This window comes from uncultured Maribacter sp. (assembly GCF_947496775.1).
Lineage (GTDB): Bacteria > Bacteroidota > Bacteroidia > Flavobacteriales > Flavobacteriaceae > Maribacter_B.
In genome coordinates, this window is record NZ_CANMDU010000001.1 from 980,413 (window position 1) to 1,038,083 (window position 57,671).

37 protein-coding genes and 1 tRNA gene (1 of these 38 running past the window's edge) are annotated in these 57,671 nt (G+C 32.1%); 18 read left to right on the forward strand and 20 right to left on the reverse strand.

All coding sequences use genetic code 11. The features are described from left to right. Window positions 1–4,154, reverse strand: the 5' portion of a protein-coding gene (locus Q0856_RS04275; protein WP_298502931.1) for a two-component regulator propeller domain-containing protein. Its footprint begins 64 nt before the window's first position; only the first 4,154 of its 4,218 coding nucleotides appear in the window; the start codon lies at window positions 4,152–4,154; its stop codon lies beyond the left edge, outside the window. A 771-nt stretch (window positions 4,155–4,925) separates the two neighbouring features. On the opposite strand from Q0856_RS04275, the gene Q0856_RS04280 reads away from it, so the two are divergent. From Q0856_RS04280 to Q0856_RS04290, 3 genes are read left to right on the forward strand one after another with little or no spacing between them, the layout of a single operon-like run. Next, complete coding sequence (locus Q0856_RS04280; protein ID WP_298502934.1) at window positions 4,926–8,015, forward strand: TonB-dependent receptor; 3,090 nt, start codon at window positions 4,926–4,928, stop codon at window positions 8,013–8,015. 12 nt (window positions 8,016–8,027) lie between these two features. Beyond that, complete coding sequence (locus tag Q0856_RS04285; RefSeq protein WP_298502936.1) at window positions 8,028–9,764, forward strand: RagB/SusD family nutrient uptake outer membrane protein; 1,737 nt, start codon at window positions 8,028–8,030, stop codon at window positions 9,762–9,764. An 11-nt stretch (window positions 9,765–9,775) separates the two neighbouring features. Further along, a complete protein-coding gene (locus Q0856_RS04290; RefSeq protein ID WP_298502939.1) occupies window positions 9,776–11,389 on the forward strand; it encodes a hypothetical protein in 1,614 nt (537 codons plus the stop codon). A 557-nt stretch (window positions 11,390–11,946) separates the two neighbouring features. On the opposite strand, the gene Q0856_RS04295 is transcribed toward Q0856_RS04290, so the two are convergent. The 3 genes from Q0856_RS04295 to Q0856_RS04305 all read right to left on the reverse strand — a co-directional run bounded on the left by Q0856_RS04295 (window position 11,947) and on the right by Q0856_RS04305 (window position 16,377). Next, window positions 11,947–13,533 (reverse strand): hypothetical protein, encoded by a 1,587-nt coding sequence (locus Q0856_RS04295; RefSeq protein WP_298502941.1) that lies wholly within the window; start codon window positions 13,531–13,533, stop codon window positions 11,947–11,949. A 660-nt stretch (window positions 13,534–14,193) separates the two neighbouring features. Beyond that, window positions 14,194–15,450, reverse strand: a complete 1,257-nt coding sequence (locus Q0856_RS04300; protein ID WP_298502944.1) for an Ig-like domain-containing protein — start codon at window positions 15,448–15,450, stop codon at window positions 14,194–14,196. 27 nt (window positions 15,451–15,477) lie between these two features. Continuing rightward, the gene (locus Q0856_RS04305; protein WP_298502947.1) at window positions 15,478–16,377 is read right to left on the reverse strand and encodes a DUF1080 domain-containing protein; all 900 of its coding nucleotides are present in this window, start codon (window positions 16,375–16,377) and stop codon (window positions 15,478–15,480) included. 315 nt (window positions 16,378–16,692) lie between these two features. On the opposite strand from Q0856_RS04305, the gene Q0856_RS04310 reads away from it, so the two are divergent. After that, entirely contained in the window at window positions 16,693–17,238 is a 546-nt protein-coding gene (locus Q0856_RS04310) for a VOC family protein (protein WP_298502950.1), read from the forward strand. A 425-nt stretch (window positions 17,239–17,663) separates the two neighbouring features. On the opposite strand, the gene Q0856_RS04315 is transcribed toward Q0856_RS04310, so the two are convergent. Beyond that, window positions 17,664–17,737 (reverse strand) — tRNA-Asn (locus Q0856_RS04315). A gap of 81 nt (window positions 17,738–17,818) precedes the next feature. Further along, window positions 17,819–19,171 (reverse strand): RIP metalloprotease RseP, encoded by a 1,353-nt coding sequence (gene rseP, locus Q0856_RS04320; RefSeq protein ID WP_298502952.1) that lies wholly within the window; start codon window positions 19,169–19,171, stop codon window positions 17,819–17,821. 161 nt (window positions 19,172–19,332) lie between these two features. Here rseP and Q0856_RS04325 point away from each other — a divergent pair, with 161 nt between their 5' ends. From Q0856_RS04325 to Q0856_RS04340, 4 genes are all read left to right on the forward strand, one after another. Further along, window positions 19,333–20,007, forward strand: coding sequence for an SCO family protein (locus Q0856_RS04325; RefSeq protein ID WP_298474597.1), 675 nt, complete (start codon window positions 19,333–19,335; stop codon window positions 20,005–20,007). 92 nt (window positions 20,008–20,099) lie between these two features. Then, entirely contained in the window at window positions 20,100–20,336 is a 237-nt protein-coding gene (locus tag Q0856_RS04330) for a FeoA family protein (RefSeq protein ID WP_298502954.1), read from the forward strand. Between the two features lie 3 nt (window positions 20,337–20,339). Next, a complete protein-coding gene (gene feoB / locus Q0856_RS04335; protein WP_298474600.1) occupies window positions 20,340–22,577 on the forward strand; it encodes a ferrous iron transport protein B in 2,238 nt (745 codons plus the stop codon). Window positions 22,578–22,906: 329 nt separating this feature from the next. Next, window positions 22,907–24,439, forward strand: a complete 1,533-nt coding sequence (locus Q0856_RS04340) for a carboxypeptidase-like regulatory domain-containing protein (protein WP_298502956.1) — start codon at window positions 22,907–22,909, stop codon at window positions 24,437–24,439. Here the strand turns inward: Q0856_RS04340 and Q0856_RS04345 are convergent. The 12 genes from Q0856_RS04345 to Q0856_RS04400 all read right to left on the reverse strand — a co-directional run bounded on the left by Q0856_RS04345 (window position 24,429) and on the right by Q0856_RS04400 (window position 40,824). Then, window positions 24,429–24,806, reverse strand: a complete 378-nt coding sequence (locus Q0856_RS04345) for a DUF423 domain-containing protein (protein ID WP_298502958.1) — start codon at window positions 24,804–24,806, stop codon at window positions 24,429–24,431. The two genes, Q0856_RS04340 and Q0856_RS04345, sit on opposite strands and share 11 nt — an antisense overlap. Window positions 24,807–24,866: 60 nt before the next feature. Beyond that, window positions 24,867–25,379, reverse strand: a complete 513-nt coding sequence (locus Q0856_RS04350; protein ID WP_298502961.1) for a hypothetical protein — start codon at window positions 25,377–25,379, stop codon at window positions 24,867–24,869. Between the two features lie 130 nt (window positions 25,380–25,509). Beyond that, the gene (locus Q0856_RS04355; protein ID WP_298502963.1) at window positions 25,510–25,950 is read right to left on the reverse strand and encodes a hypothetical protein; all 441 of its coding nucleotides are present in this window, start codon (window positions 25,948–25,950) and stop codon (window positions 25,510–25,512) included. A gap of 5 nt (window positions 25,951–25,955) precedes the next feature. Then, window positions 25,956–27,995: a S9 family peptidase gene (locus Q0856_RS04360; protein WP_298502966.1), complete on the reverse strand. Its 2,040-nt coding sequence runs from the start codon at window positions 27,993–27,995 to the stop codon at window positions 25,956–25,958. Window positions 27,996–28,073: 78 nt separating this feature from the next. Beyond that, window positions 28,074–32,078, reverse strand: a complete 4,005-nt coding sequence (locus Q0856_RS04365) for a DUF2194 domain-containing protein (RefSeq protein ID WP_298502968.1) — start codon at window positions 32,076–32,078, stop codon at window positions 28,074–28,076. Beyond that, window positions 32,075–33,652, reverse strand: a complete 1,578-nt coding sequence (locus Q0856_RS04370; RefSeq protein WP_298502972.1) for a hypothetical protein — start codon at window positions 33,650–33,652, stop codon at window positions 32,075–32,077. The genes Q0856_RS04365 and Q0856_RS04370 overlap by 4 nt, the downstream gene beginning before the upstream one ends. Window positions 33,653–34,059: 407 nt before the next feature. Continuing rightward, entirely contained in the window at window positions 34,060–34,869 is an 810-nt protein-coding gene (locus tag Q0856_RS04375; protein WP_298502975.1) for an endo alpha-1,4 polygalactosaminidase, read from the reverse strand. Beyond that, window positions 34,856–36,457: a hypothetical protein gene (locus Q0856_RS04380; RefSeq protein WP_298502978.1), complete on the reverse strand. Its 1,602-nt coding sequence runs from the start codon at window positions 36,455–36,457 to the stop codon at window positions 34,856–34,858. The genes Q0856_RS04375 and Q0856_RS04380 overlap by 14 nt, the downstream gene beginning before the upstream one ends. A gap of 45 nt (window positions 36,458–36,502) precedes the next feature. Then, entirely contained in the window at window positions 36,503–38,011 is a 1,509-nt protein-coding gene (gene pelF, locus Q0856_RS04385; protein ID WP_298502981.1) for a GT4 family glycosyltransferase PelF, read from the reverse strand. A gap of 139 nt (window positions 38,012–38,150) precedes the next feature. Then, on the reverse strand, window positions 38,151–39,170 hold the full coding sequence (locus tag Q0856_RS04390) for an endo alpha-1,4 polygalactosaminidase (protein ID WP_298474620.1): 1,020 nt from the start codon (window positions 39,168–39,170) through the stop codon (window positions 38,151–38,153). 172 nt (window positions 39,171–39,342) lie between these two features. Beyond that, window positions 39,343–40,164, reverse strand: a complete 822-nt coding sequence (locus Q0856_RS04395) for a ZIP family metal transporter (RefSeq protein WP_298474622.1) — start codon at window positions 40,162–40,164, stop codon at window positions 39,343–39,345. A gap of 3 nt (window positions 40,165–40,167) precedes the next feature. After that, window positions 40,168–40,824 (reverse strand): metal-dependent transcriptional regulator, encoded by a 657-nt coding sequence (locus Q0856_RS04400; protein ID WP_298502983.1) that lies wholly within the window; start codon window positions 40,822–40,824, stop codon window positions 40,168–40,170. Window positions 40,825–40,917: 93 nt separating this feature from the next. On the opposite strand from Q0856_RS04400, the gene Q0856_RS04405 reads away from it, so the two are divergent. Together Q0856_RS04405 and Q0856_RS04410 are read left to right on the forward strand one after the other, a co-directional pair. Continuing rightward, window positions 40,918–43,206, forward strand: coding sequence for a TonB-dependent receptor (locus Q0856_RS04405; protein ID WP_298502986.1), 2,289 nt, complete (start codon window positions 40,918–40,920; stop codon window positions 43,204–43,206). Between the two features lie 122 nt (window positions 43,207–43,328). Continuing rightward, entirely contained in the window at window positions 43,329–44,429 is a 1,101-nt protein-coding gene (locus Q0856_RS04410) for a DUF2652 domain-containing protein (RefSeq protein ID WP_298502989.1), read from the forward strand. On the opposite strand, the gene Q0856_RS04415 is transcribed toward Q0856_RS04410, so the two are convergent. Then, window positions 44,426–45,400: a polyprenyl synthetase family protein gene (locus Q0856_RS04415; RefSeq protein WP_298502990.1), complete on the reverse strand. Its 975-nt coding sequence runs from the start codon at window positions 45,398–45,400 to the stop codon at window positions 44,426–44,428. The genes Q0856_RS04410 and Q0856_RS04415 overlap by 4 nt on opposite strands. A 159-nt stretch (window positions 45,401–45,559) precedes the next feature. Here Q0856_RS04415 and Q0856_RS04420 point away from each other — a divergent pair, with 159 nt between their 5' ends. The 6 genes from Q0856_RS04420 (at window position 45,560) to Q0856_RS04445 (ending at window position 53,329) form a co-directional block, all read left to right on the forward strand. Further along, complete coding sequence (locus Q0856_RS04420) at window positions 45,560–46,105, forward strand: RNA polymerase sigma factor (RefSeq protein WP_298502993.1); 546 nt, start codon at window positions 45,560–45,562, stop codon at window positions 46,103–46,105. A 4-nt stretch (window positions 46,106–46,109) separates the two neighbouring features. Further along, window positions 46,110–46,505, forward strand: a complete 396-nt coding sequence (locus Q0856_RS04425; protein WP_298502995.1) for a hypothetical protein — start codon at window positions 46,110–46,112, stop codon at window positions 46,503–46,505. 138 nt (window positions 46,506–46,643) lie between these two features. Next, window positions 46,644–47,249 (forward strand): TetR/AcrR family transcriptional regulator, encoded by a 606-nt coding sequence (locus Q0856_RS04430; protein ID WP_298474637.1) that lies wholly within the window; start codon window positions 46,644–46,646, stop codon window positions 47,247–47,249. After that, window positions 47,250–48,590, forward strand: coding sequence for a TolC family protein (locus Q0856_RS04435; protein WP_298474639.1), 1,341 nt, complete (start codon window positions 47,250–47,252; stop codon window positions 48,588–48,590). It begins immediately after the preceding gene. Between the two features lie 31 nt (window positions 48,591–48,621). After that, window positions 48,622–49,797, forward strand: a complete 1,176-nt coding sequence (locus Q0856_RS04440; RefSeq protein ID WP_298502998.1) for an efflux RND transporter periplasmic adaptor subunit — start codon at window positions 48,622–48,624, stop codon at window positions 49,795–49,797. Window positions 49,798–49,816: 19 nt separating this feature from the next. Then, on the forward strand, window positions 49,817–53,329 hold the full coding sequence (locus Q0856_RS04445) for an efflux RND transporter permease subunit (protein WP_298474643.1): 3,513 nt from the start codon (window positions 49,817–49,819) through the stop codon (window positions 53,327–53,329). Window positions 53,330–53,458: 129 nt separating this feature from the next. Here Q0856_RS04445 and Q0856_RS04450 read toward each other — a convergent pair whose 3' ends face one another. Then, window positions 53,459–53,809: a nicotinic acid mononucleotide adenyltransferase gene (locus Q0856_RS04450; RefSeq protein WP_298474645.1), complete on the reverse strand. Its 351-nt coding sequence runs from the start codon at window positions 53,807–53,809 to the stop codon at window positions 53,459–53,461. Window positions 53,810–54,060: 251 nt separating this feature from the next. Here Q0856_RS04450 and aspS point away from each other — a divergent pair, with 251 nt between their 5' ends. Continuing rightward, window positions 54,061–55,815, forward strand: coding sequence for an aspartate--tRNA ligase (gene aspS, locus Q0856_RS04455; protein ID WP_298503001.1), 1,755 nt, complete (start codon window positions 54,061–54,063; stop codon window positions 55,813–55,815). Window positions 55,816–55,874: 59 nt separating this feature from the next. Next, window positions 55,875–57,659 (forward strand): chloride channel protein, encoded by a 1,785-nt coding sequence (locus Q0856_RS04460; protein WP_298474649.1) that lies wholly within the window; start codon window positions 55,875–55,877, stop codon window positions 57,657–57,659. Window positions 57,660–57,671 lie beyond the last annotated feature (12 nt).

Here is a 57,671-nt window from a genome sequence, read left to right on the forward strand (position 1 = left end):
TTTCTGAAACATTTAGAAAAATAAGATGATGTGTTAAAACCTGTTTTATACATAATATCTTTTACCGGTAAATCGCTATTTTCTAGTAATTGTACTGCTCTTTTAAGACGAATATTACGAATAAACTCTCCAGAAGATAAACCTGTAAGCTCTTTAAATTTCATATAAAGATTAGTACGGCTATGCCCCATTTCTTTTACTAACATCTCTACATTAAACTCGGTGTTCATCATATGTTTTTCTATAATGTCCATAGCTTGTTGTAAGAATTTTTCATCTAAAGAAGTTACTGCCACATCTTTTGGTTGCAAAATTATTTCCTTATTAAAACGCTCTCTAAGTTTTTCTCTTCGTTTTATAATATTATTAATTTTCAATTGCAATAATTCTATATCAAAAGGCTTTCTTATATAATCATCTGCACCTATCTGAAGGCTCTCCAATTCATTTTCTTGCGAAGTCTTTGCTGTTAATATTATTACAGGAATATGACTTATTTCTTTATTGCTTTTAATTTTTTTACAAAATTCAATTCCATCCATTACTGGCATAAGCACATCACTAATAACAATATTGGGCAATATTTGATTAACAATTTCTAATCCTTTTTCTCCATTTTCTGCTTCATAAATAGTATAGTAATCCTCAAGAACATCCTTAATAAAGCCTCTGATTTCTGAATTATCGTCTACAATAAGAAGTGAAGCTTGTTTAGGGGTGTTTTCTGTTAAAGTACTATCTGTTATTTCGTCGTTTAAATCAATTGCAAAAGATTCTGCTTCAGATGAACGAACCAAAAAATCATTATCAGAGACTTCTTTACAGGTGATTTCTTTACTGTGCTTATATATTTCTTTATCTTTAGGTAGCCTAACTTCAAATTCCGACCCTTTATTTATTTCAGAACTTACCTTAATAAATCCTCTATGTAATTGCACTAGCTTTTTAGTGAATGTTAAACCAATACCAATACCTTCTGGGTTTATTTTGCCATAATCTTTTTCTGTATGAAACCGTTCAAAGATTTCCTCGAGCCTAACTTTTTCTATACCAATACCAGAGTCTTTTACTTTTATAACTACGTAAGAAGTTGAGTTATATTTTTTTTCAGATATATTTATGGTAACAAACCCTCTATCTTCAGTAAATTTAAAAGCGTTAGAAAGAAGGTTGTTTATTATTTTTTCCATGGCATCATGATCAAACCAAGATACTAATTCTTCATTTTCCGCATCTATACTAAAATCTATATCTCTCTTAAATGCCTGAAATTGAAAAGGCTCTGCCAACTCTTTAATAAACTCCACAACATAAGAATTACGGACCACTAAAGGCATTTTACCTTGATTAATTTTTCTAAAGTCTAAAAGTTGATTAACCAATCTATGTAAATAATCGCTATTTTTTCTTATTACATGAAATTGCTTTTTAGCTTTTTCAGGCTCCAATTCCCTAAAATTTTTATCCAAATATTCTAAAGGTCCCTTTATTAAAGATAAGGGTGTTCTAAACTCATGAGAAATATTAGTAAAAAAATCTAACTTAATTTTATGCAACTCGTCTGACTTTTGTTTTTCTAAAAACTCATACTCTAGCTGTAATTTTTTAGTGGTCTTTATAAAAGTATATCTCCAAAAAAGCCATAAAACACCCATTACCATAATACCATAAATTACATATGCTAAATTAGTTCTCCACCAAGGAGGGATTACCTTTATATGTATTTCCGAAGGAGTGGCATCCCATAAACCATCATTATTAGACGCTTTTACTTTCAAAACGTAATCCCCGGGCTCTAAATTTGTATACGTGGCAAAACGTTTATCGGAAGAGGTAACAATCCACTCAGAATCAAAATTTTCTAATTTATAGGCAAATTTGTTTTTATCCGGAGCCGCAAAATGTAAGGCTGCGAATTCAAATGAAAAACTATTTTCTATATATTTCAATTCAATTTTCTTAGTTTCTGCAATACTTTTATTTATAATAACTCGACCATTAACCTCTTCATTAATTTCTACTGGCTTATTAGAAATAAAAAATTTAGTTATTACAGTTTCTGCTTTTATCTTATTTTCTTCAATTTTCTTAGGGTAAAAAGCATTAAAACCATTAACTCCACCAAAAAGCAATTCTCCATCCTTTCTTTTTAAAGCAGCTAATTCCTGAAACTCATTGCTTTGTAGTCCATCATTAACATCATAATTCTTAAAAGTCCTTTCTTTAGGATTAAATTTAGATAATCCTTTATTGGTAGATAACCATAAGTTACCCTCATCATCCTCTAAAATTCCTTTTATTACGTTGTTCGGAAGTCCATCTTCCTGAGTATAGGAGATAAATTTTTCCGTTTTTCCATTCTCTGAATAAACTAATTTATTAAGTCCACCTCCAAAAGTACCTATCCAAATATCTCCCAACGTACTTTCATAAATTGCCAAGATATAATTATGACTAATGGTATTTATGTTATCCGGTTTATTTTTATAAACTGTAAATTTTGGCTTCTTTTTATTTTTTTCCTCTGCGGTTAATTTACTTAATCCATTACCTGTTCCGAACCAAACATTCCCCTTTCTATCTTCATAAATACTACGAACAATATCATTAGAAATTGATGTAGAGTCATACTTTTTACTTTTAAATAAATCTTTCTGATAATCTGTAGAGTCATTACTGTTAGACCATCTATGTACTCCTGCTCCATAAGTACCAATCCAAATGTTTTGTTGTGAGTCTGTTAACAAAGAAAAAACACCTCTATTAATCCCTAATACCTGCACAACCATCTCTTTTTTAACATTTTTAGGGTTTGTAATATCTAACTGATAAAGAGCAGGGTAACCTTCACTTCCAATAAAAAGGGTTTTCTTACCTCCCTTAATACTCTCTGTTAAAGCAAATGGTTTTTTAATATTATTAAATACTTTAAACTTACTGTACTGCCCATCATCATCATGTTTTTTAAGCATATTTAACCCACCACCTTCTGTGCCTATCCATAAAGTTCCATTACTATCTTCATAAATAGATCTAATTTTATCATAGCTTAAACTATTTGGGTTCTCGTTTTTTCTAAAATGCTGAAATTGTTTTCTTTTTCTATCATATTTATTTACTCCTCCTCCATTAGTTCCAACCCAAAGAATTCCTGTTTCATCAATGAATAATGACTGTACAATATTCTTACTAAGACTATATGTATTTTTAGAATCATATTTATAGTGTCCGTTTATTGTAGGTAAGGAACTTTCACTTTTATTCTCAAAACATAGTAGTCCATTATTAGTCCCCAACCAAATATCATTTGTGTTATCCACTAATACATCATTATAAAAACCGGGATATAATAGCTCTACTTTAGATTTAGTATCGTCAGTACTTATATAAAGTCCATTATAAGAACCAATAAGTAATCTTCCATATTTATCCTCTCCTATACTGCCAATAGTGGTTCTAGGAAGTCCAAACCCATTACTTACTAAATTCATATAATACTCTCCATCTTTGTTTCTAGACATTGTATATAAACCTTGCAACGTACCTACCCATATTGTTCCCGCGCTATCTTCATAAATTGAATTAATGTTATTTGCTTTGGAGTATACCGTAACATTTTGCTCCACGGAAAAATGGTTAAACTTTAATGTTTCTTCACTATTTTCCAAATTGACCATATCTAATCCCTTAGGAGAACCAATCCATAGTCTGTTTTTACTATCTATAAACAATGTATGTATATAATCACTAACCAAACTCGAATTATCATCATCATTGTGCGTATAATGAGTAAAGGTTTCTTTTGATTGGTTAAAATATTCAAGCCCACTTCCTGTAGTTCCTATCCACAGATTATCCTCATTATCTCCAACAATACTATATATTAAGTTACTACTTATACTTTCAGGGTCATTGGTGTTTGGTTGGTATATCGTGAACTCGTAACCATCATATTTGTTTAACCCATCATGCGTAGCGAACCATAAAAAACCCTTGTTATCCTGGTAAATATCATTTATATCATTTTGAGAAAGTCCATTTTTGGTCGTTAAATGCTCAAATTTAACAGCTTCCTGCGCCCAAATACATTGGCTATTCAAGGAAACAAAAGCCAATATAAGGGTTCTTATTATACAATAAATATTACTATTCATACACTAAAAATATATTACTCAATATACCAAATTATATGTGGAATATTAGAATCAGATATTCCAATTCAAGACAACCATAATCATATTTAAAAAAAGAAAAGTATACTACATAAACCTTACCCATAGTATATAAAATTCAAAAAGGCTTTATAATTATAAAAACCTTATAGTTCTATGCTAAAAGATATTACATTAAGCCATTACTCATCAATACTTTTTTTACTTTTCAAAGGCAAATACAATACCCAAATCATCGAAATTTAACCAGCAGACTAACTGTTTTTGCCAATTTAGCGCCAACAACAATCATTTTTTTAACTAAAAAATTTAAACTCGAACTAAAGAGAACAATGTCTCTTTTTACTAAATAAATAACTCAACAAAACATGAACATATAATATAAAATAATAGACAATCATACCAAACGCATATTCAAAACATGTCCTAAAAGTCCTATTTTAATAACAAAACACCATTGTTACTACTAAATTTAAATTTAAAAATACTGAACATTAAGATTGACTCCCAACAAAAAACAATTCAGATCAAAATACACAAAGAAGCACCAACACTCTCACAAAATACTTCAAATAAATACAGCGCTAAAATACATGTCTAGTTTTACTTGAGAGACTATTTTTTCTATGTAATTAACAATTTGATAGTTTTAAGCCTTAATTATTTTCAAAAATTTAATTTTTAATCTGTTTTGGTATCATATTATACTATTATAGTATTGATGTCAAAATTTTAACTACCTAACTCACTATTATGAAAGAACAAAAATTAAAACTTATTAGAGCAAATGCTTTGCTGCTGTTTCTATTTCTAGGAATAGGCTGGGTGCATGCCCAAGAAACAATTTCCGGTGTAATTACAGACGATCAAAAAATTCCTCTAGCTGGAGTTACCGTTATTGTTAAAGGCACCAATAATGGGGCAGTCTCAGATTTTGACGGAAATTATTCTATTTCTGCTTCGGTTGGCGAAACTCTATTATTTTCGTATCTAGGTTTCAAGAACATAGAACGTGTTGTAACAGCAGATACAAAAACCTTAAATCTTGCAATGCAAGAGGACTCGCAAGCCTTAGAGGAGGTAATTGTTGTTGGGTACGGAACCCAAAAGAAAAAGGAAGTAACTGGTGCTGTTGCTAAAGTAGCTTCTGATGAATTAGTAAAAGTTGCTGTATCTGATATTGGTGCTGCCATACAAGGTAAAGTAGCTGGGGTAAACATCCAAGCTGCAAGTGGGCGTCCGGGTGAAGCTTCTAACGTACAAATTCGTGGATTAGTTTCTTTAAACGGAGGAGAACCACTATATGTAGTAGATAATATACCACAAGAGGGTAATCCTAACCTAGCACCTGAACAAATTGAATCTATTGATGTATTGAAAGATGGTGCTTCAGCTTCTATTTATGGAGTGCGTGGTGCAGGTGGTGTAATTTTGATTACAACAAAACGTGGTAAAAAAGGTAAAATGAAAGTAGACGTAAACATGTTTACAGGTATCCAAAACATTACTTCAGGAACGCCATTATCAAGTACTACCGATTTTCTTTATGTTAGAGAGACTACTGAGCAAGCATCAGGTACTGAACCACAAACATTTAGAATAAATGCTAACGCCTTGGATTGGAACACCAACTTTGTTGAAGAAGTACAAAACGACAATGCTATAGTGCGAAATTTCAATGTAAACCTGTCTGGAGGTTCAGAAAACCTAACCTACAACTATAATACTACGTATTACAAGCAAGAAGGTACTATAATCAATTCAGATTTTGATCGTTTAACAAACCGTATTACTGGGCAATTTACTAAAGGAAAATTTAAAGCTTTTGCATCTGCTAGTTTAACAACAGAAAATCGTAAACAAGAACCTTGGAATATCTTTGGATTTGCCATAGGTAACCCTCCCCACACCGCTCCTTTTAGTGCATTTGAAACTGATGGTCAAAATTCAGTACAATTAGAGGATGTGGATAACGCAATATTTTATGGCTTTTTAGCGCGTCAGTTAGATAATACTGATGATAGAGAAAATAGAAGCAATAGTATTTCTTTAAATGCGGAATACGAAATTTTAGATGGATTGAGTTACAAATTAAATATTGGTCGTAATGAAGGTCAAAATTTTAGAAAATTCTTTCAGCCTCAGTATTTAGCTTTCGACCGTAATGGAGATCCTGTTGTATCCGGTTCCACACCACAGGCCACTTTGCAATACAATCAATGGTTTTCTAAAAGAGAGACTATAGAACACATTTTAAATTATAAAAAATCTTTTGGAAAGCATAATTTAGATTTCTTAGCAGTTGCCTCTTATGAAAAATACCAATTCAGAACCTTGAATACAGGTACGGTTTTTGCCGAGGATGCTTCAAATGACGTTCAAGTATTGAATGCTGGAGCTGATCCAATAACGCCAAGTGAAAATAGAATAGCCAATACATTGGCAGGTAAATTAGGTAGAATTCAGTACAATTACGATGGTAAGTATCTTTTTAGTGCCAGTTTTAGACGTGATGGCTCTTCTAAATTTCCTAAAAAGAATAGATACGAAAACTTCTATGGTTTTTCAGCAGGATGGAATGTAAGCGATGAAGAATGGTTTAATGTGGATGCTATTAGCAATTTAAAAATTCGCGGTAGTTGGGCACAAGTAGGATTTAACGGTATTCCAGATTACACCTATATACCCGTAATAGAATCAGGGGTAAACTATCCGTTCGGAGCTGATGAAAATTTACAGAACGGTTTAGTTCAACGTAGATTTCCAAACCTTGAAGTACAATGGGAAACTCAAGTTTCTTCAAATATTGGTTTTGAGTTAGGCTTGCTTAACAACAAATTAAACATTACAGCAGATGTTTATAAAAATGACAAGAAAGATATGTTGCTTAATGAGTTAACGCCTCCTTCTGCTGGTTTATGGCAGCCACGAGTACAAAGTGTTTATGGGTCAATACCTGTCAATACTGGAAATATGGTAAATAAAGGCGTTGAGGTTGCTATGAACTATAAAGGTACAATAGGCGAAGATTTTAAATTTGGAATTTCTGGAACTTGGACCCTAAATGATAACAAAATTACCAGTTTAAATGGTAAGACTCTTGGTGCTTCTGGAGGTAGAATTAGGAATTTTGATGGTAGTGAGAGTAATCTTGCAACAACTTTTTTAAGCTTAGGAGATCCAGCAGGATCATTCTATTTATTGCAACATGATGGCGTAATCAAAACGGAAGAAGAATTGGCTGATTATCAACTATTAGATACAGAAGCTTTTGGTAGTCCTAGATTGGGAGATGCAAAGTTTAAAGATGCTAATGGTGATGGTATCATTAATGATGCCGATCGTGTATTCTCTGGCTCAGGTATTCCACAATGGGAAGCTGGTTTAAATCTCGATTTGGGTTATAAGAATTGGGATTTTTCCGTTCAAGGTTATTTGTCATATGGTGCAGAAATATTTAATGGTAATAGGGCTCTGTCTTATCAAGGTGGACGTCATGAAGACCAAGTATTTCAATGGACCCCTCAAAATTCAAATTCTGACATTCCTACCTACAGAGGTAACCAGCACTATAATGTATTACCCTTTTCAGATTTTTGGTTAGAAGATGGTACCTATTTACGAATTAGAGCTATGTCTTTAGGCTACACGATTCCAGATACGCAAGATTACGGAGTTGAGAAAATTAGAATTTATTTAAACTCCGTAAACCCTTTTACTTTTACCAATTATACAGGTTATGATCCTGAGGTAGGTGGTGATAGTCTGTTTAACAGAGGGGTAGATAATGGCAATTATCCAATTGCTCGTCAATTTATGATGGGAGTTCAATTAAGTTTTTAAAAAAAAATAACTATGAAAGCAATGAATAAAATAATAATTAAAAGTCTTGCTCTTCTTGCGCTAGTTATTACTAGCTGTAATGAAAGCACATTTTTAGACGAGTCAAATCCAAATGCGCTTACAGTAGATAGGTTTTGGAAAACAGAGGCACATTTTAATTCCGCACTTACAACTGCGTATGGTGCTTTACAATACCGCTCGGTGAGTGGTGCTGAATTGGTACAGGAATTTGTACTAGGCGATATAGCGGGTACTCAACCTTGGTATCGTCCTGCTGACTTTAGAAATTTAACTTATAATAACGCTTCAATTCACTTAGTAAATAAGTGGGAAGAGTTGTATGTGGGTGTTTTTAGAGCAAATACCGTACTAGATCAGCTATCACTAGTTGAGGAAGGTGTTTTAAGAGATGATTTTAAAGCAGAAATAGAAGCTCAAGCTAGATTTTTAAGAGCCTTCTTTTACTTTCAAATCATTCATACCTATGGGGGTGCCATGATTCATGATGGTGTGGCGCAGTCTATAGCTGAATTGAACCAACCCATTTCAAGTATTGAAGAGGTGAATACGCAAATGATTATTCCTGATCTTGAATTTGCAATGAACAACTTGCCAGAATCATGGCCTGCCAACGAAACAGGAAGAGCAACTTGGGGCGCTGCAACATCAATGTTAGGTAAAGTGTATTTATATGACGAGCAATGGGGTCAAGCAGCAACTTTGTTCAAAGAAGTAATAGATTCTGGTATCTACGATTTAACACGTAATATTGAAGATAATTTTACGCACTTTAACGAGTTTAATGAAGAATCTATTTTTGAAGTAAATTACTCCTTCGATTTAAACTCAGGTAATAGTGGTTTTCAAGAAGATAGCGATACACAAGGCGGCTCAGGAGCTGAGTCAACCACGCTTAGCACAGAAATAGGCTCCCTCGCACATGGTGCTTTTAATACGGTTTTGACATCGTATAGCTTGCATGAGTTGTTAGTGCATGACGAGGTAGATCCAAACAACCCTATTAACGACGGTAATTTAGAATCTCGTAGAATGAATTATACCATTGCTCCTAGAAATGGAGAAGGTGATTATTATTTAGAACCGTTTGCAGAATCTCCAGCTGCATGGGGTGGTGGAATAACTGCATTCGTAAAAAAACATTCTAACTGGTATCATATGACGCAAGAACCTCTACGTGGACGTAGTGGCATAAACTTTAGACATATTCGTTATGCAGATGTTCTGTTAATGTATGCTGAGGCAACAATCAATGCTAATGGTGATTTTATGACAGCTATTCAATATATTGATATGGTAAGAAGTCGTGCAGGTGTATACACTTTGCAGCAATATATGGATATGAATGGTGGAATGTTTCCAGCGTTTCATGTGAGCCCACAAGTTAATGGTGGGAACCTAACTTTTGTTGCTCCTAATGCGCAAACAGTAATGGAACATATTCAAAAAGTAGAACGAAAAATAGAGCTTTGTTTTGAAGGACATCGTTACAAAGATTTAGTTCGTTGGGGTATTGTTAAAGAGGTTTTTGATGAATTACGTGCTGATGAAGTTTGGCGTCAGGACGAATCGAATCTAGACCTTTCGGGTATAGGTGAAGCCCCATTATTTATATCGGGATTTGTTCGACCAGATTTTGTGTTGTCCTCTGTGAACTACAGATCAGATCAACACGACTATTTCCCAATTCCTACAGCAGAGGTGTTAAACAATCAAAATTTTAATAATTAAAATTGCTAGATATGAAACAAAATAAATTTTTAAGCATGCTCTTTGTCATGAGTCTACTATTTGTAGCTTGTGAAGAGCAAGAAGAGTTGAACCTAACGGATGTAAATCATCGAGTTATTGTAACATCAGAACAAGATTTTGCTAATACAATAAACGTTGGTGGTGATATTGATTTAGGTGATATTTCAAGAGGTGTTGAATCAAGAACATGGACACTTCCAATCAATGGGAGTATAATTTCTGGTGGAACTGGTCAAACATCTTCTGAAAATGTTATTAAGGCAGTTTTTAATAAAGCAGGTGTTTATGATGTTGTACTTAATCAAAAATTCAAGGGAAATGTTTTTCGTAATGAGGATAGTACAACACCAAGCGATACTAGAGAGTTAGATACAACCATTGTAGTAACCGTAATAGATTCAATTACTTCAGTATTAAAAGCACATCGTATTAATCCAGATGGTAGTATTGGCGCAGAAATAAATTTAGCAGATGATGCAGAACATGAACTAGAAGCAAGTAACTCCATTCGTTTGAGTTATACTGCAATTGGGGAACCTCAGAATATAAATTGGTCTTCTGAAGGCGGTAAGCCTAAATTAATTAATCAAAAGGATACAGAAGATTTTGTGGATATGAGATTTAATAAACTAGGTTCTTGGGATTTACAGTACATAGCTGATAGATTTCGCCCTACAGACGCTGATACACTTTTCTTTGAAAATGTAATAAAAGTTATACCATCCCCTGCTCCTGTAACTTTAGATAGAGTTGCTGAAAGAGAAGGCAAAATTAATTTAGAATTTAGTAGAGAAATTGACGATGCCACAGTTAATGCTGCTAATTTTACGGTTAGGATAGAAAATAATACAGATGAAATGAATCCTATTGTACTTAACCCTACAGTTTCATTAGCTTCTGTAGATAATGATGAAGCCACAATTGTAATTCTGGAGATAGATGGTGCACAAATTTATAATGATGATCAAGTTTATATTAGTTATACTCCTGGAGTTTTATCAACGGTTGACGGAAAGGAATCTGAAGCTATTACAGATGCACTATTAACAGATTTTACCCCTCTTACCAATATATATCCTGAAACAGAGTATGACTATGGTTTCGAAGTTAGAAATGTAGAAGATTTTCCATTCTTAGGTTGGCAAGGTCCCTGGGGCGATTTTGATTTAGCCATTGAATTTGATAAAGTTCGTTCAGGAGCTAAAAGTCTTAAAGTTTCCCTTAGACCAAATGGAGGAATGATTGTACAACAAAACTCTGGTGGAAGCGCAGTTACATTTACGCTTAAAGCAGGTACAACTTACGAATTTGGATATTGGATGTATATTGAAAGTGATTTAACTGCACTTCCAACAGATACTCAATCAGCAGATATTCAAGTTTATCCATCGGATTGGGGTGGACCAAATTTAGCTCCAACCACATTTACTTCGGATATGGCTACAGGAGAATGGGTTTATCATAAACAAGTGTTTACTAATGGCGGTCCAGATCGTGAAGTAACATGGCTTTTAAGGGGATTCAATGAATTCCATGATAATGCACTTGTATTCTATTGGGATGACTTCTTCTTAGCAGAGGTACCAGTTAGACCAACACCATAAAGATTGAGTTAGTTAAGTTAGAAAAAGGGTTGGCCAATTTATGGTCAACCCTTTTACATTTAAAAGAAAATTCAAAATTAGCTGTCACAATTCTGCATTGGTTGTATACAATTCTTAGTTATTCTTATCAAAGCCAATGTTGTGCTTTTTATAGAGTGTAAAGTAACTTGGATGTTAAACACATTAGGTATTTAGGATATTTTCCAATCTTTCCCTTTAATACGTTAGTTATGAGAGCAGCGCAGTATACATCTTCATATTTACAAAGCAAAATATAGAACTATTTCTTGGTAATTTAAGGGTAATTCACATCCTAGCCCATTTCTCCTCGCAGTGTTACTTTCTAAGTTCCACTATATAAATCTATAAACAAACTACTTAAATCTGTTTATAACTATTTAGACATTTAATTTACCGTTTATTTAAAATTGATTCTTTTAAACTATCCTAAACAAATTGTCTACTTAAAAAAGCCAACCAAAATAGAGTAGACTACACCCCCCCATTTTCTCTTTAGAGCGTGTTTTAGAAACTATCTTTCCTTTTTGCAACCACACCTATATATTTGCAATAAACTCGACTAGGTTAGCTCCCTTTTCTAAATTCAACTTTTTTCTTAATCTATATCTCGATGTATGCGCACTTTCTATTGTGATACCCAACAGGGAAGACATTTCCTTACTTGAAAAGCCCAATTTTATCAAAGCACAAAGTTTTAAATCTGTAGGGCTTAGATCAGGGTATTTGCTTCGAATTTTATCATAAAATCCCTCATTCACAGAAGTAAATCTAACTTCAAACTCTTCCCAATTTCCTCCTGGAGAATTTTGAAAACCATTAATCATTCTATGAATTTTCTTAAAATCTATATTGTCACTTTTAGAAATACTTTCTTTTAATTTAATAATAAACTCCTCTTTTTCAATTAATTGTAAAGTAGAAGCCGTAAGTTCTCTATTTTTCAACTGCATAAACTCGTTAGTTTTTTCTTTTTCTAACTTATGCTTTCTTCTTAAGTTTCTAAAAAATAGAATACCGTACATTACTAAAAAAACTACTACTACTCCCATCAAGATATTTTGCAAAAAGCCTATTCTTTTTTGATTTTCTAGTTTTTCAATTTCCGCCTCATTAAGTAACGCTTTTTCTTTTTCCTTTTGCAGTCTATACTTATCCTTTATCTCAATTAAATGTTTGTTGTTCTTACTTTTTCTTCCAAATATCTTCTCGTTTAACTCTTGCGCTTTACTTTTAAAATGAAATGCTTCTTTGTAATTGCCTTCTTTATAATATAACTGAGACAAGGCTTCATAATTAAATTGTTTATAAGCTAAATGCCTATTATACTTTTCAGAATACTTGAGAGACTCCTTGTAATACATTACGCTTTCGCCAAAATTTCCCATCATTCTATATATATCACCGATTAAAAAATAAATTACGGTTTGATAAGACGGATTTTCTTTCTGAAAAAAAACATTAGCCTCATATAAAGCACTAAGAGAATGTTCGTAATTTTTATCTACAATGGCATTATAATATGCCTTTTCTGACTCTAAATAATAGGATTTATTATTAGCCTTCATTTTATTCAAAGCCAACTGACAACTATCTATATAAACCTTAGTCATTTCTAGATCATTGTTAATTCGATAACAATTAACTATTGCGTAATAGTTACTAACCAAATAATCTCTTCCTATTTTTTCTTCTGAAAGTAACTTTTTCTTGAGTTTAAGTGACATGTTGAAATAATACAGCGATTCTTCTTGCCTTCTATAAGAATTATACAGCCACCCCAATTCTTGATAAATTCTACTTTTAGAGATATCATCATTAGACAAGTCGGCAAGAATTAAAGCTTCCCAATAACCATCATACGATTTTCCATAATCCAATACATTATCGTACAATGCAGAAAGCTGACATAAAGTATTAATAAGGTTTATAGTATCCCTTTTAGAAGAATACGTGTCGATTCCTTTCTTTAAATAATAGACAGCGCTATCTATATCCTTAGAAGTCAACTCATTAGCCCTATCCAGAAACTCATTCGTTACATAAGGTTTTTGCGCACTAACAGAAATACAAACCACAAAAACAATAGTTCCAATAACCTTTTGCAAATTTACAATCTTCTTCATTTTCTATTCTTTTATCCACATTTCATATTCAAACACTGAACATCTAAAAAGTTACTCCTGAACAAAACTAATGGTGTTAAACCTATTTTAAAAGTAAAACTTGACAAGATATTACTCCTTAAAGTTAAAGGATTTTTACAAATGTTTAGTATAAATCTATAAACACACTAGTGATTTTTAATCTATAAAACTCCAAATTTTATTGAAATCCACAGGGCGAACGGAAAGTTAATTAATACAAACGACACTAAAATAATTGCAGTTCTAGTAATGAAAATAACCAAAATACTCCTTTAAAAATTCCCTTATATACCAAAAAAACAACATAAGAGTTTCTGATTCTATTTGTTCTTTCGAAATCAAAAAAGAAACTTCTACGTAGTACTATTATGACCACTTAAAGTAGTGCTTTTAAGGATAAGACGGTTTAAGGGTCTTAAAAAAAACATACCTTTATATGAAATAAACTTGCAACAACGAGACTACCTTGAATTCCATATTAAACCAAAAAAAAGGTATGGTTTCCCATACCTTTAGTTCAAAACTAACCTATTTTACAGATTTATAGTACTAACACAGACACTGTTAAACCAATTTGTTGAACAATAAAAAATCATTATAATTAATGTAAGGTATTATTAGTAATCCTTCATACAAAAGCTATTCATCTTCTAGTTTCCAAGTACGCACCCAATCAACCTTCATTGTATTAATTGTATTATCAGCTAAATCATTTTTATCTGCCAACCCTCCTAAGAAACATTCATCAGCAGTCCACAAATCAAAAATAAGCTCTAACTCTAAAGTAAAATCTTGATTTGTAGTAACTTTTCCTGCAGGCTCGCCATCTAGGTAAAATTGAACTGTACGCTCATCAATCCACCAGCACCCTACAATATGGTAATCTTCGTTCCAAGTTTTGTCTTTTTTCGGATTTTCATCAGATAACCATCTTGTATCATAATTATCTTCATGTCTTTCCGTAACTCCGTTTTTAGCTATAAAATATTGTGAGTTCATTTGTGTTGGAAACAAATTTGTAGTCCATGGAAAATTTGGTGTATTTATGGCAGTATTTACACAATCTTCCGTTGGTTTAGAATTATTTTCTACAATATCTATTTCATCTCTATCATCAATATCACCATTATTCATCCAAAAAGTATTAAAAGCAGAGATATGAGCGGTTTTCATGCTACATTCTGTATACATAGGATACCTTATTTTAGTAGTTGAATGAACTCTTGCTGTTTGAAACCAATTTGGATCACTCCTTAATGTTGCCTTAATACAAAGATTACCATCTTCTGTATAAGAATTCTCAGGCCTCATAAAAACGGGAGTTCCGCCATAATTCCAAAATGAATTATACCACTTTTTTGATGTATCATTTGGATCATTCGAAATATCCAAAGGACCATCAAATTCATCAGAAAGAGCATCTACTTTAACCCATTTTTTATCATTTGGAGTGGTATCATCTATAGATACGAAAGAAGGAAAATCAGGGTTTATATTTTCAAAAACTTCAGCTGATGGACCTTGATTTTCTGTTACTTCTATAGCAACTGTAGCTGTATCGCCATTATCATCTTTATCTATTATTCTATAGGTAAAACTATCACTCCCAAAAAAGTTAGAATTAGGTACATACTCAAAAATACCGTCACTAACTTCTGTAACATTACCATTTACTGGAGAGCTTGCTAAACTATAATTATTTGTATCTCCTCCATTGGGTCCTATATTATCATTAACAGACACATCTATTTGGTTATTATCACCAGATTTACTATTCTCTGCAACAGAAAGAGAATCATCTGCTGCCGTTGGACCACCAGATTCTTCATTAGAATTAGATGAGCACGAGATAAGTATACTTACAAGGCCAACAATTAGAAATGAGTGAGTTTTCATAATATATTATTTTTAAGTTTTATTAATTTAAAAAAGTTTACTTTGCTCTTGTGTGAGCGAATCTATTTTTCGGATTTTTATATCCTTAAAAAATATTTCAGCAGCTTCACTTTGTAATTGAATTTTTCCCTTTGTTAATGGTACATCCTGATTCTGCTCGTCTATATACCTAGAGTTCTTTAGAATCATTACGATTTCTCCATTTACCACATGCAAACTTTTGTCTTCGAAACAATATAAATCTAGTGTATTCCATTCATCATGTGGCTTTTCGTAATTACCGCTTCGTAAACAATAATTTCTATAGGGACTGTTCATACTTAAGGTAATAAAATCTTGAGATTCATGTGCCATAGGATCTAAAACCGATTCTGGTTTATAGGCACGTATATCAATGGCAGAATTTGCCTGACTCCAAAAATCTCCTGTATGTCCTTCCATTATCTGGAATTCCTGAGAAAGCATCCATGACCTCCAATACTCGACTGCCATAGGCCCAACAGAATGGTATAAAATTCCCGAATCTTTAAGTAAATTTTTTCTATACGCCCATTTTTTATCACCCCACTTATATTTCAATTGAAAATGGTAATTTTCATACTCTTTTTTTGTGATCAGACAACCATAATATTCTCCTGTATTTCTAATTAAGACATCCTCTCCTTCCTGAAACGTAGTAAAAACATTATACAAGGTATCGTTTAAGCCAATTGGCTCAATATCCTCTCCTTTGTCATTTTTAGGTACCGAACCATCATAACCAGGTTGGTGCTTGTAACTGAGATAAGTATCCCAATTGTTCAAATCCTCATCTATTAACTCTTCCCACTCATAAACTTCACCAAGGTTTTGTTTAACATCTTTTTTTTTCTGAGAACAAGAAATTAAAAGAAAAAAAAGAGGGATAATAATTTTATACATTTTCATGATATTAGCTTTAGTTAGTTCGCTTATTTTAAAGATTCAGTATATTTTTAATTAAAAAAATAACCCTAAAAGGGTTCTATAAAATTAAAAAATTCAATTTTTATAGGTTACTTTAGCCTAGTAATATTACAAAATAAGATAAGCTTTGTGTGCCAATATCTTATTTTAAATCATATGTTCAGTTTTTATCTAAGTATATAAAGCTGCCTTTACGTAGAATACAAGGCTACAAACCCAAGGTTCAGTTTTTATCTAGAAATGTAGATGCTGTAGTTATAATAAATCCTATTAGATTTACAAAAAACAAAATATATTATGACAACTATTACTAGTACAAAAAAGAAAAAAAATAACACTAGACCTAGACTCCTATGGAAATTTTCTCTTCTGGCGGCGTTGATATTCACAAACACCAGTTGTTTCTCCCAAAGCGAAAAATCTACAGTAAAAATTGAAGAAAATAAATCCGAAGCAAAGGTTACAGGACTAAAATACATTTGTATACATGTACTAGAACTTGAAAAAACCTTAAAACTTTATCGCGAAATTCTAGGGTTTAAAATGACCAAGGCCGAAGTTCTTCATGGTCCCGGACTGGAAGGAATGCTTGTAATGAAATTAAAAACAAATGACTTAACCATAGGTTTATCCTTAACAGCCCCTGAATTTATCGATACAATAGGCCCAATAGGAAACACTAATCACAATCACTTTATGCTTAAAGTTAACGATATAAGTACTATTGGAGATAAGTTAAAAGAAGAAGGATATGAATTAGAAAATGAGCATTACGCACGTGATAAATACACATTCTTTGTAGGGCCTAACGGAGAAATTATAGGTTTATCTGCATGGGATTAATGCCATTGATTCTTGTAATTTATTAGATTTATCCTAACTAATGATTAAGATTAATTATGTAAAGCATAGTTCATCTAAACTTACATAGCTTAGCAATAACATATAAAAGTGTAGTCACAGAGCGTTGATAGAATCCTGTGGCTACACTTTTTTTATCCCAATACCACTTTTTAAACCTCAAACAGCGTTTTTCCCTCAACACACTTTACTAAACCGATAAATCAGCATTTTAACACATTTATCTTTATCTGTAAACACGTTAGTGCTCATACAAAAGACTGAAATACATTAATTAGCTTTTGAGTGGTGGCGAGAAGAAATTCGAAAAACCAAAATAACCAACTAATAATTAAAAACCTTCAGTTATATTACGCGTTTTTATAAACAAAAAAGCCTGATATTTTCATATCAGGCTTTTCATTTTGCTCCCCCTCTTGGGCTCGAACCAAGGACCCTCTGATTAACAGTCAGATGCTCTAACCAACTGAGCTAAGGAGGAGTGTTATTTTTGCTTTAGCAACCTAAAGCGGGTGCAAATATAAATGTTTTTTCAAATTCACCAAACAATTTTTTATTGTTTTTATTTAATTAACCATTTGTACAAATCATTCCCATTTGCAAAGAGTAATAATGCTATTAAAATAAAGAATCCTGTCATCTGCGCGTACTCCATAAATTTATCACTAGGCTTTCTTCCCGTAACCATTTCGTATAACAAAAACATTACATGCCCACCATCTAATGCAGGTATCGGTAATATGTTCATAAAGGCTAATATAATAGATATAAAAGCCGTTGCCCCCCAAAATGCTGACCAGTCCCAAGCGTCTGGAAAAATGCCAGCAATGGCAGCAAAACCACCCACACCTTTATATGCACCCGTTGAAGGGTTGAATATTTTTTTCATTCCCTTAATATAATCAGACAACGTTTTTATCCCTTTATTTATGCCTGCTGGTATAGATTCTACAAAAGAGTATTTTACAGTTTTTAACTTTAGAATTCCTTTTGCCTCCATGTCATCTAAACCAAGTAAACCTGGAACAAACCCTATAGTAGCAGTATCACTTATTACAACTGGTATTTGTTTTTCTACTCCATCTCTTTTTACCCTAAGAGATATTTCTTTTCCTTTATTTTGTTCCAAAATAGGCTTAACCTCATCAAAATAAGAAATGTTTTTATCCCCAATTCCTACAATTTCATCATTTGCCTTAATTCCTGAATTTTTATTTGCAGATTCTTCCGGAACCTCTGCTACAATAAATGGCCTCCTAAGAGTTAGGAAACGCATTTTATCTTCATCTTTAATTAGTGTAGCTATGAAATCTTCCGGAATTTCTTGTTCAATGGTAGAACCATCTCTTTTAATAGTAATAGTATTACCATAAGCGATATCTCCCATGATAGAACTAAATTTTTCTACTTGTTTCCCATCCACAGCTAAAATTAAATCCCCAGTTTTAACTCCTAGTTTATCTCCAATAGCCTTTTCTGTAACCCAAAAACCATCTTTTAAACTGTCTGCCTGTATATACTCATCTCCATATGACCAAGCCATACCAATATAAATTACTACTGCAAGAATAAAGTTCACTGTTACTCCTCCTAACATAATTATTAATCGCTGCCAAGCCGGTTTACTTCTAAATTCCCATTCCTTAGGCTCTTCTTGCATAGCCTCTGTATCCATACTCTCATCAATCATTCCGGAAATTTTAACGTAACCTCCTAGTGGCAACCATCCTATTCCATACACAGTCTCTCCTATCTTCTTTTTAAATAAGGAGAATTTTACATCAAAGAACAGGTAAAATTTTTCTACTCTTGTTTTAAATAATTTTGCAGGTATAAAGTGACCCAATTCATGTAGTACAATCAGCAAAGAAAGACTTAAAAAGAATTGTATGGTCTTAATTAAAATAGGATTCATTTTATTATATATAGTTAAAATCGGCTCAAAAATACATCTTTAGAAAGTCTTAAAAAAAAGAAACTATGGGGAGTATCTCTATTTTAAGAAATAATTAGATACAATCTAGATGCTTTATTTTGATGACTATACAAGACTAATGTACCTTTGTAAAAAAAATTATGGGTTCCTTTTTTAGTAAATACAAGTTTTTTGGAATAGTAATGCTTATTCTTTCTGCGGCAATTATATATTTATTTTATAATGCATTAACTCCTAAGAAAACACTGCAAATATATCAGCCAGCAATGGTAAATACCGAATTAGTAGATAGCACAGTACAACACGTAAAAAAATACCATACCATTGCTAATTTCTCATTAACCAACCAAAACGGAAAGACCATAACTCAAGAAGATTACAAGAACAAGATTTACATAGCAGATTTCTTTTTTACCACCTGCCCTACTATTTGCCCTATAATGACAAAAAACATGGGAGACATTCAATCTAAAATAATAAATGATGAGGATGTTCTTTTACTTTCGCATTCGGTTACACCAGTTATAGACAGTGTAAGTCAATTAAAAAAATATGCCATTGAAAAGGGGGTTAATGATTCTAAATGGAATTTGGTAACTGGTGATAAAAAAGAAATATATAAACTTGCCAGAAAATCATATTTAGCGGTGAAAAATGATGGCGATGGCGGCCCTTTTGATATGGTACATACTGAAAATTTTATTCTCGTGGATAAAGAAAAACGCATTAGAGGGTTTTATGATGGAACTAAAAAAGAAGAAATTAAAAAGCTATTAACCGATTTAGCCATCTTAAAACAAGAATATAAAGAATAGTATTTTCCCGAATATATTTTATATAAGACACTAAAAACTCGGCTTTTTCCCTTATTTTTGCGCTTAATTAAAATCAATCTAAATAAAGATTAGTGATTACTGTTGCAAATTTAAAGAGAGGACAAAAAGGTATTATCAAAGATTTTGCTTATGATTACCTTCCTATTAAATTATTGGAACTTGGTTGTTTACCAGGAAATTTAGTAGAACTTGTGCAAATTGCTCCACTTAATGACCCCCTTTACATTAATGTTAATGGCTCTCATATAGCAATAAGGCGCTCCATAGCTTTAAAGATTGAGTTAAATATAGTTTCTGAAACTCTTTAACCTATGAGCAAACAAATTAATGTAGCACTTATAGGCAACCCAAATACCGGAAAGACTTCCGTTTTTAACCAATTAACCGGTCTCAATCAAAAAGTTGGTAATTATCCAGGTATTACTGTCGAAAAAAAAGAAGGCGTTTGCAAATTACCCAGAGGAATTAAAGCACATATTCTAGATCTTCCTGGCACTTATAGTCTTAATACCACATCTCTAGACGAAAGCGTTGCTGTAGAGCTTTTATTAAATAAAAACGATAAAAATCATCCGGATTTAGCTATTGTAATCTCCGATGTAGAAAACCTTAAAAGAAACCTTTTACTTTTTACACAAATAAAAGATCTTAAAATACCTACTCTCCTAGTCATAAATATGGCAGATCAAATGGTAAAAAAAGGTATTGTAATAGATATAGATTTTTTAGAAAAAAAGCTAGATACTAAGATTGCTTTAGTAAGTTCTAGAAAAGGAACGGGTATAGAAAAACTAAAAGAGTTAATTACGGATTACAAAAACCTATCCGCCAAACCCTGCGTAGATGCAACAAAAATAGATACAGATTATTTTGGTCGATTACAACAAACCTTCCCGAAAGAAGATTTATACAAATTATGGCTTGTTATTACACAAGACGTAAATTTTATGCCCATAGAAAAAAAACTTACTAAAGACGCTTCTTCTTTTGTAACTAAATCTAAATCGGAACTTAAAAGGTTACAACAAAAAGAGACCATTTTAAGGTATAAATTCATTAATGAAACTTTAAAAGAATCCTATTACATAGATACCAATGCAGCAACAGGCACTAGAGCCATACTAGACAAAGTTTTAACACATAAAGTATTCGGTTATGTTATTTTCTTTGCTATTCTTCTTCTAATTTTTCAAGCTATATATGATTGGAGTAGTATCCCCACGGACTTTATTGATGAATCTTTTGCAAGCGCAAGTGAATGGATTAAAAACACCTTTCCAGCAGGAGCCTTTACTAATTTAATTGCGGAAGGAATTATTGCTGGTATTGGTGGAATTGTACTTTTTATTCCACAAATAGCTCTTTTATTCTTATTCATTGCTCTCTTAGAAGAAAGCGGTTATATGAGTAGGGTTGTATTTTTAACAGACCGTATAATGCGTCCGTTTGGTTTAAGTGGAAAGAGTATTGTTCCCTTAATTTCTGGGACCGCTTGTGCTATTCCTGCAGTAATGGCCACACGTACTATTGAAAACTGGAAAGAAAGACTTATTACTATTTTAGTAACTCCATTTACAACTTGTTCAGCCCGTTTACCAGTTTATTTAATTATAATATCCTTAGTCATTCCAGAAGGAAGGTTCTTAGGCTTAAATTACCAAGCATTAACCTTAATGCTGTTGTATTTACTCGGTTTTGGAGCTGCCATAATTTCTGCCATGATTTTAAATAAAATATTAAAAATTAAAAGCAGATCTTTTTTTGTAGTAGAAATGCCCAATTACAAACTACCCTTGTTTAAAAATGTAGCATATACGGTATGGGAAAAAACAAAAAGTTTTGTTTTCGGAGCAGGTAAAATAATACTTGCCATCTCTATTATTATTTGGTTCTTAGGTTCTAATGGTATATCCGATAATTATAAGAATGCAGATACTATTATTCAAAATAGAATAGAGAAAAACGGTCTTTCCTCCTTTAATAAATTGAGCATTTCCAGAGATTTAGAAACTTACAAAGCCGAACTCTTACTTAGTCCTTCTAAAATTATATACCAAAAGAAACCAGAAGTATTAAACGATTTATTAATTTCCAAAGAAGAACAACTTCTAAAACAAGCTAAAAACCAAGAAATTGCAAGCTTTAAATTAGAAAATTCCTATATGGGGTATTTAGGAAAAGCTATAACCCCAATTGTAGAACCTCTAGGATATGATTGGAAAATTGGCATTGCCGTTTTAACTTCTTTTGCTGCCAGAGAAGTATTTGTTGGCACTCTTGCTACTATCTATAGTGTAGGCAGTGATGAAGAAGATACTATTAAAAATCGCATGGCCGCAGAAGTAAATCCAAAAACAAAAAAGCCATTGTTTAATTTAGCATCCGGAATTTCTTTACTATTATTTTATGCTTTTGCTATGCAATGCATGAGCACATTAGCTATAGTAAAAAGAGAAACAAATACTTGGAAATGGCCCGCAGGGCAATTAGTATTTATGAGCATATTTGCTTATATTGTTGCTTTAGCTGCTTACCAAATACTAAAATAAATGGATATTTTACAACACATTTTGGTTTATGTAACTCTTACAATAGCAGTTGGTTTTCTAGTGAAAAAATTTTTACTTCCCAAACCAGTAAAGCTGCAAAAAAAAGGTTTTGAAAAACCTTGCGGACAAAGTGGATCTTGTAACTGTAATTAAATTAAACACTTTATTAGTTTATTACATCTTCTTGGTAACAAAACCATTTTGTTATCGTCTATTCGATACATTATAGTTCTTAAAAAAAAGATAAAACTATACTAAAGAAAATAAAAATAGGTATACAATCTATTTTTCATTGCTTTAGTTTGCAATATAAATCAACACAAAATTGTATGGAAAAAATTACTTTTTGGCTTTTATCTATTGTTATTACAACTATTTTCTCCAGCACGCAGGCCCAAACTTTAACAGCCACTGTTATTGATTCTGCCAGTCTAAAACCGATTCCCTACGTTACTGTAAAATTAAATAACAAAGGGGTTATTACAAATGAAGAAGGGCGTTTTAGCTTTCTTTTAAACAAAGAAATTAAAGAGACCGATTCTCTATTTATATCCTGCATTGGATACGCAACATTAGGAAAACCCATAAAAGAAATTACCGGGAGTACTATTTCATTAGCTCCTATGGCAATAGAACTTAACCCAGTTATTGTAACAAATAAAAACTACACTCCAGAAGAAATACTTGAAATTGTAGAAGACAGTATTCTAAAGAATTATAACCTAGGACTTGCCAAAAAAAGAGTTTTTTTAAGAGAAACCTATAATAGTAGAATTTTAAAAACAGATTATACATTAAAGAAATCTACTATAAAAGCCTTTAATAAAAAATTTATAGACGATCTTATTAGTCAAATCCCTAAAAACAATACGGTTTACAATGAAGCTCTAGGAGATTTATATGGTGCGGGAGATAGTGAAGAACAAAAGCTAAATCTTATTAAAGCATCTGAACTATATGATAAAAGTATGGAACTAGATTTTGAAATTCTAGAGAAAAAGTTCAATAAAATTATGCAAGAAAATGTAAAAACGGACTCTTACTTTAAAATAAAATCTGGGCTTTTTGGAACCAAAGTAGATGCTGATGAAATGTTTGAGTCTGAAGTTGACTCCACAGATGTTGCCGCATTAAATAAAAAATTAGCAGACGAAAAAAAGAACAAAGAAGAAAGAAAAAAGTTTTTTGCCAAATATAAAAGAGAAACCATGGGGAAACTCTACGAGAATATTCCTATTTATGAAAGCTCTGATTATAATGTGCTCTTTAAACCTGGACGGTATGATTTAGCTCTTGAAGATTTTACTTATTTAGGAGATGCTGCCGTTTATGTTATTACATTTAAACCAAAAAGGTCTGAAGATTACCAAGGAAAACTTTATGTAAATTCTGACGATTTTGCATTAATTAGAATGGATTTTGAAAATGTAAAACCTTTGCGTGATTTTGGGTTACTTGGCGTTTCGATGAAAGAATATTTAGCCGCTGGTAAAATTATCTTTAGCAAAGGGGAAGATAAAAAATATCATTTGAGCTACTATGATATATCCAAAGGAATCAAAGCTGGGTTTCGTAGACCACTAAAAATAATTGAAAAGAATAAAAACGTAAAAGGCCGTAGAAAACAAAATGAGCTTTCGTTAAAAGTAGATTTTGCTTTTGGGAATATAAATAGATATGAACTTGTTGTTTTTGATGAAGCTACTATAAGCAACTCACAATATAATTCCTTCAAAGAAAACAATACTATTTTACCAACGTATATGCCAAATTACAATCCCGATTTTTGGAAAGGACATGAAATAATAGAACCTAACCAGGCTATTCGTGAGTTTATTTCGAATACAGAAATTATAGAATAACAGTGTATAATAACATTCCCCAACCCAATACTAGTAATAATCCTCCAAGAGGAGTAATAGGTCCTAAAAATCGCCATTTTTTACCTTTGGCAGCACTTATACAAAGTCCATAAATACTAAACGAGAATAGAAATACTCCAATGATAATACAATAAACCATAGCTCGTTCTAAGCCTGTCTCTAGTTTTAAACTAAACCCTAGCATTAGTAATAGCAGCGCATGGTACATTTGATATTTAACACCTGTTTCAAAACTCTTTAATTGGTCTTCATTTAGTATTTTCTTTAATGCATGCGCACCAAAGGCACCTAGAATTATTGCTAAAGCGCCAAATAATGCCCCAAAAAATTGAGCTATAACTATCATTGATTAATTTTTAACAACGAATATAGCCATATCAACCAAAATAGGTAAGGTTAAAAAATTTTAATTAAATGTATTTACCACTACTGTTTGCGCTTTATTATTAGTCAAATAAATAGGAGAAGTTTTAAAAAGAGTTTCTACTTGGTTTTCCCAATCTTGGGCAATGGCAAAATAGCTAATATTAGTTACCGCCATTATCTCATTACAATCCTGACAGGTATGTTTACAATCTAAAAAATGATGCGCAAACTCATGAAAAGCAACAATTTTAAGAATTTCTGGATCTAACATTGCCGCCCAGCTTATTAAAATTTGATTTACTTTTCCCGATGCATTCCTAGACACTTTTCCAAGTACTGTATTTTTCTCTTCTAAAGGTAAACTACTGACTATATCTATATTTTCTAATTGAAATAGCTTTGCGTGATAGTCTATTCCATATTTCTCGCACTGTTCAAAAAAATCGTTCAAGAGTGGTTGTAAACGTCCATCAATATCTACACTTTTTTGGGAATACAAATAGGATGACAGACTTAAAAAAAGAATTAAAAATACGAATGCACATTTTCTCATCGTAGAATGGTTTAAAAGGTTAGATTTGGTAAGATTTTACAGGTAATATTTCCTTTTTAATCTTTATTCACTAACGGAAAACCACTCAATATATTTCTAATTATCTGTTTTTTAACATTTTACAAATAATTTAATTTTGTTTTTTTAGAGCATTTAATTTACTCTCAAAAAGAGAAAAAAGCTCTTTTGTTTCTACACTATCTTTGTAATTAAAAAATAGCTTTAGAGAATCTTGGTACACTAATCGGATTTTCTGTTGCTCAAAATTATCAACAAAGACATATACTTTTTTATCGGTTAACGAATCTTTAAACTCTCTATACAGTCCATTACCTTTAGACAAGGCCGAAAAGCCGTTTAAACGCTCCATAGCGGGTATTCTCTGTACCATTGACACACTATCTACATCAACGAATTTTATTTCTTTATAATAAACTCCAGAAACCATTTTAATACTGTTTGGCTCTATTTTAGTCCAATTTTTATAATGCACAATAAAGGCCAATAAACATACTGTTAATGTTATTAGGAGTATTAAATTCCATAGCCAATGCCTCTTTTTATTTGCCATGTATCTTATTCTTTCTTTTCATTATACTTATTAAACCAAGATAAAGTATGGGCAATTTTCGTTATTAAATTACTCGGCCTTTTTGCAATACCATGACTAGCTCCTGGAATTTCAACTAAAACAGTTTCTATTTTTCTTAGCTTTAATGCATGATACAACTGTTTTGCTTCACTAGGAGGTGTCCTCAAATCATTCATACCGACCATTACCATAGTAGGGGTTTTAATATTACCAACGAGAGAAAGTGGCGAAAATTTCCAATAGCCTTCAAAATTTTCCCAGGGCTGCCCTGGATATCTAGAATTTGCATACCCAAAATAATTATCCGCCACAAGAGTTTTACTAATCCAGTTCATAACTGGTTTAGCAACAACAGCTGCTTTAAACCTATTATTCTTTCCTATCATCCAAGCTGACATTATGCCCCCTGCGCTACCCCCTGTAACATATAACTTTTCTTCTTGAGCAATTCCTTTTTTTATACAAAAATTTACCCCATCCATAACATCATTATAATCTTCTCCTGGATAATTGTTATATAATAAATTAGCAAATTCCTCTCCATAGCCAGTACTTCCTCTCGGGTTAGGATAAAAAACTATGTAACCCGCAGAGGCATACAATTGCATTTCCGCAGAAAAACGATCTCCGTAGTTAAGTATTGGCCCACCATGATTTTCCACTAAAAAGGGATATTTTTTTGCTGTATCATAGTTTGGAGGATATACCACCCAACCCTGAATTTTTCTCTGATCTATAGAAGAAGTATACCATACCTCTTCTACTTTTCCTAAATTCTTATACGAGAACAAAGCTCTATTTAAAGTTGTAATTTTCTTTACTTTTTTTGATTTTGGATGTACAATAGCTATTTCCGAAGGGTATTCTGGGCGTGTTTGCGTATAGGCTATAGCTCCACTTTTAGAGACTGTAAAAGATCCTCCCGCGTATGGCCTACCTATAGAAGTTCCTCCTTTATTATCGGCTAATTTGGTAACCTTTCCTTGAAGAGTAATATGCCCTATTTTACTATTTCCTTTATCATCATAACCAAAATAAAGCCCTGCACTTTTACTATCCCAAACAATATTAGATACACTCCTATCTAAATCTTTAGAAATGACCGTTGAATTACTACCATCAACATTCATTATATGTAATTTTCGAACTTGAAACGCTTGTAATTTATCTTCAAAACCAATGTAGGCTATTCGCTTTCCATCGGGCGAAATAACTGGATTACTATCTGGACCCTTCCTATTGGTTATAGCAATTATACTTCCATTAGTTACCCCAACTTCATACACCTCACTATTTCTAAAGTCGTACTCCCAATCTTCATTTCTGTTCCCCGAAAAATAAATTTTATCTCCTTTTAGAGACCAACTTAAACTTCCTCTATGGTGATAGTTTCCTTTTGTAATTTGTCGCACTGCTCCCCCTATTGCGGGAACTACAAACAAGTGATTAAACCCTGTTGGAATATAACCCATGCCATCTGCCTCATGATACAACCTGTCTGTAATTCTTGGTGCATCAGCCCATTTAGCTCCTTTAGGTTTTTCAGGCATTTTAGCCAATACCGGTGGGGTTTGGGGTACATGCATTGAAAATGCTAATTGTGTGCCATCTGGAGACCATGTTAGTGAACTAGGGCTAAAAGGTAATTGCGATATTTTTGCAATTTTTCCTGATGTAAACCAATACATGTAAATTTCGGAACCTTCTTCTGTACTACTAACAAAGGCTAATCTATCTCCTGACGGAGACCATCTAGCACTAGACTCTGAGACTTCTCTCGATGTTAATTTTTCGTGTTTCGTTCCATCGGTGTTAATTACCCACAATTGACCAATGGACTTGTCTTTCATAATATCAAAACCCATTCGCCTATAAACCACCATATCTCCGTTGGGAGAAATTCGAGGGTCCGACACATACTCTAAATTATATACATCTAAATAAGAGAATAAAGTTTTCTGTGCGCTTATACAATTAATCCATAATTGACTTAACACAAAAAATAATAAGAAGGGCTTTTGCATTGGTTTGTATTTTAATTAGTCACCTTAAACTTAACCAATACTAAAGGATATTACAAATACATCCTACCCAACAATTATTTATTTAAAATTGTACGTTAGACCAAACTGAATAACATTAGAAAAGAAGTTCTTTATTGTATAAAACTCGTAGGTAGCATTGATTTTAGTAAAGTCGGTAATTTTGTAAGACATATTCCCAATATACCTTTCAAAATTAGGTTCGTCTTTTTCCATAAAAATTCCAAAATCCGCTTCTAAATTAAATTTACTTTTTTCGGATCCCAAAACAAGGAAAGCTCCTGCTCCACCAAGGATTCTTTCTTTTGCCATCCAATAAGGATAACCCGATTTACGATCTATTGTGCCAATACCCCCCGCTCCTTCTATCATTGGATAAAGTTTAAATTTGTTTAATGAAATAAGTTTATATTCTAACCTACCTAATAACATATGATCATTCTCTTCATCTGTATAATAGTTAGACTCTAAAGATAATACGGGCTTAACTAGTTTACCTATCGCCATTTCTTTATAGCCTGTAAACTGAATTCTATAAATACCTAAAGAATGTCCTGGTCCTGATCTTACAGGGAAAGTTTCTAATTGAAAAGCAGTAAAGTTCTTTTTTTTAGAATAGTTAACTCCCGCGCCAGCCTGAAAAAAGAAATCTCCAAAATTATCTCTTTCTAAACGCCCTCTCAAAGAGTACTTATATTTTTTACTAGACTTCTTAGTAAATCCGTATTCTAGACCCATTAAATCATGGCCAATATTTTCATTATTAGAAGGAAAGCCTTCCAATTTAAACATAGTACTTTGGGTTACAGAGAAACTATGCATATCTCCGCTAGCATTATGAGTGCTATAACTTAAGTTATTAGATAATGCGGTTGGTTTTAATTTATCATTAATACTAAAAGAACCAAAACTTATAGAGGACCCCCTTTGTTGCCTTATATTTTTAGCAATTAGTTGTCCTATTTCTGGATCTAACAAATCTCCATATTGTCTAAATATTTGGATCTGCTCTTTAAGTTCTAATCCTTTAACCTCTTTATTAAGAGCTCTTTTGTATTTTTCATCAATTTTTTCATCGGGAATACTAAATGCTACTTTGGCAGATTCTTTTATTTTCCCCTCATAAAGCAATAAAGTTGCCATGAATAAACGTATATCATAATCTTTAGGATTATTAGTAATATATTTTTTAAATACATTTTTTAGGCCAGTAATATCATTTACTTCATAAAACCAAGACATTTTATCTTTTATTACAATTCCATCGGAACACTCTACCCACTCTAATGCCTTTTTATACTTTCCATAATCTGCATAAGTTTTAGCAATTTTTGTTGCCAAATGCTCTAATTCTTTAGAACAACTTTCTTTACCTTTAAGCTCTTCGGTAACTTTTTTAGGGTTATTTGCTAGCAATAAAGCTATGTAATAAGGAAAATCTTTTTCCTTCATTTTTTCAAAATTTGAAGAACTTAAGGTCCAAAAATCTATTGTTTTTTGATCTATATTATGCGCACATTTATGCCACTCTAAAGCTTTATCAAATCTTAGGTTATCAGCGAAAGTCCAAGCAATTGTAGTTGCTAATTCTACATACATTTCATCACATGGATTTAAGATTAAAAGTTCTTCTACTAATTCTTCGTCATTATTATCGATTAAATGATTTAAATAAAGTGTAGCGTTTTTAGAGTTAGGTTGTATACTAACTAATTTTTTTAGTACTTCTTTAATCTGCTTACGATTTGGTTTTGTGTTAAAATAATCCACATACTCTAGTAAAACGGCTGTATCCTTAGTTTTCCATTCTATCTGTCTGGTGAGCCACAGTTTGCGCTTAGCATCACTAGGATAACCAATCGTTTCATTAATTTTTCTCGAAATGTCCGCGGTATTTTTTGACTTATACCTTAAATAATAACTATTTAATTGTTTCCAAACTTCTTTTTCTCTTTTTTGCCAAGTCATATATTTGGCATACTCCAGCCAAATATCGGAGCTTGCATTAGGGTTTTTCTTAAAATTTTCTTCAATTAAGTCGGTTGCTTTATTTAACTCACCATCTACTACGTACCTATTTACCAAATCGGTCATCGGGGTCATTAATTTTTTGTTTATCTCAAACAATTCATAGGCTTTATTAACTTCTGGTACCACTACATTATTTGGCTTACTAATCTCCCCTGATTTAGCAAACAAGTCTGGGACGGCAATAGATGGGTTTCTTGTTTTTATGGAATATAAAAAGCCATCTAACATCCTTGTTTTCTTTACTTCTAATTCTTCTTTCGCTAATGAATCATCTACCAGAGAGGCATTAGCATCATCTACATACATTAGCCAATAATTACTTTTTTCTTTATTTCTGGCATTGCTGCTTTCTACCTCATACATTCCATCGAAATTAGAATGCCTATAATAGGCATAACGCCAATCCATAGTTCTCTCAGAAGCCTTTGTTGCATTCAAAAATCTTGAAAACGGATGATCTCTCTTATATTCCGATATATGATCATGAAAAGTATCGTACATTCCTTTTTTTCCGTTTTTGGAATACCAATTTAGTTTATGCTTATTCCTATAACTAAAATGACCACTAGTTAATGCATTAGATTTATCTGGAATTTGATATACATCATCTGGATGTATAAAATGCGTCCATACTCCCGTATATAAATACATAGATTCTATAGCCCAAATATTCGTGGCTTCTAGAAAATACCCACTACTAATTCTAGGGAAATCGAAAAATTTATCATTATAAGGGTCTGGTCCAAATTCTCTATTACCTCCTTCTTCTAAAGTTCCTAAATATATACTTTGCATATATTTAATACTTGGCATTCCTTGGTGAAGCTTGGCCAGGCCGACACTATCTATATAATTAGATGGAGGCACATAAGAAACAGGTAATTTTTTAAAGTCTAGTACTTTCCATTTTTTTTCTGCAGCATCTAATGCTGTTACCATATATTCCGGATTCTTCCAATCAGATTTTAATAAAGAAACATGATTATATCCATGGAAACCTAGCTCATGACCACTTTTAATAACATCTCTACCTATCCAGCTACTTAATTTTTGAACTTTCCCATCTATATTTACAGTATTTCTATCCCATTCTTTAAAAGTAAAAGGCGGAATTACAACCGCATTGTAATCAAAAGTAGTATAGGCAGTATATTCTATATTCTCTTTTATTGCGAGTTTTTTCATATCGGGCCACCATACATCTTTTACGTATTCTGTTACCGTAATATTTAATTCTGTCTTAATAGGTTCTTTATAAATATTATATGTCGGTGAAGGAAAATCATCCAAAAAAATAGTAGCTACATTAGCAATAGGATAAGGAATTCCTTCTAGACCTTTAAGAATACTTGAAAACATAAATCCACGCATACCCTTATTTAGTAGATTAGAGGAGTTAAAAAACATTACCCTACCATTACCAATTTTATTTTCTAACAACACAGGGTAATCGTTATCATTAGTAGCATTAACCATAACCTGAACATTATCCGAAAAATTGCGTCCGTTAAAACCCAAATGAAGACCATCATCATTATACTTTAACCCTTGCTTTCCTGGAAAAATAGGTGAGTTAAAACTAAACCCTTGTGCAGTTTTATTTGTTTCCCAATTAGCATCCGGATTAAGGCCAATTAAAAACCCAAGTCTTTCGTCTTTAATTGCTTTTGTTAGATATAAAGTACCTCCTTTAGCTACAAAATTCAAAATAGCTTTTATTGCATTATCCTTCAATGCTGTAGTTTCGTATACACACAAGACCCTGGTCGTTGGAGCAATTTTTTGATTTTCATTAAAATCCTTAATAAAAATATTTTTGTATGGTATTTTAGTATAATCTAGTACTTTGTTTAAGTTTTTACTCTCCAAACTACTGCTATACTCATTTCTACTCCCTAAAAATTGAACAAGAGGCAGTTCTTTACTTTTCTCTGGAATACTAAATTCATGGGTAAATCTATATATGTCTCTTTGACATCCAATCGTAAAACCCAATATAAGGAATAGAAAACCTAGCTTTATTCTATGGATCATAAATCAAAAATTAAATCATTTAGTTTAGAAGCATTTTCTTTGTTTACTATTTCATAAACAGTAAGAAAATCATCTTCGAAATATACTTTTACGTTTCTGCCTCTTTTTTTAAGAATATCTATTTGAGACTCTATTTGTAATACGGTTTCCTTAGTAACCTTAAATTTTTCATCCGTAGAATTAGCATTGTTTTTTGCTATAAAAACGAAAACACTATTGGGCAATATATTACTAGAATTACTCTTCATTAATTCTTCATCACCCTTGATCATTTGATAAATAGAATCTCTTTTAGTATAGGCTCCATTAAAAAGATTATAATTAATAAAATGATGCTCACTCTTCCCAATACTCTGCCCATAATTTTGATTAACTACGGCATAAGAGTATGGCAAATAATTACTCGATAAATCATCATAAACCAAAAGAATATCGGTTTTAAGTTCATCTGTTTCATCAAAATTATAATTTGAGAAACTATTTGTAAAGTAAGAAGCAAATACTAACACAATGAATATAGATGCTATACTAATAGCCCTATTTTTTCTTTCCTTAGGTACGGAAATTTTAAAATAGTAAAGTATTATTCCACTAAATATACCCACTAATATAACAACTAGAATAGATAGAATTTGGTAATATAAATCAATATCAATCCATGGCCAATCTAGCCATTTTAGTGCGATTGTAAAATTTAAAAAAACCAAAAAAACCATTGCTGGAGTCCATTTTTTCCTATTCTTAATAAATAATGGCATTAATCCTAAAAATGTTATAACCCCAAGACCGGCATATACAAGAACTAGCTTATCTATTGGTATAACCAATTGCGGAAAATACGTATAAACATCTACCAATATCATACTTTGTTTTATAAACGTAATAAAGGATATTCCTAATAACCAACACGTTATTGCGTGTATAGTCATTACTAAAGAGGTAGCTAAAACATAACTTAGTATGCTTCGTAAAATATATGGTAAACTTTTTTTTGTATAAAATAAGATAGCAGCTATTAAAAAAATCGGAATAATAATTATGGCAACAAAAAAACTCACAAAAGCCAATGCCGTATAAAGCATAAATAACACTATAAAATATTTACGCTTATCTTTAGTAAGCAATTTGGGAATAACAGTAAAAAGCATTGCAGGCAGTGCAAACCAAATGGCCATATACAACGCATTGTGCTCCAATAAAAGATTAATATTTATTGGAAGATACTTGTAGAAAAAACCAAAAAACAATACTCCAATCATTGGAGCCAAAAAATTAGATTTAGTAATTTTAACCAACACCCAATATAACACTAGACTAATTCCAAATGTTTCTAAAAGCCCAAAAGAATGCACTGCCATCTCTTCACTTATTCCGGTAATTTTACTGTAAAAATTAATCACAGCATTTTCGCCTAACAATGTAAAACCTGGACTAAACCAAATATTATTATTAATACTTTTTACAAATTCTAAATTTTGAATCCATAACCCTGAGAGCGTATATAGGTCATTTTTTAAAAAAAGATACCTAGACACAAAACACGCCATGGACACTAAAAAGGCAGTAATAAGCATGAAGTTTAACTTTTTTGGTAAAAAAAAGTTGAAACCATTTTTCAACTGCTTAAGAAAGTTAGGCTTCTCTTCCATAAACCTAAAAAAGGTTAATAAAAACGCTTTTCTTTTCTTTCGAATTTGCTCTGCCGAGTTTCTAAAATTCCCTAAATCTAGATATAAAAAGAAAAAAAGGCCAAAGAATAAAAATAATATTGAAAATATATTGTACATCTTTAACTGTACCAGCACAAAAATTAACAATAGTATAGCGCTTCCAAATATTGCAGAACGTCTTACAACGTAATCTAAATTGTATGTTTTTATTGGTTGCTTTGTAACTATTTGATGGACTATAAGTGCTCCTAAAAAAATAAGGATAATCCTAAAAGGTCCTAAAAGTACGTTATCTAGAAATCCCATTTATACTATATTTTAAATTTTGGAATAGATTGTAAATCTATTTGCGCAACAAAGACTGAAAAATCTATTTTTTTTGCTTCCCGCGAAATCATTTTTTTCATTCTAGATGTTTCTGCATATTCGATAATATAAATTGGTTTTTTTGCTATTTTTTTTGCCTGCCTTAAATTTTTTACTATTTCTCTTTGTGTGTTTATGTCTCGTATTGCATACTCCTTTTTAGCAAAATCATAAGCACTAACAACCGACTCTACAACAATAGAATTTGTAATATTTTTAAGTTCTTTGGCCAGAAATAAGCCTGAATTTTGAACTAAAAAAAGATTTTTATTCTCTACTTTAATTCTTTTTAACAAAGCAATAAATTCTTCTTTTTGATTACGTAAATTCCCCCACTGAGAGACATTATCTAGGTTATCCAAAAACAATCCTTCAATTCCTTTTTGTTTTATTTTATTAATTACTTTCAATAAAACTTCTTGCGCCTTTTTGTTTTTAATATCTATAAACCGACTATTCCAAATACCATTTTTCCCTAAAGTATAAGGAGCCATTTCTTTATAAAAAGACGCATATTCGTTTACTTCTGTTAAACTTATGTATGCAGCTACCTTCGTATTGTTTCTATTAAAAATTGCAATCTCCGATGAAGTATAATGTTCCGATTCTAGAATAACTAAATCGTATCCTGTTATTAATTCTGGGTTCACTTTTCCATAGCAAACAAATAACTTGTTTGCTATGGCATCTTTCTCTTGTAATTGAGAGACACCTAGAAAGGGTAATAAAAAATATAAGATATTAATAGGCCGCATAATAATGGTAATCTAATTTCTTAAAGAAAACAATAGTTTCTCGTAATGTTAAAATCATAAACAATCCTGCTCCAACGAGCATACCAACAACACTATACTCATAACTAATTATTCTAGACAAGATAAAACCTACTGCAAAATTAACTATGCAAGCAATTATTATAGAGCGCAATGGTCCTTTAGGATTATCTAGTGTAAATAAATACAAAGAGTTAAGCATTCCCCAAGTAAGTAATAAATAGCCGACACCACCAAAAACACAAACCTTAATACTTATAAAATCTAAAGTTTCACCAAAATTGGCCTCATATCCCCATGGTTGGGTAATTAATAGATAAATAAATGTCGTGGTGACTAATGCGGTAAGGATTAGAACAGAAATATGTCCTAAATACATTTTAAAAAGACTTTTATTAAAAACCTTCCTATTAGTTACTAATGTATTTCTTTGTTTTAGGTCTAAAAACTTACTAAATGAAGCTATAGCGTATTCTAAAACTCCTGCTAACATAAAGAATATTAGAATTGCAATATCCATTCCTATTTCATAATTTTTTTCATATAGAAATATAAATTGATGCGTTAAATCTATGTCGGCCGACCAAGCTAAAAGTCTATCAATAAAAATAAAGACATATATAAGGGTTCCATAAAAAAAATACCTATAGTTTTTATAAATAACCATTAACTTTTTTGGTCTTAAGTTTTCTGCTGAATAAAAACCTTTTTTTCTATTAAAAAAGTACTCTAAAAACAACTTAGAAACGAAAATAGCTACTGTAATACCCACCCAATGCGTTACATAAATATATAGACTAGTATATAGTTTAAGGACTAATGCAATAGCAGTAGCTAATAATACTGCTAATGAAATAACCCAGCGTTGTCTTATAGTATGAAAAGGTGCAGATACCAACAACAATAACCCTATTAAAAAGGCATAAACACAGGTAATAAGTATAAAAGAAAAGGGATATAAGTTAAAAAAGAAATTTATTGCAGTTAGTACTAAAAAGGTTAAAAGCAAACCATGAATTCCCGATTTAATTAACTTATTAACCACCATTTTGGCTTTTTTAAACTCTTGATGGTGCCAATAAAATGAAGCTTGCCTACCTAATACTTGTACATAACCTCCAGAAACAACTAAACCAATTATAACTCCAAAAACGACGGAAGTAGACTGTACAATATTGAAACCTATAAAAGCCCACAAGGAGTAACCAAAAACAATTATAGACGCTATTTGTAAAAAAATAGGAAGTAAATGGAAGATACCTAATGGATAAAACTGTATTAAAAGTTTCGTTTTCATCCATAAATAACTAGATACTGGAACTAACGCAGCTTTAGATTTTTTTAATTCGCTCTCATTTTTTAGTGTGGTTATATCTCTACTTTTTAAATCATTAAATATATGCTTAGATAAATCGGAAAGGGACACAAATCCATAATCCTCTAAAACATCTTTATCTCTGATTCCAAAAGATTCTAAGGTTGCTAAAACAACCATAACACTAACTGGATTACCAATTTTATGGATTACCAATTCCGTTATTTTTTTAATATTTTCTTGAATGTTTTTCATGCAATGAGGGGAACTTCCTTCGCTTCTGTGTTAAAACTAAATAGTTTAACTTTCTATTAAACTTGGAGTTTTAATACTTAAATTTTTATATGTTTTTTCAAAAGAATTTATAAAAGTATCTATTGTAAAATTTTCTAATACTTTTTGTCTAGCATTTTCACCCATCCATTTTCTTAATCTTTCATTTTGTAAAAGTTTAATAACGTTTTGAGCAATTTCTTCATGGTCCTTGGGTTTACAAACCAAACCGCAAGTATCATCTATTGCCTCTGTAACCCCACCGACATCGGTAGCTACAACTGGTATTCCAGAACTCATAGATTCTATAACTGTATAAGGAAAACCTTCTGAAATAGAAGTAAGTATAGATATATCTCCTTCGGAATAAATAAATTCCGGTTTATTATGAAAACCTTTTAAGAAAAAGTTATTCTCTAACTTAAGTTCTTTTATCAATGCTTCACATTCTTCCGTATATTCTGGTACTGCATCTTTATTACCATAAATTAAATACTGTACATTTGGTATTGTTTTTACCACTTCATGACAAGATTTAATCATGGTTAAAATATCTTTTAAATCAAAAATTCTTGCAGCAGCAACAACTGTAGGAATTTCTTTTAAGTGTTCTGGCTTTGGTCTTGGAAGAAATACATTTTCATCGACACCATTATATATAACTTCTATTTTAGATAATTCTGCACCATAAAATTTTTCCCAAGACATATTAAATTTACTTACGGTACTAATTTTTGATGCATGAGAATACACTAGTTTTGTTATGCACTCAGAAAAATTAATAAGCATTTTTTTTAAGAAATAAGAGTAATCGGCAGAACTAATAGCAATTAAGCGCTCTCTAATAAAAACACCATGTTCCGTAACCAAAATAGGCGTGTTATATTTATATTTTAATGCTAAAGCAGGAATAACTGCTATTCCTGAAATAGTAATATGAGAAATATCCATTTTAGGAACCTCTATTGCCATGGGAATAAGAAAGCGATAAATCCAACGCATGGCAGTTGTTATATCTTCCAATGGAACAACATTTAACTCCTCCGGAGGTAATACTCTAGAAATAACATCACAGAAAGTATACCAGACGGCTTCACTAGTCATTGTGGTTTTATAGTCGTACTTCTGAAAAAATCGCCACATTTTGTAAAAACTGGCATTTATATTTTCTAAAGATTGATTCTCAGAATATATTTCTTCTATAAATGATGTAAAATTTGGTAAGAAAGAGCTTTTTATAATATCGTCGGATGTAAACTCCCTTGCTTTAAGGATTGTAGAATATTTTATATTATAATCTACACAATCGAAAGGTTCTTCTGGAGACCACATAGGCACCTGAATAATCTTCTTTACATTTTCACCTATTGGGTATTTTGTAACACTTTCAACACCTGCATTAATAGAGTATAATGTAAAATCAATACCTTTTGTTTTAGTACACAAATCATGAGCCCACGTAGAAACTCCTCCTCCATTATAGGGATATGTTCCTTCTGTAATTAGAAGCACATTAATAGTATTGGTTAGTGTCATGTAATTTTTTCCTCTTCCTATTTTTCGTAAAACAAATTCAAAGAAAACACTAAACGCAGATATCTCAGTTTATATTGGTTAAAGCAATGGAATTAATCTATAAAATGATAGATATATTACCTTCATCGATAAAAGACAATTATTCATCATAATTTTCAAAATACTCAAAGGCATCTATAATATCTAAATATACACCATCAAAACCTGTAGAAAGAATTTTGTCTAAATAAGCTTCATCATTTCCAAAAATAACATTCTGCCATTCTTTTTCCCAATAGCGAACTTTAAAGTTTCCTTTCCAGTTTTTGTTTTCTTTATCTAGCCAAATTGGTTTATTTTTCTTCCAACTCGTATCCCAATAATACCTATAATCTTCTGCTTCTCCAATAGACATATAGCAAATAACTTGTCTCCTCCCTCCATCAGGTTTAGTTTTTAATTCTTCTATTGAAAGTTTTGAAAATGGTGTTCCATCGTTGAAAAACATATCTAAAAAAACCACATCATAATTAGAATTATCTATTTCGCTTATAAGCTCATTTTTAGTGTCGTAATCTTCATAATTAAGAATAAACAAAAAATTATCCGCATCTTCTAAAGATGCAATACTCTTGTTACTTAATTTATTTGTTGTATGTGGTACAGGGGGTATTAATGTTAAATCTCTTTTTGTAGCAACAAAAGGAATAAAGCCTAAATCATAATTTTTTTGATACGCATCCTCAATTTTATCTTTCGAAGAACAATAATCAATAACAAAAATAGAATTACCTGCATTTTGAGAAACCTTCAACAAATTTATATTATAATCTGTGATCTCTTCTTTTGTGGCAACGTTATCTCTTTTATAACCATAGAACAAATTTTCTTGTCCGTTACCGTCGATTGCTTCCAAATATTTTTTACTTGGAGCCCCATCTGCCGTACCTGTTTTGGTAACCAATTCTATTCCATTTTGGGGTATAATAGCAAATTCTGGATTTATTCCCTTAGCATGCTCGCTTAAACCGATAACAAAAGAACGCATATCCTCTTTAAAATCTCTATTCCCAAATATTGAATTCTTTTTTTGTTCTATTTCAGTTGTATTTATATCATTCGTATTCTCACAGCCTGTATTCAAAAAAAATAAAAACAAAAATAATTTTATAAAACTCATCTTATTCATAGTTAATATACCTCGGACAAATATAATGCTTATTTATAATTGACTTATTTAGAATTAAAATACAAAAATCTCAAAAGCATTTCTTAATCTTGTTAAAACATAAGTGGAAAAAAAATCTATTATATACCATACTACTTAATAGTTATATGTACATATTAGTTTTTTAACCTAACCCAACATCTAAAGTCATCATAACAATAAACCCCCCAATAAATCCCATTACTGCTATATCGGTATGCTTATCTTGTTGGGTTTCAGGAATTACTTCTTCTACCACAACAAATATCATGGCACCTGCGGCAAAAGAAAGTGCATATGGTAGAATAGGCTGAAAAGTAAGTACTGCCCAAGCACCAATAACTGCTGCAATCGGCTCTACTAATGCAGACGCCTGACCAAACATAAAACTCTTCGTTCTACTTAACCCTTGTCTTCTTAAAGGCATTGCTACGGCAAAACCTTCTGGAAAATTTTGAAGTCCTATACCTAATGCTAAAGCCACAGCCCCACCAATGGAGGCTCCGTCAAAACCAGCCGCAACACCTCCAAATAAAACCCCTACAGCTAACCCTTCAGGTATGTTATGTAAAGTAATAGCCAATGTTAGCAGAATAGACCTATGCCATGGTGTTTTTATACCTTCTTTTTCACTTTCCTTAAAATTAATATGTAAATGCGGTAGTACTTTATCTAATCCAAAAAGAAATAAAGCACCTAATAAAAAACCTACTGCGGCTGGTATTACCTTTACAAAACCTTCTCCAGGGCTCATTTCTATTCCTGGCGCTAAAAGACTCCAAAAACTAGCTGCTACCATTACTCCTCCAGTAAAACCAAGCATTCCGTCTAAAACTGCTCTATTTAAAGTTTTAAACAAAAAAACTAAAGCCGCTCCTGCTGCGGTTAATGCCCATGTAAATACTGTTGCATAAAAAGCTGCTAAAATTGGGTCTATAGATTCTAAATATGCTACTACTTGTTCCATTTCTTATTCAATTATTCTTAAATATAAATTAGATGCTATTTGGTCAGATATATGAATATCAACCTCTCTGATTTTTATATGTAAAGAGCCATCGAACTCTTCTTTATCAATAACAGATATAGAATCGCCCAAAGCAATTTTGTTTTTGTCTAAAAATTTTAAAAAGGGTGGTGAAGAATCTTTTACCCCTACACATATACCTTCTTTTCCAATAGGAACTTCATTCAACAGTCTTTTTATAGATTTTTTAAATTCGCCATCTTTAGAAGGAATAGGGTCTCCATGTGGATCTATTTGCGGAAATCCCAAATGCTTATCTAGCATATCTACGAGCTTCTCACTCTTTATATGCTCCAGTTGTTCCGCAACTTCATGAACCTCATCCCAAGAAAATTCCAATTTTTCTACCAAAAACACTTCCCACAATCTATGTTTTCTTACGATAGACAAAGCCGTCTTTAGACCATACTCGGAGAGGGTTACACCTTGATACTTTTTATAATTCACAAGACCTTTTTCAGACAATTTCTTAATCATATCCGTAACCGAAGATGGTTTAGTCTCCATTCTCTCGGCAATGGAGTTTGTTGAAACACTACCCAAATCCCCTTTACCCAGGTGGTATATGATTTTAATATAATCTTCTTCTGAAAGTGTCATTAAATTTTCATTTAAAACAAAAATACATTTTTATTAATAAAAACAAATTTTTAGCTTTGCCTAAATTTTAATTTTTACAAGTAAAAAATATTAATGAACCCTATTCTTAACTCATTCCTTACATTTATTCTAGTTATATGTGGTTGTATAATCTTAAGTGCTCAAGAATCGCAATTAAATGGTACTGTAACCGAAAATAACAATCCGGTAGCCTTTGCCAACGTAATTTTAAAAGGCACTTTAAAAGGTACTGCTAGTGATGAAAATGGGAATTTTACCATAAAAAATCTTACCCCCGGAAACTATACTTTATCCGTATCTGTTCTGGGCTATCTGCCCTATTCTAGAAAGATAGTAATTAAAAAAAAGGAAACTAAAACAATATCTATACAACTAAAATTCTCTTCTGAACAATTAGATGAGACTGTTGTGACAGGTACATTAAAAGCGGTTAACAGATTAGATAGCCCCGTACCTGTTGAAGTTTACAGCCCTACTTTTTTAAAAAAGAACCCAACTGCAAGTATTTTCGAAGCACTACAAAACGTTAACGGTGTTCGTCCACAAATAAATTGCAATGTATGTAACACTGGAGATATACATATTAACGGTTTAGAAGGCCCTTATACATTAGTTTTAATTGATGGTATGCCAATTGTAAGTGGTCTAGGAACTGTCTACGGCCTTTCTGGAATACCAAATTCTCTTATAGAACAATTTGAAATAGTAAAGGGCCCTGCATCTAGCCTATATGGAAGTGAAGCCGTTGGCGGTTTAATAAATATTATTACAAAACGTACGGAAGACGCTCCAATATTTTTTGCAGATGGTTTTGCTACAGGCTGGGGAGAATATAATTTAGATATTGGCACTAAACTAAAGGTCGGAAAAAAAACAGATGCTCTTTTAGGGGTAAATTATTTTAACTACGATAACCCTATAGACAATAACAACGATAATTTTACAGATCTTACTTTACAGGAACGTATCTCTGTTTTTCAAAAATGGAATTTTAAAAGAAAAGAGAATCGCATCTTATCTTTAGCGGGTCGTTATTTTAATGAAAATCGTTGGGGAGGAGAAATGCAATGGACGCCAAAATATAGAGGAGGAACGGACATTTACGGTGAAAGTATAAAAACAAAACGATGGGAGGTTTTAGGAAAATACCAACTCCCAATAAAAGAAAAAGTATTATTCTCCTTTTCTTATAACGATCATCATCAAGATTCTTTTTACGGAGATACACCATATTTAGCAGACCAACGTATTGGGTTTACTCAGCTTACGTGGGATAAACCTATAAATAAACACGATTTACTTTTTGGTATCTCTTTACGGTATAATTATTATGACGATAATACTAGTGCAACGGAAACAAATAATGGCAATAATCCTGATGAAATTGTTATCCCTAGTTTATTTATTCAAGACGAAATAAAAATAAACAAAGAACACTCTCTGCTATTAGGAGCAAGGTATGATTACGACAAAAGGCACGGTTCTATTTTTACCCCAAGAATGGCTTATAAATGGAAAATTACCACCAATGGTATTTTAAGATTAAATGCGGGAACCGGATTTAGAGTAGTTAACTTATTTACGGAAGAACATGCCTCTTTAACTGGAGCAAGAGAAGTAATTATTGCTAATGAATTAAAACCGGAACAATCCTATAACACAAATCTTAATTACTTGCAAAAATTTTACTTTGATAATGGAACTTTTGCTAGTCTAGATGCGTCATTATTCTACACCCATTTTAAAAATGTAATTTTACCTGATTACGACACCAATCCTAATCAAATTATTTATGATAATTTAAATGGAAAATCTGTATCGAAAGGAGTAAGTGCCAATCTAGACATTGTTTTCCCTAACCATTTAAAAGTACTTTTAGGAGCTACTCTTATGAATGTTAGTAATACGGAGAATGGAATTACGGAAAGACAAATACTAACAGAGAGTTACTCTGGAACATGGGGAGCTTCGTATACTATTGCTCCATGGAAATTAACCATAGATTACACAGGAAATCTTTACGGACCAATGCGGTTACCTCTACTTGGAGAGTTAGACCCTAGAAGCGAATACTCCCCTGTTTGGAGTATACAAAACATACAGTTTACTTATAAAGGAATAAAAAACATAGAGTTATATGCTGGAATAAAGAACTTGTTAGATTGGACTCCTAATCGTGGAAATCCATTTATTATTGCAAGAGCAAATGACCCTTTTGATAAAGAAGTTACTTTTAATTCTAATGGAGATGCTATTTCTACGCCCAACAACCCCAATGCCCTAACTTTTGATCCAACATACGTGTATGGACCCAACCAAGGTATTAGAGGATTTTTGGGGGTTCGTTATCGTTTAGACTAATACTTTAGTAAAATACCTAGAGGCAAGCATTACAACTTTCAAATCTCAATTATCGAGTAAGTTGCATTATAGCGAAACGACTTAAATACATAATATGTAACTTTAGCTATACTATTTACTTTATGAGTAACTCTCTACTTTTTATTCCGGATATATCTGGATTTACAAAATTTATCCAAACCACAGAAGCGGAGCATAGCCAACATGTAATTGCGGAATTGTTAGAGGTGCTAATAGAATCTAACACAGAAAGTTTAGAATTAGCAGAAGTAGAGGGTGATGCTTTATTTTTTTATAAAGAAGGGATTGTACCGTCTCAAGAAAGACTACTGGCACAAATAGAATCTATGTTTACTGCTTTTTACAGTCATTTAAAGTTATTAGAAAAAAATAGAATTTGCCCTTGTAATGCTTGTGCTACTGCTCCCAATTTACAATTAAAAATCATTGCACATTGTGGAGAGTTGCAATTTATTGAAGTGCAAGGAAATAGAAAACCTTTTGGTAAAGAAGTAATTGAAGCACATAGAATGCTGAAAAATTCTGTAGATAGCGATAATTATACTTTGATAAGTAAAAAGTTAGCTTCTGAAATTGGATTGCCCATATATTATTATAGTAAATTGTTTAAATTTAGGCAAGGATTGGATACCTATGATGAGGTAGAAACGGAATACATATACGCAATTATTAACCAAGAAAAGTTATCTCTAAAACCTTTTTCTTCTCCTAAAAAAGTAGATTTACCAAACTCTCCTGAATTGGTAAGTACTATAAATATTCCCGTTCCGGCAGAGATATTATTTGAGTTTATTTCTAATTTTAAATATAGACATACCTGGGCTAAAGGTGTAGATAAAATAGAATACAATCACAATGAAGTTAATAGGCTAGGCTCAGAACATATGTGTGTTATTAATGAAAAACACTTAGATTTTGTTACCGTAATAAAAGAAGTAAAAAAAGGACAATATATTTACGGAGAATACTCTACTAGTGCTCCTGTTATAGATTCTTTTTATCAATTTTATACTATTACTCCTATAAATAAAACAACGAGTCAATTATATCTTGAAACATACCTGAATTCAAAATTCATCTTAAAGAAAATAATAACCACATTAGTTATTAAAAAAATCTTCAGTAAAAATCTCTCTAAAAACATGGAAAGTCTGGCTAAAGAGGCCACTAAATTTCATCAAAATAATACTAGAACAACTTAAACTTCTCTTTGCATTAAGCTCTCGCCAAATTCTTTAAGAACATTTTTGTTTTCAGAAGTAATATTTAGCTCTTCAAGAACTTTAAATGCTCTTCGTGTATAGTTCAATATTGCTTCTTTAGCATCTAAAACAGCTCCTGTATCTAAAAACACTTCTTTTACAGTATCTATTTTATGACTAACATCATTAGGTTGTATAGAATATAAATCTGTTAACTCTCTTACTTGCGATTTTGTCCCCAATTCTAATGCCTTTAGATATAAGTATGTTTTTTTGTTTTCTATAATATCCCCTCCCACTTGTTTTCCAAAAGTTTCTGGATCGCCAAAAGCATCTAAATAATCATCTTGTAATTGAAAAGCAATACCAAGATTCCTCCCAAAATCATAAATTCTATTTTGATCATCTTCCGATGCCTTAGCTATAATACCTCCCATTTTCATAGCAGCCCCAACCAAAACAGCTGTTTTATAATCTATCATTTTTAAGTACTCTGGGATAGTAACATCATCTCTGGTTTCAAAATCCATATCGTACTGTTGGCCTTCACAAACCTCAATAGCCGTTTTAGTAAACAATTGCGCCAAAGATCTAAAAGTTTCACTTTCGTAATTTTCAAAAAGCTGATACGCATTTATAAGCATGGCATCCCCTGAAAGTATACCTGTATTTATATTCCATTTTTCATGTACAGAAGTCATCCCTCTTCGTAAAGGAGCATCGTCCATAATATCATCATGCACCAAAGAGAAGTTATGAAAAACCTCAATGGCCAATGCGGCATCCAAAGCTTTGGTATATTCAGCATTAAAAATTTCAGCAGTCATAAGTGTTAAAACTGGCCTTAAGCGCTTTCCTCCAAGTCCTAAAATATATGTAATAGGCTCATAAAGATTTTTAGGCTCTTTCGTAAGTACCTTTTCTTCTAAATAAGAAACAAAATGAGTGCGGAAATAATCTACAGAATGCATACTTGCAATTTTTTTTCAAAAATACATCCATTTTATCAAATGACCCTTAAACAAATTTATGGTACTTTAAAAAAAGTACTAAAAATTAAAAAAAATGCAATAGTTTTAAAAAACCTCGTCTTTATAATTGCATACTGGTTATTAAACCAAAAATATACAATGCCCAATACGAATAACGACAAAACACTAAAATCATTTTTTAGTAGCGAATATCCTTCGCTAAAGGCCTATGTACACTCTAAAATTAAAAATACAGCAGATAGAGATGCAGAAGACATAATACAAGAAGTTGCTCTAAAAATATTTTCGAGATCTAAAAATGCATCTCCGATCACTAATGTTACTGGCTTTGTTTACAATGCTATAAAAAATAAAATAATAGATACCCTACGAACCAAAAAAAACAACCTTTCTTTTGAAGAAAAAACAGAATTAAAACTAGTAGAACTCTCCGAATTAATTCATGAGAATTCTAGTGAAATATATTCTGACAATATAAAAATAGAATTAAAAAAAGCAATTCGAGAACTAAAGCCTAATTATCAAAGTATAATTATCGCTATAGATTTTGAAGGGTATAGTTATAAAGAAATTTCATACGAGACCGGAATTCCGGAAGGCACTCTAATGTCCAGAAGACACAGAGCCTTGTCCATATTGGCAAAAAAATTAACACATAAAAAACGTACAACACATTTAATATAAAATTATGGAACAATACATTAAACATAAAATTAGAAGTAAAAACATTGGAACAATAATAGGCTGGGTATTATTTGGTATCATCGCAGCAATTGCCCTTGTACTCCTCCTTGGTTTCGGAATCATGTGGCTATGGAATTGGCTTATGCCCGAATTATTTGGTTTAACAACCATAGGGTATTGGCAAGCTATTGGTCTATTTGTTCTAGCAAAAGTATTATTTGGAAGTTTTGGTGGGGACAGTTCCAGTAAAAAAAAGAAAAAGGAAAAATCATTTGCCAATAAAAACGAAAACGAATGCAGGGATTTTTCTAAATGGAAGCAGTATGATCAATTCTGGAAAGAAGAAGGAGAAAATGCCTATAATTCCTTTATTAATAGAACTTCTGAGGAGAAAGAATAATGTTTTATTTCTCTTTTTAACACAAGCACCGCAATATTAAACCATATCACGGAAATAAAGACTAATGTTAAAAAAAAGCAAAACTTTGGAAACTTTTAATGTTTTTAAAGTTTCCTTGAGCTATATTTGCTTCCAATTATGAAAGAAAATATATTAAAAAAGGCTACTGAAATGTTCTTAACACTTGGTTTTAAAAGTGTTACCATGGACGATTTAGCGAATGAAATGGCCATTTCTAAAAAGACTATTTATTCTCATTTTAAGAATAAAACACAGTTGATTGAAGAAACCACATTAGATATGTTCTATTCTATTTCGGAAGGAATAGATACCATTTGTTCTTTTGAAAAGGACCCAATTGAAGAACTTTATGAAATTAAAAAATTTGTTTTACTTCATTTAAAGGATGAAAAATCTTCTCCACAATATCAACTACAAAAATACTACCCAAAAATACATAACTCTCTTAAGAAAAAACATTTCGAAGTTATGCAAGATTGTGTAGTTATTAATATTAAAAGAGGAATAGAGCTTGGGATATACAGAGAGAACTTAAATATCCAATTTGTTTCAAGAATATATTTTTCTGGTGTAACTACCATAAAAGACCAAGAACTTTTTCCTTTAGACCTATTTCCTGTTAAAACTCTTATGGATGAATACTTAGAATACCATTTAAGAGGTATTGTAACACCAAAAGGTCGTAAAATTTTAAACAAGATCATCAATTCAAATCAAGATTAAATGCGAACTAAACTATTAGTATTACTAACATTAGCCTATATATCTATAGGTTATTCCCAAGATAAAACAAGCAGTTTTACTTTGGACGAAGCCATTTCTTTTGCACTAGAAAACAACTACAGTGCAATTAATGCAGAAAGAGACATCATAGATGCTCAAAAACAAAAGTGGGAGACTATTGCTAGTGGGTTACCACAAATTAATGGAGCCATTAGCTATCAAAACCAATTAAAACAACCTATTTCTTTAATACCTGGAGAATTTGCAGGTGGAGAACCGGGAACTTTTGTTCCTATTGTCTTTGGGCAACCTCAATCCGCTTCTGCTACTGCTACCCTAACCCAACAAATTTTCGATGGTTCTTATATTGTAGGAGTACAGGCAGCAAAAGTATTTTTAAGCTACAGCGCTAACAACAAAGAAAAAACGCAGTTAGAAGTTAGAAAAGCTGTAACCGAAGCCTACGGAAATGTTCTCTTGGCTAAGGAGAGTGTTGCTATTTTTGAAAAAAACAAAGCCACTCTTGAAAAAAATCTAGAGGAAACTACTAAAATTTTCGAAAATGGATTAGGAGATGAAGAAAGTGTGGAACAATTACAAATTACACTCTCATCTATAGATCATCAATTAAAAAATGCAATCCGATTAAAAGGTATTACATTACAAATGCTAAACTTAGTAATGGGAATAGCCATTGATGCACCCACAAAACTAGAAGACAACTTAGATCAGTTAACCCAAAAACAAATTAAATTAGATTTATTGGAATCTGGTCTTACTATTGAAAATAATGTAGATTATAAACTCGCTACAAATTTAAATGAACAGCGCTTTTATGAGCATAAACTTGCCAAAAGCAAAGCGCTACCAACATTAAATGCTTTTGTTAACTATGGCTCTTCCGCTTTTGCTGATGATTTTAATTTTTTCAAAAGCGATCAACAATGGTTTGAGTCTTCTATTCTAGGCTTTGATTTAAACATCCCTATCTTTAGTTCTTTAAAAAGAAGTGCTGGTACGCAACGTGCTAAAATTGCTTTAGAAAAAGCAAAAACACAATTAAAAGAAGCAGAACAACAAATACGCCTGCAATTAGAAAACGCTAAAAGCAATTATATTTTAGCTATTGATCAATACCAAACGGCAAAAGATAATTTAGGTCTTGCAGAACGTATTGAAAAAAAGAATCAGATTAAATATTTTGAAGGGCTAGCTACTAGTTTTGAACTTAGACAAGCACAAACGCAATTATACACTACACAACAAGAGTATTTACAGTCTATGATAGAAGTAATTAATACGAAAACCGAATTAGAAATCATTCTCAATGCTGAATCATAATCAAAAAACATCAACCAATAAATCAAATCCAATGAAAAAAATATATTCATTATTCGTCGTAACACTCCTTTTAGCCTCTTGTGGAGGGGATAGTAAGAAATCTGTTGAAGATATTATAGCTACAGATAATCTAGAGACAATAAGAAAAAAGAAAACAGAACTAGACGCAACTGTTAACGAATTATCTGGTCAATTAAAACAACTAGAAGCAAAAATCAAGGAGTTAGATCCGCAAGAAAAAATTCCTTTGATAACCACTTTTACCGTAAAAGAAGGTGTTTTTACTCACTTTGTAGAATTACAAGGTAGTGTTAATACCAAACAAAATTTGGTAATCTACCCTGAGCATTCTGGTATACTTACTAAAGTATATGTAAAAGAAGGGCAAAGAGTCAGTAAAGGACAAATATTAGCAAAAATAGATGATGGTGGTTTAAGTCAACAACTTGCCCAACTAAAAATTCAAACAGATTTAGCTAAAACTACTTTTGATCGCCAGGAACGTTTATGGAACCAGAAAATAGGTAGTGAAATACAGTATTTACAAACCAAATCTACCTATGAAGCGCAATTACAGTCGGTTAGTCAAATGGAACAACAAGTAGGAAAAACTGTAGTTAGAGCTCCTTTTTCTGGTACTATTGATGATGTTATTACAGACCAAGGAAGTGTTGTTTCCCCTGGGCAAACTTCACTTTTTAGAATTGTAAATTTAAAAGACATGTACATTGAAACGGATGTTCCTGAACGTTATATTTCTGATGTTACTAAAGGTAAAGATGTAGAAGTAGTATTCCCTATTCTTGGAAAAACTATGAATGCCAAAGTTAGACAAGCAGGTAATTTTATTAATCCTGCAAACAGAACATTTAAGGCCGAAATTGCTATTAATAATAAAGACAATAGTATTAAGCCTAACCTTACAGCAAAACTAAAAATAAATGACTACACTAATAATGTAGCAATATTAATACCGCAAAGTATTATCTCAGAAAATGCTGAAGGGCAACAATATGTATATACTATTGCAGATAAATCTGAAAACAAAGCCAAAGCTAAACGTGTTATAATAGAAACTGGGAGAACGCAAGGCGATCATATTGAAGTTTTATCTGGTCTTGAAAATAATGAAGAAATCATTGACGAAGGAGCTCGTAGTGTAAAAGATGGGCAAGATGTAAAAATCCTTGTAGTAGATGCCAACTAATCCTAAAGACTAAAAAGCAATGACAAAAGACTTAAAAAAGAAAAAAGTAGATAAGGAATTTGCCTTATCTTCTTGGGCAATTAACAACCAAACAACTATGTATGTGTTAATTGCATTGATACTCTTTCTTGGAGCCGGCTCTTATTTTAGCATGGCGAGAGAAAATTTTCCGGAAATTAAGGAAACTAAAATATATATTAGCTCTGTTTACCCTGGAAATACTGCAGAAGATATAGAAAAATTAATAACCGATCCTATTGAGGACAAACTAAAAACGGTTAGTAATGTAATTGAAATTACATCGACCTCTCAAGAAGATTATTCAATTGTTATTGTAGAATTTGATGAAAATATCTCTGTTGAGGCTGCGAAACAAAAAGTAAAAGACGAAGTAGACACAGAAACATCTAGTGAGGATTGGCCAACTTTTAATGGCGCTAAAGTAGAGCCAAATATCTTCGATTTAAGTATGTCGGAAGAAATTGCTATTCTTAATATTAATATCTCTGGAGATTACCCAGTAGATAAACTTAAAGAGTATGGCGAATATTTGGAAGATGAAATAGAAAGCTTATCCGAAATTAAGCAAGTAGACATTCGTGGTGCTCAGGAAAAAGAGGTAGAAGTGGCTGTTGATATTTACAAAATGATGGCTGCTCAAGTTAGTTTTGACGATATTATAAATACCATTAGCAGAGAAAACATGACTATGTCTGCTGGTAATTTAATCACTAGTGGTCAAAGAAGAACTATTAGAATTCTTGGCGAAATTGAAAACCCTAATGAATTAGAAAATTTTGTAGTAAAAACGGAAAACAATAATCCAATCTACTTAAAAGATGTTGCTGTTATCACTTTTAAAGATGAAGATAAAACAACGTACGCTAGAGAATTTGGGCAAGAAGTTGTAATGCTCGATGTAAAAAAGAGAGCAGGTGAAAATATGGTTGCAGCTGCAGAACAAATTCAAGTTATTGTAGCAGATGCCATAGAAAATGTATTTCCTCCAGATTTAAAAGTTACTATTGCCAATGACCAATCTTCTAAAACTATTGGGCAAGTGGACGATTTAGTAAACAATATCATCTTTGGTATAATACTAGTTGTAACCGTATTAATGTTCTTCTTAGGATTTAAAAATGCATTATTTGTTGGTTTTGCTATACCAATGTCCATGTTTATGTCTCTTATGATATTAGACATGCTAGGGTATACTATGAATACTATGATTCTTTTTGGTCTTATTATGGGACTAGGAATGTTAGTAGATAATGGTATTGTAGTTGTAGAAAATGTATATCGTTTAATGGAAGAAGAAGGTCTAAGTAGACTTCAGGCGGCGAAAAAAGGAATTGGCGAAATAGCATTTCCTATTATAATTTCTACTGCAACCACAGTTGCAGCATTTATACCACTAGGATTATGGCCTGGAGTTATGGGACAATTTATGATATACTTTCCCATAACACTTTCAGTAGTTTTAGGTTCTTCGCTCTTTGTGGCTATATTTTTTAACTCCGTAATGGTGTCCCAGTTCATGACAACAGAAGATAAAGACATGCCCTTAAAGCAAATAATACGGATTTCTGCAATAATGGGTGTTATTGGTATTCTTATATTCCTTGTTGGTGGAAGTTATAGAGGGTTAGGAACATTAATGATTGTTACTGTTCTTTTATTGTGGGTTTACCGCCTCTTCCTAAGAAGTTGGGCCAATGGATTTCAGAATAAAGTTCTTCCAAAATGGGAACGCTTATATGAAAAGCTACTTCGTTTTGCTTTAAATGGTAGAAAGCCAATAATAATCACTATTGGGACTTTCGTTCTACTTATTATAGCTTTTATGGGATTTGGAGCCTCTGTTGGTAGTCAACGAACTAAAGTAGAATTCTTCCCAGATACTACTGCCAACCAAATCATGGTATACATAGAGTATCCAGAAGGTACAGATATAAAGAAAACCAATGCCATAACAAAAGATATAGAAGAACGTGTTTATAAAATTATAAATGATCCCATTTATATAAAAGACGGTTTTAATTTCTTAACAGAAAGCGCTGTTTCACAAGTGGGAGAAGGAGCTGGTAATCCTCAAACCGATGGGGGCTCTGCTGCTGAAATGCCACATCGTGGTAAAATTACGGCTACCATGCGAGAGTATAAATATAGAGATGGCGTAGATAGCAATGAACTTCTTGAAAAAATACAATTAGGTTTAAAAAACATCTATCCAGGTGTTGCTATTTCAGTAGAAAAAGATGCCGCTGGGCCTCCAGCAGGATACCCTATAAATTTAGAGCTAGAAGGTGATGATTACTCAGAACTTATTCTTACTGCTGAAAAAATGAGAGATTACATTAACTCCAAAAACATTCAAGGTATTGATGAATTAAAGATAGATGTAAATAAATCTAAACCTTCCATGCAGGTTGTCGTGGATAGAAAAAAAGCAGGAGAACTAGGCATTAACTCTGGGCAAGTTGGGCAACAATTGCGTAACTCTATTTTTGGAGCAAAAGCAGGTATCTACAAAAAAGACGGAGAAGATTATGATATCTATGTTCGTTTTAATAAAGAAAATAGATATAACACAAGTGCTATTTTTAATCAAAAAATAACATTCAGAGACATGGCTTCTGGCCAGATAAAGGAAGTACCAGTTTCTACGGTAACTAAATATAAAAACAATTCTGGTTTTAGTGCTATAAAGCACCGAGACGTAAAACGTGTTGTAATTCTTTATTCTGCACTTGCTCCAGGATTTACAGATGCAGGAGCAATTGTTTCTAAGATTCAAAACGAAATGTTGAGTTTTACAGAAAAACCAGATACTGTAAAAATTGATTATACTGGACAAATAGAAGAGCAAACCAAACAGATGAATTTCTTAATGGGAGCATTCTTTACTGGTTTAGGTTTAATCTTTTTTATATTAATTTTCCAGTTCAACTCTGTTTCTAAACCAGGTATTATAATGCTGGCTATATTTTTAAGCTTGATTGGCGTTTTTGGAGGTATCGTAGCCACAGGAAGTTCTTTTGTTATTATGATGACCATGATGGGTATTATTTCTCTTGCCGGTATTGTAGTAAACAACGGGGTGGTACTATTAGATTATACGCAGTTATTAATTGACCGTAAAAAAGTAGAACACGATTTAGAAGATGATAAATACATTGAAACAGAAGAACTTTTAGAAGCCATAGTTAAAGGAGGTAAAGCACGCTTAAGACCCGTGTTACTAACAGCAATTACTACTATTTTAGGCTTAATTCCTTTAGCAACAGGATTTAATATTAACTTCTTTACGCTTTTCAGCGAATTCGACCCTCATATCTATATGGGTGGTGATAATGTAGTATTCTGGGGGCCACTTGCTTGGACCGTTATTTATGGACTTTTTGTAGCTACCTTTTTAACCTTAGTGGTAGTCCCTATTCTGTTTTATTTGGTAACCAGATTTAAAATGTGGTTATATAAAAATAGAGCCGCTAAATACACAAAAGCGATTCCGGAAAAGACTCTTTCTTAAGTATTACTTACAATTAATTTAAAATAGATTGTTCAAAAAACCCTGTAATGATATCACTACAGGGTTTTTCTATATTGCATAAAATAGTATTATACTTCGTTTCTAGTCTATTCTCAGATATTATAAACTTTACTTATTCAACACAACAGCCTCAGCATTGCTCCATTGTATTACATGTGCTATTTTATTTTGATCAAAATCTACTTCATTAAGCTTTTCTCCTTTCCAGAAAAACCATTTTCCAGTTTTTACACCATTATTATATTGCCCCATTGCAATTTTCCTTCCTTCCTCATTATACATTTTCCACTCTCCCTGTAATTTTTCGTTTACAAAGAATCCTGTCTGTGCAATTTTACCATTTTCATGATAATACGTTGCTTTTACCATTTCTCCTTCTACTTCATATGTAGGGTTTGTTTCTTGTGCGTACATGCCAACAGAGGCTATAAGGGCTAAAATTAGGATTACTCTTTTCATAATTATGTATTTAAATCAAAAATTGAATTGATAATAGTATATTAAAGATAAAAATAATTACTGATTAAGCAACATTTACATAACTATTAATTTACATTAAATTAACATTAAGTATTTAAGTCATTGATTATAAGTCTCTTGAAAAAATTAAACATTTTACCTGAATCCGTCTAAATTCATAAAAATCCGTTGTTTTAATATCTTGTAAGTTCGGTTTACTTCTTAAATTTGCATACAAAATAAAAAGTAAAATGTACAGGAGTCATAGTTGCGGAGAATTAAGAGAATCTCATATAAATAAAGAAATAACTTTATCTGGTTGGGTACAAAAAACAAGAGATAAAGGCTTTGTTGTTTGGATAGATATAAGAGATCGCTATGGCATAACGCAGCTCATTTTTGATGAAGAACGTACATCAAAAGCATTAATAGAACAAGCCAGAAGCTTAGGGAGAGAATTTGTCATTCAAGTTAAAGGAACAGTAATCGAAAGAGCTTCTAAAAATACCAACATACCAACAGGAAATATTGAGGTTCTAGTACAAGAACTTAAGGTATTAAACCAGTCTGTAACCCCCCCTTTTACTATTGAAGATGAAACAGATGGTGGAGAAGATATTCGTATGAAATATCGTTATTTGGATATTAGAAGGAATCCAGTAAAAAGCAATCTTATCTTCCGAAGTAAAGTAGCTATGGAAGTTCGTAAATATCTTGCAGAGGCCGAATTTATAGAGGTAGAAACCCCTTATTTAATTAAGTCAACTCCTGAAGGCGCTCGCGATTTTGTTGTACCTAGTAGAATGAACGAAGGGCAATTTTATGCACTTCCGCAATCGCCACAAACATTTAAGCAATTGCTTATGGTTGGTGGTATGGACAAGTACTTTCAAATTGTAAAATGCTTTAGAGATGAAGATTTACGTGCTGATCGCCAACCAGAATTTACACAAATAGATTGTGAAATGGCCTTCGTAGAACAAGAAGACATTTTAAATACTTTTGAAGGTTTAACCAAATATTTATTAAAAGAAATTAAGGGTATAAACATTACTTCGTTTCCAAGAATGACTTTCGATGATGCCATGGCAAAATATGGTAACGACAAACCTGATATTCGTTTTGGAATGGAATTTGGCGAATTAAACGCTGTAGCTCAAAATAAAGAATTTAACGTTTTTAATACCGCAGAATTAGTAGTTGGTATCGCAATACCAGGTGCTGCCAGTTATACAAGAAAAGAAATAGACAAGCTTGTTGATTGGGTCCGTCGACCACAAGTTGGAGCTAAAGGAATGGTATATGTAAAATGCAATGAAGATGGTACTTACAAATCTTCAGTTGATAAATTTTATGACCAGGAAGATTTAGCCAATTGGGCAAAAGCCACTGGAGCAAAAGCTGGCGATTTAATATGTGTACTTTCTGGAGATACTCTTGCTACAAGAACACAATTAAGTGCTTTGCGTATGGAAATGGCGGAACGTTTGGGTTTACGCAATCCAGATGAATTTGCGCCATTATGGGTTATAGATTTCCCTTTATTAGAACTAGATGAGGAAACAGGAAACTACCATGCCATGCACCACCCATTTACTTCTCCAAAACCTGGTCAGTTAGAGTTATTAGATACAAACCCGGGAGCCGTAAAAGCAAACGCCTATGATTTAGTTCTTAATGGGAACGAAATTGGCGGAGGTTCTATTCGTATACATGATAAAGAAACACAAGCAACCATGTTTAAGCATTTAGGTTTTTCTGAAGAAGAAGCTAAGGCACAATTTGGCTTTTTAATGGATGCTTTTCAATATGGCGCTCCGCCACATGGTGGAATTGCTTTTGGCTTAGATAGATTAGTTTCTATTCTTGGAGGACAAGAAACTATCCGAGATTTTATAGCTTTCCCGAAAAACAATAGTGGGCGAGATGTTATGATAGATGCTCCCGCGGCCATTGATGATGAGCAACTAAAAGAGCTCAGTTTAAAATTAAACATAAAATCATAAAATAAAAATCCTGCTAATTAGCGGGATTTTTTAATATTTTTAGAGAAGCAAACAAATACATGCCAACCCAACAAAAAACAATTCTTACCAAACTTCTTAAATGGAGATACAAACATATCTCTGATAAGAATTTTACACACATTCTAAGTGTTTTGGTTGGGCTCTTGGCCGGTTTAGCATCTGTAACTCTTAAGAACTTCACCTATTTTATAGAATCCTTATTAGAAACTGGTATTACCATTTCTAGTAACCAACTCTATTTTATACTCCCTATTATTGGCCTTACACTCGTATATCTTTATGTAAAATACGTTTACAAAGAAAAAGTAGAGCACGCAGTTTCATCTATCCTTTTTGCCCTATCTAAGAAGAAAAGTATTATAACTCTAAAAAAAATATACACCCCTTTAATAATTGCTCCTCTTACAGTAGGCTTTGGTGGTTCTGTAGGTTTACTTGGGCCCGCTGTAGCTTCTGGTGCCGCAATAAGCTCCAATTTAGGTCGTCTTTTACATGTTAATACTAAAACGCGTTCCTTACTAATAGCCTGCGCATCTGCAGGAGCCATAGCGTCTATCTTTCAATCTCCTATTGCTGCCATAATTTTTGCAGTAGAAGTATTTAGTTTAGACTTTACCATGTTATCTATGCTACCTCTTCTGCTCGCATCTATCTCTGGTGTTCTTACCTCCTATTTCTTTTTAGGAAATGAATCTCTATTCAACTTTTCACTTACAGATAACTTTGAAATAAAAGACACTATATTTTATGTAATTCTAGGGGTTGGAACAGCCTTTGCATCTATCTATTTTACAAAAATGTACTTTCACATATTTCGCCTATTTAAGCCATTAAAAAGTCCTAAATACAAACTTTTAGTTGGTGGAATAGCTATTGGAATAATGTTATATTTTATCCCCCCTCTTTACGGAGAAGGTTTTGGTTTTATAAACAATTTGTTAGATGGCGAACATTTAAAAGCAATTGGAAAAACACCTTTTGATGCCTATAACCATAATATTTGGATTGTTATTACACTACTTTTTGGACTTACCATTTTTAAAGCAGTTGCCATGACCACCACCTTTGCTGCAGGGGGATCTGGCGGAATATTCATCCCTACTATGGTAATGGGCAGTGCATTAGGCAATGTTGTTGCCAAAGTAATTAATAATATTGGTCTTGGACTTTCTGTATCTGAAAGCAACTTTACTTTAATTGGCATGGCAGGATTAATTGCTGGTGTATTACACGCTCCTTTAACTGCCATATTCTTAATAGCCGAAATAACAGGTGGTTACGAGCTATTTGTACCTTTAATGATTACCGCTTCTATATCCTACTTAATTACTAAAAATGCCATAGACCATTCCATATATACAAGAGAATTGGCCGCTAAAGGAAATTTATTAACCCATAATAAAGATCAAACAGTATTAACTTTAATGGAATTAGATGAAGTAATTGAAGACAACTTTAAAGTAGTTCATCCAGAAATGACTTTAGGAGATATGCTACATAAATCTGTTGCAAAATCTACCAGAAATATTTTTCCTGTACTCGACGATAAAGAAGCTATGGTTGGTATTGTTTTATTAGATGATATTCGAGAATTTATGTTCGACCGCTCCATGTACAAAACCACCAAAGTAGAAACTTTTATGCATAGAGCGCCAGAGTATATTTTTTACGGAGAAGATAGTATGCAAAAAGTAATGCAAAAATTCCAAGATAGCGGAGCATGGAATTTACCTGTTATTAAAGATGGTAAGTACAAAGGATTTGTTTCCAAATCTAAATTGCTAACCGCATATAGAAGAAAATTAATTCATTTTACAAAATAAAGAAACCCTATA

Bases quoted from the DNA above. Each gene is read 5' to 3' on its own strand.
- Q0856_RS04375 (WP_298502975.1), bottom strand. From the start codon at position 34,869: ATGCGGCCTATTAATATCTTATATTTTTTATTACCCTTTCTAGGTGTC.
- Q0856_RS04365 (WP_298502968.1), bottom strand. From the start codon at position 32,078: ATGATCCATAGAATAAAGCTAGGTTTTCTATTCCTTATATTGGGTTTT.
- pelF (WP_298502981.1), bottom strand. From the start codon at position 38,011: ATGACACTAACCAATACTATTAATGTGCTTCTAATTACAGAAGGAACA.
- Q0856_RS04400 (WP_298502983.1), bottom strand. From the start codon at position 40,824: ATGACACTTTCAGAAGAAGATTATATTAAAATCATATACCACCTGGGT.
- Q0856_RS04450 (WP_298474645.1), bottom strand. From the start codon at position 53,809: ATGAAAAGAGTAATCCTAATTTTAGCCCTTATAGCCTCTGTTGGCATG.
- Q0856_RS04445 (WP_298474643.1), top strand. From the start codon at position 49,817: ATGACAAAAGACTTAAAAAAGAAAAAAGTAGATAAGGAATTTGCCTTA.
- feoB (WP_298474600.1), top strand. From the start codon at position 20,340: ATGAGCAAACAAATTAATGTAGCACTTATAGGCAACCCAAATACCGGA.
- aspS (WP_298503001.1), top strand. From the start codon at position 54,061: ATGTACAGGAGTCATAGTTGCGGAGAATTAAGAGAATCTCATATAAAT.
- rseP (WP_298502952.1), bottom strand. From the start codon at position 19,171: ATGAATCCTATTTTAATTAAGACCATACAATTCTTTTTAAGTCTTTCT.
- Q0856_RS04345 (WP_298502958.1), bottom strand. From the start codon at position 24,806: ATGATAGTTATAGCTCAATTTTTTGGGGCATTATTTGGCGCTTTAGCA.
- Q0856_RS04300 (WP_298502944.1), bottom strand. From the start codon at position 15,450: ATGAAAACTCACTCATTTCTAATTGTTGGCCTTGTAAGTATACTTATC.
- Q0856_RS04290 (WP_298502939.1), top strand. From the start codon at position 9,776: ATGAAACAAAATAAATTTTTAAGCATGCTCTTTGTCATGAGTCTACTA.
- Q0856_RS04410 (WP_298502989.1), top strand. From the start codon at position 43,329: ATGAGTAACTCTCTACTTTTTATTCCGGATATATCTGGATTTACAAAA.
- Q0856_RS04325 (WP_298474597.1), top strand. From the start codon at position 19,333: ATGGGTTCCTTTTTTAGTAAATACAAGTTTTTTGGAATAGTAATGCTT.
- Q0856_RS04380 (WP_298502978.1), bottom strand. From the start codon at position 36,457: ATGAAAAACATTCAAGAAAATATTAAAAAAATAACGGAATTGGTAATC.
- Q0856_RS04390 (WP_298474620.1), bottom strand. From the start codon at position 39,170: ATGAGTTTTATAAAATTATTTTTGTTTTTATTTTTTTTGAATACAGGC.
- Q0856_RS04425 (WP_298502995.1), top strand. From the start codon at position 46,110: ATGGAACAATACATTAAACATAAAATTAGAAGTAAAAACATTGGAACA.
- Q0856_RS04360 (WP_298502966.1), bottom strand. From the start codon at position 27,995: ATGCAAAAGCCCTTCTTATTATTTTTTGTGTTAAGTCAATTATGGATT.
- Q0856_RS04350 (WP_298502961.1), bottom strand. From the start codon at position 25,379: ATGAGAAAATGTGCATTCGTATTTTTAATTCTTTTTTTAAGTCTGTCA.
- Q0856_RS04395 (WP_298474622.1), bottom strand. From the start codon at position 40,164: ATGGAACAAGTAGTAGCATATTTAGAATCTATAGACCCAATTTTAGCA.
- Q0856_RS04285 (WP_298502936.1), top strand. From the start codon at position 8,028: ATGAAAGCAATGAATAAAATAATAATTAAAAGTCTTGCTCTTCTTGCG.
- Q0856_RS04430 (WP_298474637.1), top strand. From the start codon at position 46,644: ATGAAAGAAAATATATTAAAAAAGGCTACTGAAATGTTCTTAACACTT.
- Q0856_RS04415 (WP_298502990.1), bottom strand. From the start codon at position 45,400: ATGCATTCTGTAGATTATTTCCGCACTCATTTTGTTTCTTATTTAGAA.
- Q0856_RS04295 (WP_298502941.1), bottom strand. From the start codon at position 13,533: ATGAAGAAGATTGTAAATTTGCAAAAGGTTATTGGAACTATTGTTTTT.
- Q0856_RS04405 (WP_298502986.1), top strand. From the start codon at position 40,918: ATGAACCCTATTCTTAACTCATTCCTTACATTTATTCTAGTTATATGT.
- Q0856_RS04280 (WP_298502934.1), top strand. From the start codon at position 4,926: ATGAAAGAACAAAAATTAAAACTTATTAGAGCAAATGCTTTGCTGCTG.
- Q0856_RS04440 (WP_298502998.1), top strand. From the start codon at position 48,622: ATGAAAAAAATATATTCATTATTCGTCGTAACACTCCTTTTAGCCTCT.
- Q0856_RS04305 (WP_298502947.1), bottom strand. From the start codon at position 16,377: ATGAAAATGTATAAAATTATTATCCCTCTTTTTTTTCTTTTAATTTCT.
- Q0856_RS04370 (WP_298502972.1), bottom strand. From the start codon at position 33,652: ATGCTTATTACTGCCTTTTTAGTGTCCATGGCGTGTTTTGTGTCTAGG.
- Q0856_RS04460 (WP_298474649.1), top strand. From the start codon at position 55,875: ATGCCAACCCAACAAAAAACAATTCTTACCAAACTTCTTAAATGGAGA.
- Q0856_RS04340 (WP_298502956.1), top strand. From the start codon at position 22,907: ATGGAAAAAATTACTTTTTGGCTTTTATCTATTGTTATTACAACTATT.
- Q0856_RS04420 (WP_298502993.1), top strand. From the start codon at position 45,560: ATGCCCAATACGAATAACGACAAAACACTAAAATCATTTTTTAGTAGC.
- Q0856_RS04435 (WP_298474639.1), top strand. From the start codon at position 47,250: ATGCGAACTAAACTATTAGTATTACTAACATTAGCCTATATATCTATA.
- Q0856_RS04310 (WP_298502950.1), top strand. From the start codon at position 16,693: ATGACAACTATTACTAGTACAAAAAAGAAAAAAAATAACACTAGACCT.
- Q0856_RS04355 (WP_298502963.1), bottom strand. From the start codon at position 25,950: ATGGCAAATAAAAAGAGGCATTGGCTATGGAATTTAATACTCCTAATA.